The organism is Streptomyces sp. STAM6 (assembly GCF_054963715.1).
The window spans coordinates 1-45,447 of record NZ_JBUEFZ010000044.1; the positions used below are offsets into that span (position 1 = coordinate 1).

The window sequence follows — 45,447 nt, forward strand, 5'->3', positions numbered from 1 at the left end:
GGGAATTGAGGAATTACGCTTCGCGTAATTCTGCCCTTTCTCCGCTTCGCTCCGAAAGGGGGTGGGAATTTCCGCTCCGCTCCAATTCCCTAACCGCGCTCCGCGCGGGGCTGGCTACGGCCGGAGGGAAGCGAGTGCATCACTTCGGCCGACTGTGTAGCAGTGACAGAAGACGCTAATCCCCAGGTAAGGCCGCCATTCCAACTACCAGACTCACAGACTCTGTTAGCCCCGGAGTCTGTGAGTCTGACCCTCACCGGCCCCAACAACCAACCCCCGCAGCATACCCCAGCAGGACACCCACCAACACCCCTCCCGCGAATCCGACAACACCACCCAACCGAGTGGGCAAGCGAACTGACGGACGATCACCAAAACCACCACACGCCCGCCCTCACCCTGCTACCGTCACAAGAACGGCCACCGGCCTAGCTCCCGTGCATCACTTCTAAGCACTGTGTAGAGCGACCGGAACAGCCGGACCCCCGGACAGGGGCAAGGGAAGGGGACCCAATGAGCGCACCGCGTGAGCTCCGCCCGCACCAGGTAGAAGCCGTAGAAGCCGCCGTAACGGCCCTTGACGCGCCGCCGAAGGGAATCCCAGCGAACGGGCTGCGCGTGTCTGTGGTGGCCGCGTGTGGTACCGGAAAAACGCTGATCGCCGCACACTCCGCGCTGCGCATCGCAAAGGGCGGCCGGATTCTCGTCATGTTGCCGACTCTCGACCTTCTGACTCAGACGGTAAGGGAATGGCGCGCAGAGGGTCATGACGGCCGGTCAGTGGCGGTGTGTTCTTTGGACGATGACGCGGGGCTTTATGCGGCGAATGTGCGGACCACCACAGATCCGATGGTTCTCGCCGAGCGGTACGGTCGGGGTCCGGTGACCATGTACGCCACCTATGCGTCACTGCCTGTCATCACAAGCGCGTTCAGTGCGGAGTACGCCGGGGAAATGCAGCCTTTCGATCTTGTCGTGGTGGACGAGGCGCACCGGACGTCGGGGAGCATGGGTAAGGCGTGGGCGGCGATTCACCGGCAGTCGGAGGTGCCGGCGGCGCGGCGGTTGTATTTCACGGCCACGCCCCGGATCTGGCAGGAGCGTCCGCCAAGCCGGGAGGTTCGGGCCGGGCTGCGGGAGGCGTTGCCGGCCGAGCTGGCGTGCTCGATGGATGACGAGAGCGTCTTCGGGCCGATCGTGTATGAGCTGGGGCTGGCGGACGCCATCAGCCTGGGATTGCTGGCCCGGTACCAGATCCTGGTGGTGGAAGTCCGCGACCCGGTGGTGACGCCTGAGCGGCTGTCCGGGCCGGAGGCGCGGGAGGAGGAGGTTCGGGGTCTGCGGCTGGGCGCGTTGCAAGCGGCGCTTTTGCGGACGGCCGCCGAGCACGGACTACAGAAGATCATCACATTTCACCACCGCACGGTGGAGGCAGAGGCTTTCTGCAAGGGGCTGAAGAAGAAAGCCCAGGAATTGCACGCGGCTAATCCGGAGAAGTACCCGGCGTCGGTGTGGTCGGGATGGCTGCGGGGCGAGCACGAATCCGACCACCGCGCTCAGGTTTTGGGCCAGTTCGGCGGAACAGCCCATCGCGCCATTCTCTCGAATTGCCGGGTCTTGGGGGAAGGGGTGGACTGCCCGGCGGTTGACTCGGTCGCTCTGCTCGACCCCAAAGGCTCGTCGGTGGATATCGTCCAGGCCATCGGGCGGGCGCTTCGGCAAAAGCCCAACGCGGGCAAACTGGCCTCATTGATCGTGCCTGTTTTCCTGGGGGAGGATGAGCATTGGACGCGGGCAAATATGGTCACGTCCGCCTCTTACCGGCCGCTGGTAAAGGTCCTGATGGGTCTTCGGGCGCATGATGAGCGTGTGATCGAGCTGCTGGCCATGCCACAGGAGAACTCACCCCGGCAGCCGGGGGAGACGATCGGTCCCGAGCCCGAGGAGGGTGAGGAGGAATCGCGCACCCTGCTGCGGTTCTCCACGCCGCGTGATCCGGCCGCTGTCGCTGAGCTGGTGTCGCTGCGGGTGCTCGACACCGAGCGGCGGGACTGGATTCGCGGCTACTGGGCAGCGCGCACGTGGGCGAGCCACCAGGGCCACCTGCGGGTGCCGCTGGGCGCCGACTGGGAGTCGTACCCGCTGGGGCGGTGGATTCGCCGGCAGCGCGCCGCGTACGCCTCCGGGCAGCTCGACGGGCGGCGCGTGGGGCGGCTGGAGCGGCTCGGGATGGTGTGGGACCCGGCGGAGGCCGAGTGGCAGGACAACCTTGCGGCCGCGCGCCTCTACATGGGCCGGTACGGGACGCTTGCGGCTCCGCGCAGCGCGGTGGTGGCCGAGCCGGGCGGAGAGGCCGCACGGGCGCTGGAGGGGCCGTCAGGGGCCACAGGACGGCCTATCGGACAGTGGCTGTCCAACTGCCGCCGGCCCGGTGCCCTGTCGTCTGAGCGGGCCGCACAGCTCGCCGCCATCGACAAGGACTGGAACCCCGACTGGCCCATCGACTGGCAGCGCCACTACGCGGGTGTACGGGCGCTGGTCGTGGACGGCGGCGCGGCCGTGGACGAGATCACCCCCGGTGTGACCGTGCACGGCGCGGACGTCGGCCGGTGGCTCCAGCGGCAGCGCGAGACGTGGGCCGAGCTGTCACAGGCGCAGCGCGAGCGGCTGACCGCGCTTGGAGTCGCGCAGCCGGCCCCCGTGGCGGCCCCGACGAGAGGCGGCCGGGCGGCGGCATGGGAACGCGGGGTGGCGGCGGCCCGCACCTACCTGGCCCGTGAGGGCACGCTGACGGGCGTCTCCCGGGCACATGTCGAGCGGATCGAGCATGACGGCCAGGAACACGCGGTGAAGCTCGGAGTGTGGCTGGCAAACCAGAAGACACGCCGCGCGAAGCTCCCTGCGGATCGGGCGGCGGTACTGGTGGAACTCGGGGTGATCTGACCCGGCCCAAAGGCCAGCGCTGCGCCCCTCGCCGACGCGAGGGGCGCAGCGCTGTGCACAGAGACCGTGGCGCCCGGTTCGGTGTCTCGAACCAGGCGCCACGAGGATGGGTGCTTCGGCATTTCCACCAGCGGATGGAATGAAAGTCAGGTGCTACCTAGTCGCTGGCGAGCGCCGCTCTCCGTCCGAGGTCTCTTCGTCGGGGCCGTATTCGGTGGTGGGCTGGCCACAAGTGAAGTCTTCGGCGGATTCGGCCGCGTACATGCCGCCGATGTCGTCGTGATCGTCGAGCTGGGTCGGGGGGACAGGCTGGCGTGCTGCGTCCGAGATTTTCCGGTACCGCTCACTCCAGGATGCGTCGTCCAGCACTACTTCCTGATCGCTGGCCGGCCCAGATTCCAGGTACTCCAGCATCGTTGCTAGAGGGATGGGAGACACCGGTACGCCTTCCTCCCCGCTGCGAATCTCCACCTCCTCTGCTGCGTCAGAGATCTTTCGGAACAGCGTGTCCCAAGACGTGGGGGACAGATGGAGCGGGTCAGTTGTGCCCCTCTCGTCCAAAAAGCTCATTAGCCTCTCATGAGGCGAGGAGCGTGAAACGTCCTTTTGCATGCGCGGGTATCCCTTCCTTTTCCTTTCCGAATCAAGCCCTTGGGAGTTTCAAGCTCCCGACCGGGACTAGATCCCGACCCGGGGACCACGGAGACTGAGGTGCCGCGATCCCGAGACGGGAGCTACTCCTCCAAACAGCGCCTTACCTTTTCGCTGGCCTTTTCCAGATCTCGACACACAGTTGATGATGAAACCTTCAAGATTTTGGCGATTTGCACGCCCTTGAGCCCCCACACATACGCATACTCCCAGGCGAGCGCTTCCCGCTTGTTGCCGATTGCAGATTTGGCGGCGGCTACGAGATCCCAGTAGATGGTGTTCCCTGATGTGGGATCGTCTTCCGTACGGGAGCTGTCCGGACTCGGCCGGAGATTCTCCTTTAGTTCTACAGTTTCCCTCTTTGTTCGTTCACGTGCATAGTGATCATAAAGCTTCCGACGGCCGACGAGGGTGGCGAAGGCCATCAACGATTGAAACCGGATTCCCCTACGGAATTCTCGCAACATGACGATGCATACTTCTGACGCAATGTCTTCCGCAAGATGCCTGTCGCCGGAGTTTCGCGTGAGGTAGGGCACCAGCTTTTCCCATACCCCTTTCAGTTGGTAGCTGAATTCCCGTTCGAGTTCTGCGGGTGGCTTCGACTTCGCCGATGGGTGGGGAGTCATGTGACCTCCAGGTCGAGAGGGCGGGACCATGCTGCGCAGAGGTCCTACATGTCTGTCCGGTGAGAGGGGCGGAATTTTGCAGCCGGGGCAGAGAAAAAAATCCGGCTGCCTGGCGTCGAGTAGTCATGGACACCAGAACCGTGCTCGTGATCATGCTGGGCGTCATGGCCGTCTATGTGGCGTACCGCGACGTCAAGGCCGGTGCCGCAATCGGGGTGGGCACTGCCGTCATGACGCTGCTCTTGGAGTACTTGTCATGACCACATATCCCCTGACCACACATCCCCTGATCAGAGACGGACCCGAAGGGGGCCAGGGTCGGAATCTGGCGGCGCCCCGCTGGACGGGACTGCCAACCGGCCCGGGCGGGGTCGGTTCGCGGGGGGATGGGCCCCCTACCCGTACGGGTCTCAGAAACGCCGAAGGGCCGCGCCCTCACGGGTACGGCCCTCCCTCACGCTGCTGGCCGTCGCACGCGTCAGAGCAACGGACTCTTCTTGTACTTCAGCCGTTCGCCGCTCTCGGCATCGCTCGTTACGGGGCGGGCTGGTAGGTGACCGCCGTAGCGGGGCAAGCGGCAGCCGACGAGATCGTCCCCGGGGTGACCGTGCACGGCGCCGACGTCGGCAAGTGGCTCGCCCGGCAGCGCGAGACATGGGCGGAGCTGTCGGAGGCGCAGCGCGAGCGGCTGGACGCGCTCGGCGTCACCGAGTCCGAGCCTGCGGCCGCGCCAAAGGTCGGCGGCCGGGCAGCAGCATGGGAACGCGGCCTCACGGCGGCCCGCGCCTACCTCGCCCGGGAGGGCACCCTGACCGGCGTCTCACGCGGTCACACCGAACGAATCGAACACGAGGGTCAAGAGCACCAGGTCAAACTGGGGGTATGGCTCGCGAACCAGCGGAGCCGACGCGCAGCGCTGCCGGCCGAGCGCGCCGCCGTACTCACAGAGCTTGGGGTGATCTGACCCATCACGCAGTAATGCGCCCTCGCGAGACCGGGAGGGCGCATCGCCGACGGTGGCGGCCTCTTCGGGGTGCAGTCGTCCGACGTCCGCCATCTCGCACAGCCGCGCCAGATCCTGTGCTTTGCCGGCGACTGGGCGACAGCGGGGCGTAGCGGCTGCCCGCCCCTTACCCGCCCGTGAGGGCAGCTGACCGACGTCTCGCGCTCTCATTATCGAATACGACGAAAGGGAGACGGACAGGCAGCAGCGTCTGAGGAAAGTACGAGCCGCTGCCGCCCGTACCCTTCAAGGGGCCGCTGTAATGGTTCACCTCTGCCACCTCGGCCACATGACATCCCCATGCGGAGAGCTGCTGTCAGTCCTCCGTGCTCTGAGTCAGCAGGGATACCGTTGATTCACGCAGGTATTCGTCCACTGCCAGTTCAGGGACGCGGAAGGAGCGACCGACTCTGATCGCGGGAAGGTGACCCGCATGGACCAGCCGGTACACGGTCATCTTGGACACGCGCATCTTGTCAGCGGCCTCAGCCACGGTGAGGAAGACAGTGCCTTCCACCACGGCCCTGATCTGGCTCGCATCACTCGCATCAGCTGGCGGGCGCCCCTTCCGGAGTTCGCCTGGCACCTCGTCTTCCTGGCCGGCGGAATGCATGTCACCGGGGGCGGTCTCTGTCGCGGCGGACGGTTCGTCGGCCTCCTCCGCCATCCAGCTGAGCAGCCCTTGCTTGCGCCGGGCGAGGCTCGCTTCGTCGATGGTCACGGCGGCTTCGGTTTGGTGCAGCAGGTTGGCGATCACGGTATCTGTGTCGTGGGCGCTATTCGTCATGCTGCTTCCTCCTCTCCCTTTCGTGCCTCTCGCACTGCCACCTCATCGGTCTTCTCTTTCAGGAGCTTGGGCAGTGCCTCGCGCAGCTGTTTTCGGGCAAGTGACACGTGCTTGCGTACGCCTGACGGCTGGATGTCCAGCAGGTTCGCGATGAACAGCGGCGTCTGCTGCTCCAGGAAGTACAGCAGGGCGACCTGTCGGCGTACGGGCGGGAAGGTCTGGATCACCTGCCAGCATTGCTCGAGATCTTCGCGCGCGATCACGAGATCGGCGGGGTCAGGCGCGCTCATGCTGTGCAATTGCTGCACACCGAGCTGGTACCGATCACGCGCCTCCGTACGGCGGATGTCATCGATCCACTTGTACCGGCAGACCTTGCGCAACCAGCCGCGGCGGGCGTTCGCGTCCGCATCGGCGATCGACGACCAGCGTTCCGCAGCCGCCATGAAGGTGCGCTGCACGAGGTCTTCCGCGGCGGCTGCGTCGGTTCCCATCCGCACCATGGCGTATCGGGTCAGGGCGCTTGCCTCTCTGTCCCATAGGGCCGCGACCTGTTCCGCGACCTCATGCGCAATGCGCCGTTGAGTCACTCGCGTCCCCCCTCGTCCATCGCCGGGGTGCCCCCTACGCGTACGCGCATGGCCGGGCCCCCGTGCCCCGTCCCTGGACCACCTCGCTGCCGGCCGGAGCGTTACGCATAAGCGCAACCAGGGTGGTCCTGCGCTGCCATTCGCTCAGGAAGATCACGGCCCCTGCGAAGAGAAAGGGCAGACACATGCCCCACGGGACCGGCAGCTGCACAACGGCCGACCAGAGCCAGCCTGTCCCGTGCACCAAGAGAGTATTCACACCAGATAGTCGGTTGAGAGGCACCAACCGCTGCCTCTCAGACACAAAATTTTTTCCGGAAGCAGGACGGCTTCGTATTAGGTGAGGTCAGAGCGCTGACCGTACTCCAGGTCACCGAGACCGGGCCCGCGGCAAGGGCTGGCGGCCGGGCGGCAGCATGGGAACGGGGCGTAGCGGCAGCCCGCACCTGCCTCGCCCGTGAGGGCCAGGGCAGGGTTCACCGTCCGGCCTCGCGCTGGGCGAGCTCCTTCAGCTCCATCCGCGCGGCGGGCGTCCCGGCCGGGCTGGACCAGAAGGAGTGGCCGGCGATCCGGGCGGACAACTGCAGCAGCTCCCGGCGTCCCGCGGACCGCGGGAGCGGGGTCCGCGAGCCGCCGGTAGGTGGCATACCAGGAGGTCTGGGCCCGGAGGAGGTCGAGGGGAAAGTCGTGCGCGTCCACAACCCCTGATTGGATTGCTTGTTCGAGTTTTCGGGGCAACCACACAGGCCGGCGCCCCCGGGGGTTCCGGGGGCGGCTTGGTGGCTCCTTTAGTGGGTGGCGGCTTCGTCGACTTGGCGGCGGGCCCGCGGTGTGGTGCGTTCTCGCCGGAGGCCGGGGCGTGTGGGTGGGCGGGCGGGGAGTTCGCTGGGCCGGGCGGGCCTGGTGGCGGCGGCTTCCAGCAGGGCGCGGATTTTGCGGGCGAAGTCGGGGCCGGGCAGGGGCAGCTCGCTTTCGGGTTCGCGGAGGTAGCCGATGGCGACGGCGGTGGGGATGTAGTCCATCAGCTCGGTGACTACGGCGGGGCGGGGGCGGGTGGCCTGTCGGGCGAGGCGGCGCAGGATGCGCAGGATCGTGGTGGTGGGGGCGGTGTGGTCGTGGTGGAGGACGACGGGTTTGTCGCCTTGGTGCAAGGTCGTACGTGCGGGAGTGGGTGAGGCGTGTGCGTCGTCGGTCTGGTTGTGCCACCAGCGGGCGGTGTGGGTCTCGCCCAGGGAGAGGTGGTGAAGGTAGAGGCAGTAGGCGGCGGCGGGCTGGCCGGCTCCGGCGGCGTACTGCCACCAGAAGCGGGCTCCGTCGTCGGTGTCGGTCAGCTGCAGGACGCAGGCCAGGACCAGTGCGCTGCGGGGCTCGGGCACCTGGTCGGTGACGAATTCGGCGACCGCGGTGGCGGGGGTGTGGGTGACGAGGGTTTCGCACAGCGCGCGCAGGTCCTCGGCCGCGTCCGCCGCCGGCTTCGATGTCCCGCCCGGCATGACCGGTGTGAGGGCCGGCCGGGCGTGCGGGTCGGGCTCGCGGGGCGGGACGGTGTCGCGGGGCACGGTGCGGTCGCGGACGAGCAGTGCCCTGGACAGGATGTGTTCGAGCGTGGTCATAGGGTGGGTCCTCCGGTCTGGGGCGGCAGCTCGATGGTGTCGTCCAGGAAGCGTTGGGCGTGGCGCTCGTCGGACCGTACGGCGGCCGGCGGGATGCCGAGCAGGTCGGAGACCTTTTCCCGCGGGAACCCGCACACACGCCGCAGCACCATGACGTCGAGCTGGGCGTCGGGCAGCCGGCTGATCGCGGTGAACAGCTCCAGGCTCTCCGCCAGCTGCGCCGCCTGGCCCTCCGGGGAGGTCTGCGCGCGCAGGGCGACGGTGTCGAAAGCAGCGTCGCCCAGGACGGGCCGCTGGTCGCGATAGTCGGCCTTGGCCTTGACGGTGGCGCGCAGGATGCTCCACGCATAGCGGCGGAAGTCGTGGAGCCCACTTCGCTGTGCGCCACACCGATGATCTCGCGGTCGGAATGAACCCACTGGCCGCCGTGCGGGGCGTCGGGGCACCTCAGCCTGCGGACGATCGTCCACACCGCCAACCGCGAGCTCGCCGGTGGGGGCGAGCTCGATCTCGACCGAGCGCGTCGAGGACGGTCTGTCCCGACTTCAGCAGCGCGACCACCACCAGCACGATGACCACGAATACCGCGGCACGAAGGGCCGGGGACAACGCCCCCGTCCCACAGGACAGGTGGGTGGGCAGAACACTTCTACGCAGACTTCGTGAGCGTGAGAATCGGGATTGGTGCATGATCGGGCCTCCTGGGCGCTGGTGTGTACACGCCTGACGGTGCCCGTGTGGCGATTACCGGTCGCCGACACGGACGGTGATGGGAAGCAAGCGTGCTGTGTCCGGCAGTACGGTGGCAAGCCCTTCTCCCCGGCGGAACGACACACCCGAAAATCGCGCACCGCGGGGGGCGTTCGGCGCCCCTCCGCCCGGATTCCAGCAGTCCCACAGCAGGCACGGCTGAGCCGACGGGGGCACCTCAGCCGTTCGGAACGGCCCGGACACTCCGCGACGAAAGGGCTCTGAGGTGCGCGTATGTCATTCGGAAGGCAGCGGAAAGCTTCTGCGATCTTGTAATGCCCCCCGATACTGGTGAGACTGGGCACCAACGGCCCGCCGGTAAGGCAGCCGCCGCCGTGGCAGCCCCTCGTCAGTCCTCCCGGGCGCGATGCGGACAGCTCACGGACAACAAGAGGGCCCCTGTTACCGGCAGGGGCCCTCTCTCAATGTCACCACGGCCTGTCGCCGCTTTCCGAACAACATCCCGCAGCGTCACGATCGTACCGAGCGCCCACGCCCCCCGGCAGGCCGAAAAGACAATCAAACCCGGCACACCCAGGGCAGGCTCGCCCACCAGCATCCCAGCCGGCCGCCCGTGCGGAATCGCCGATGCGGCATGCAGATCGAGAAGCAGGCCGCGCCAGGCCGTCAGAACAACAAGCCCTCTTTCTCCGGCTATCGCCGAGAAAGAGGTGTCGGCCCACGAAGGGGGGGTTCACACCTTCGGTGCAACCTCGGGTCCGCCTGTGCAGACATCTGCGGGTACAACTCTCTTCGAGGACGCCGCCGGCAGGCTTGCCCGGATGTGCCGGGACACATAGGTGTCACCTGGGCAGGTGGTCACCGCTGCGCCGGGACACGACGGTCAACACTGGATCAGTCAGTGAAGTGGCTGGGGTCCGGGGCCGCGGAGGCGGCGCGCGAGATCGCGGCTTCGTGGGCGGCGAGCTCTTCCGGGGTCCCGACGAATGCAGGTCCGCAGTTCGGAGGGAGGCGCTCGACCACCATCGCGATGGCTTGCTGTGGCATCGCGGCCGGCCCCACGGTCTCACTGCGCAGAGGGGCGGAGACCCAGTACCCTCCTTCGGCCACGGCCGAGATGTAGGGGATGTCCCATGTCCATCGCTCCCCTGTGCAACGGCTGAAGTGCAACTCCCCCATTCCTGTCCACGGGAACAGCCGGCGTAGGCGGGGTTCAGCGTAAGCCGCTTCGAGCAGTTCCGGACGGACCCGCCCGTCGTCGCACACCTTCCGCCAACCCGCCTCGACCACGGCTCGGCCCGGTGATGTCCCATCCATGGTGACCATCATCCCCGCCGCTACTCGTTCGGTCGCGAAGGCCACCATCCCCCATCACGTAACGAACCCGTGCGCCCCCACAGCCCTCCACCCTGGCTGCGGCCGGCCCGCTCGCCCGCCCCGGGATACGTCCTTGGGGCGCTTGCCCTTGGCCACGCGCCGCGCCTGACTCAGCCCGGCCCGGCCGTCGCCGCTTCAGCCCTGCGGAGTCCGGCGGCGCAGCTCCCGCACCGCACGGTCGAAGGCCGAGTCGCGCGCGTTGCGTGCCACTTCGCCGGTGAGGACGCCCGCGAGGTGGTGCGGCGGGATGCCGGTGCCGTCGAAGGTGGTGCCCGAGGAGGTGAGGAACTCCTCGTTGGGCAGGCCGAAGGACCAGCCGTACGGCAGCTCGCGTTCCATCACGTCGGAGAAGACGCCCTGCGTGGGGCGGCCGATGCGCACGGTGGGAGCCGGGCGGTCGATCAGGGCCTGGGTGAGGGTTTCCCCGGCGCTGTAGGTCTCGCCGCCGGTGAGGACCGCGACCGGCCCGGTGTAGCGGAACCGGCCGGGGGCGGGGCGGACGGTCACGGGCTGGGGGCGGGTGAAGCGGGTCAGGTCGGCCGCGTCGTCGCGGACGCGCTTGGCGTAGGCGACGTACGGGCGGTCGGTGAGGCGTTCGGCGACCTGGAGGGCGAGGGCGTCGGAGCCGCCGCCGTTGACGCGCAGGTCCAGGATCAGGCCGCGCAGGCCGGGCTTGAGGACCTCGCCGAGAGTGCGGTCCAGTTCGGCGCTGTTACGTGCGTAGTCGCTGCCCGGGCCCGCGTATCCGCCGAAGCCGGAGATCCGCAGATAGCCCATGCCGCCGGGCAGTTCGGCGAAGCCGACGCGGCCGCCGGCGAAGGCGCGCAGCGGTGTGCCGCCGAGGTCCCGGCGCTCGATCCAGCTGCGGACCCGAGCGTCCAGTTCCGGCCCGGGCACAAGCGTGCCGGGACGGGGCTGCGCGAAGCTCCCCGTGTCCCCGGCGTCGAGCCGCACGTGCGCGTCGTACAGCGGTCGCACCATCTCCCGGAGGACGCCGAAAAGTTCGGCGTCGGGCATGCCGTCGTGGACGCGGGGGCGGTACCGGTCGCGGACCGCGTGCCAGTCGACGCCCTTCGCCATGAAGAAGGGGTAGTTCTCCTCGAAGGTGTGCCAGAAGACGTCGAACGTGGCGAGCGCGCCCGTGGGCGCCGGCCTGCCGCAGTCGGCGGGCAGCGCCGCCACGCGCCGCAGGCCGCGGTCGCCCGTCGAGCCGTCCAGGTGTACCGAGGCCCGGGCGCCGCCCGGCAGGGCCCGCATCCGGTACACAGTCGAGCCGTCGGTGTACGTGGTGGGTTCCGTGCGCCGCGCGGTGGTGCCGGGCAGGCAGCCGGCGGCGCTCGTGTGGTACTCCCGCAGCTCCCCGTCGCCGACCGTCAGCACGGTCCCGTACCCGTCCATCCGCCACACCCCGTCCACGCCGTGCGGCGTGCCCGCCGACGCCGGTGCGGCCGTCAGGGTCGTGCCGCCCGTCGCAGCGAGCAGTGCGGCACAGGTCCAGGTACGCCAATCGCGCTTCGTTTTCATGATCGACAGCATCGCCGGCGCGGCTCGGCGGCGACATCCCGGTGGCCCGCCGGTCCGTACGGGGGACAACCCCACCCCGGAGGAACGCGCTTGACATCAAGCATGGTTGAGGTCGGAGGCTGTACGCGTATCCACGAAGCAACGAGTGCGGGAGGCACATCATGAGCAGGCCCCAGGTCGCGGGTGTGACGGTTCCTCAGGAGGACGTGGACGCGATCGTCGCGTTCGTCGCCGGAGTCGAGCACGCGCAGCAGAACGCGCTGCCCGACGCCTTCATGAGCGGCTTCAGACCGGACGCCTTCTGGACCACCGCGCACGGCAGGCGGCTGACCGGGTTCGAGGAGATCAGCGCCTTCACGCACAAGGTCCTGCCCGCCACGATCGACCAGGGTGTGACGGCCACCTACGAGGTCGAGCACATCCTCTTCGTCCGCCCCGACATCGCCGCCGTGAAGGTGCGCCAGCGCCCGGTCACCCGGGGCGGCGAGCGGCTCGACGAGGTGTTCCGGGGTGACGCCGACCCCGAGGCGCTGGTGGCGGCCCACCCCGACGCCGTGCCGGGCACGCCGATGTACGTGCTGGCCAAGGACGACGGCGTCTGGCGGGTCGCCGCCGCCCAGAACACCAAGGTCATCGACCCGGAGACACTGGCCGCGATCGCGGGCTGAGCCGGCAACCGGGGTGCCGGGGGCCCGGGGGGCGCGACGCAATGCCCGGCCGGCGGTCAAGGTCGGGGCGCACGTCCGCTTTCGCGGCGTGAAGTGGCAGGTGGTCGCCCTGGCCGGGCAGGACATCCACCTCGTCGGGCCGGACGGCGGTGGTGAGGCCGTACTCGCCGGGCATCTGTTCGCCGACCCCGGCTTCGCCGTCGTCGGAGCCGACGCGCCCCAGGCCTCCCCGCAGTGGGGGCTGTTCGAGACCTCCCCCGCCGCGGCGCGCGAGAAGGCACTGGCATGGCAGCGGCACGTCAGGGAAGTCGAGTGCGGGCTGCCCGGCGGACCCGGCAGCGACGGGGTGATGCGGGCCGAGTATGACCCGCAGAGGTGGACGCTGGCCGAGCGCGAACGCGCCGAAGCCGCTGAGCTGACGGCGCTGGGCTTTGTGCGGGTGTCGGACAGGACGGTGCAGAATATGCGGCTGGCGTACCGCAAACAGGGCCTGTGGGGACTGCTCGACCACCGCTCCACCTGTGTCTCCAGTCCCACCGGGCGGGCCGACGAGCGGGGCGTCGCCGCCGTCCGTGAGGCGCGGCGCCGCCGGCGCGGCCGCTCCAGGGACACCGTCAACGGCCTGTTCCCGCTGATCAACCAGATCCTTGAAGACCGGCACGGCCCCGGTACGGTGCCCGCGCCATCCCAGGCCACGCTGTACCGGCTCGTCACCGCTCTCGCCCGCCCGGTGAACTGCCCACCGGGCCCGTGATACAGCAGCGGGTGTCGACGGGGGGGTCTTCACCCCCGCCACGGCGCTGCGGCCCGGCGAGCAGGTCCAGATCGACACCACCCGCCTGGATGTCCTGGCCCTCCTCGACGACGGCCGCCTCGCCCGCCCCGAACTCACCATCGCCGTCGACGTCGCCACCCGCGCCATCCTCGCCGCCGTCCTGTGCCCGAGTACAACCAAAGCCGTGGACGCGGCCCTGCTGCTGGCGGAGATGGCCGTCCCGCACCCCGCCCGGCCGACCCGGCCGGACATCTCGCGCATGGACCACGCCCCCGCAACTCCCCCACCAGCGGCTGGCCGCGCCGGATGAGCGCTTGGCCGGTGCGGCACCCCGGCCGCCGTCCTGCCCGAGACGATCGTCGTCGACCGCGGCAAGGTCTTCGTCTCCGCCGCGTTCACCGCCGCCTGCGAACACCTGGGCAGCAGCGTCGAGCCCGCCCCGCCCCACGCCCGAGCCGCCAACGGCATCGTCGAGCGGACCTTCAGCACCATCAACCACCTGTTCTGCCAGCACCTGCCCGGCTACACCGGCTCCGACGTCACCCGCCGCGGCCCCGACACCGAACAAGAAGCCTGCTACAGCGTCGCCCAGCTGCAGGACCTGCCTGATGAGTGGCTGGTGCACTACCACCACCGGCCCCACGAAGGCCTGCGGCACGCGCTGATGCCCCGCAAGGCGCTCACGCCGAACCAGATGTGGGCCGCGCTGGTCGCCGTCGCCGGGTACGTGCCCGTCCCGCTCACCGGCAGCGACTACCTCGAGCTGCTGCCCGTGCGCTGGCAGGCCATCACCCCCGCCGGCATCACAATCCACCGCACCTACGACCACGATCTCCTCGCCCCCTACCTCGGCCAGCCCTCCCCCGTCGCCGGCCGGGGCGGGAAATGGGAGATCCATTACTAGGCCACAGCGGCTGGGGCAGCCGGAGCCGCCAAAGCCGCGATCGTCGGCGGCAAGGCCATCGCATCGCATGGCGGCCTCACCTCACTCACGACACCACACGCGGCAGCCACCGCTCACGGCGTCGGGTTCGCCGAAGCCGCCCGCCAGACGGCACACGTCGCCACCCATGCCGGCTACTACCTCGCCGCTGCGGGCGGAACCGCAGCAGCCATCGAAGCGCTGCGCAACGACGACGCCGAAGGAGCGGCCGACGCGATTTGGGACGCCTCCACCAACGCCTACGACTCGTTCACCTGACCCCCAAGCGGTACTCGTCGACCCGGCGTTCACCACCGTCTCAAAACGTGACGCCCGGGCGCGGAGCAGCACCACTGGTATCGCAGCGGGCCCGAGTCATCCACACCGCTGCTACCGGTCCTCTTCGTGACCAGCGCCATCAGCACGTGGCCAGGCCCGACCACCATGCGCCGCTAACCGTGGAAGCGCGCAGGTGGTCCAGTAGCATCCGTGGGTGGTCCCTGACGCGGCACGCGCGAGGCACTACACGGCTGCGGGTTCCGTCATGATGTGTGGTTCGGATACGGTCCATAGAAGGACTGCACGAGCGTTACGGACGGTAGGGGACGGGCTATGCGGTGGCCCCTCAAGCGACACGATGTCGGTGAACGTGCCGGCAATGCTGCCGAGGACGATGCGGTGCGAGCCGGTTCGCTCGGCGGCGAGAGGGTGCGGCTCGAAAATCTGCGCTGAGAGCGGACGTCACGGCCCGCAACGAAACGTTCCACCAGGATCCGCCTGCCGTGATCGGTCAGCCGGTGCCTTACCGTGGCACACGAAGACCTCCGTGCGTGGTGTGGAGCGTAGACGCCTCCACCACACCGGAGGTCTTCGCCATGATCAAGACCAGTCAGCGTCAAGACCAGTCACGTTAACAACGCTCGTGATCAATATGCCTAGCCGACCTTGAAGGCGTACACGTACCGGGTGTTCCGCGTCGCCTTGCCCGGCTCGTCTCCTTCCGCGTACTCCGACAGACCCCACAGCAGTTTGTCGCCGCCGGTCTCGGCGTAGCTCAGGTCCTCCGGGCCCGGAGGCGTCGACCAGAGCTTGCGCGTGGTCACCACCTTGGCCGCGTCGGCCCTTCCGTGGCGGATGCTGCCGTTGCCCAGCCTGCCGTTGCTGACGGAAAGGTAGAACTCCTCGCCACCGGCGGACTTGAGGCTGAGCGCGCCCTGGAGTTGCGCGCCGTCGTGGATCGCGTAGGGCGTGGGCGAGAGCACCGACTTTGTGCCGGGGTCGACGGGGGACAGCCGCCCCTGCCCGTCGAGCGCGAAACGGACCCCGCGTGCCGTCAGCGGCCCTTGGCCGGGGGTCACGTACTCGCTCACCAGCAAGGAGGGGCCGCCCTGCGAAGTCCGGTCGAGGGACACCTGCGAGTAGTTCATCCGCTCGTTGGGGTGCTCGATGTCGTCGTAGGCGCGCACTTGCGGCAGGACATACTTGGCGCCGTAGGCGTAGTACTTCCCGTCGAAGTAGCCGCACTGGTCCCTGGCGGGGCCGCCAGTGACGACCTTGAGCATCGCGTTCGTGTCGAAGACCCGTAGGCCCTTGCGCGTGTCGACGACGTAGAGCAGGTTTCCGTACCAGGCAATTCCACCGACATGGGCGTTCACGGGCTTGAAGTCGGGCAGGCTTTCGTCCCCGGTCAGGACCGGCTCGACGAGCAGGACGTGGCGGTAGCGGGGTATGCGGCGACTGCGGTCCACGAAGGTGATCCGGGCGGCCTGGTGGCGGGCGGCGTCGAGGGTGTACCAGGACACGAGCAGGGTCCGCCCGCCCGAGCCGTTCGCGTCGTAGTCCGTGGTGATGCCCTGCGGCCGCCAGCTCCGGGTCTCGAAGTCGGTGTCGGCCCACCTGAAGCAGTGCCGGACGCGACGGTTGCCCCGCAGGGTCGGGTGCCTCTCCAGCACGGCGCGTGTGTTGCGGGGGTCGGCGAGGACGCCGGCGACCGTCACCGGCTTCAGTTTCGCGAAGTCCCGCAGGTGCCGGATCGCCTCGGCGTACGACGCGCCTCCGGGCGTGCCCTCCCGTATCCAGAGGCGTACGGGCTCCATCCCTAAGGTGTGCGGCGCCTCCGGCGGGGCCGCGTGATGGGCGGCGGCGGGGGCGGCAAGGCCGCCGACGGCCAGGGTGAAGGGAATCGCCGTGACGGCGCGAAGAACGCTTCTGCGTGTGGTGTCCATGGCTGGAAGGTAGGACCGGGGTTCGGCCCTTGTCCGCCCCTCGGGCGTGTCCCGGACACGGGCCTCGCCCGTGACCAGCCGCCCCGCCCTTGTCCCGGACAGTGGGGCCTTCTCGGCTACTGCCGCCCTTCATCGGATCCCGATCTCCTGCATCAAGATGCCCCGTGACGTCGGCGTGGGCCCACACCGCTGCGGCCGTCGGCACCCTGCCCGCCTGGGCCCGCGACGCGGTGACAAAGGCACTCACACACGCCGCCGCAGGCATCGGCTCCGCAGGCGCCTTCGACACAATCCGCGCCGACCTGGGTCAGCCGAGGTAGTTCTCGCGATGCGTCGGCTTCTCCAGCGTCCAGAATTCGCTCGAGCAGCTCGACGGCAGCGGCGGGAACCGGTGCCCCTTCACGTCGTGCTCCAGTGGTGCTCTCTGCCGCAGTCACGTTCGTAGATCCCGCTGGTGGGCGCGATCTCACCGGGATGCCACGCCGACTTCTCCTCGCTCATGACTTCTGTCTACGACGGCCCTTCGCACAGGGCGAGCCGTGCACACCAGCCAGCCCCAAGCTTTGCCGGGCCCACGCACTCGGGGTAACGCGGGCCCCGGCGAAAGGGGCAAAGCCGTGAGGTCCCCGTCCTGTCAGTGGGCCGGGCTGCCACCCCTGGCCTGTCCACGGGCCCCGTCCCGCCCGCGCGACCCCGCGAGCGGCAGCACGCCTACGGCGATCACTCGTCCGGGCGGTGGCGCAGCCGCTGGGCGAACCGCAGGCCGTGACCGGGGCGTCGCCAGGAGCATGTACGTCGATGAGCAGGGCGGGCGCCGGGTGCGCTGCGACGGCGAGATCCTCGGCCGCGCCTTCGGCCCGAACGACGTCCTCGAGTTCCTGCACCGAGCCGGCCCTCGACCCAGACGACGCGGCACCCCAGATGAGTGAGTCCGATGTGTGTGCTGGTCGCGACCATGGCGAAGGGCGCCCGTTGGTCAGTGTGTGAAGACAAACCTGGACGCCCTTCTGGCGGCACTGTACGTGTTCATCGACGACCATGTGGCGCCTTGTCGCCGGATCGGGCGACCCCCGAAACTGACGGACGCCGAACTGCTGTGCCTGGCTGTCGCCCAGGTGCTGCTCGGCTTCCCCTCCGCCCGGCACTGGATCCGTTTCGCCCACGCACGCCTGGGACACCTCTTCCGCTACCTGCCCCAGCAGTCCGCCTACAACAAGCGACTCAATGCCGCCGGGCCGCTGATCAGCCACGTCATCGAGGCCCTGGCCAGGCAGGTGCCGACCTGGCACGACGACCTGCGGCTGATCGACTCCACGCCGCTGCCGTGTGCGGCCTCCCGCGAGACCGTCAAACGCTCCGACCTGGCAGGCCACGCCGGCTACGGCTACTGCCCAAGCCACTCCCGCTTCTTCTGGGGCTTTCGGCTCTACCTGGTCACCACCGCGGAAGGCATGCCCGTCACCTGGTGCCTGGCCCACCCCAAGCTCGGGGAGCGGGAGGTGATGGCCGCGCTGCTGGAACGCGACCACCGCCTCGTGCGATCCGGGCAGGTGATCCTGGCCGACAAAGGCTTCGCGGGCAAGGAGTTCGAAGCCCTCCTCGCCGAGCGGCTCGATGTTCACCCGGTGCGGCCGGACCGCAAGGACGAGCCGGTCCGCCACGGCAAGACCGCCCGGGTCCGGCAGTGGATCGAAGCCGTCATCGACACCCTCAAAGGCCAGCTCAGCCTCGAACAGCACGGCGGCAGAAACCCCGCCGGAGTCTTCACCCGCACCGGACAAAGACTCCTCGCCCTCGCCGCCGGTATCTGGCACAACTGGACCACCAACGCCAAGACCAAACGATCCCTGATCGCCTACGACCACTGAACACATCGGACTCACTCATCTAGTCGGTGAGGATCACATTGTGCAGGCGGGCGATGCCGAGCATGGCGTGGTGAACACCGTCGCCTTTGAGGCGGCAGTCGCGCAGGATCTTCCAGGTCTTCATGCGGGCGAAGACGTGCTCGACGCGGGCTCGAACTTTGCGGTGGGAGGCGTTGTGCTCCTCCTTCCAAGAGGGAAGTTGGCCCTGTCCGCGCTCGCGGCGGTGCGGGATGACCAGGCCCGTGCCCCGGTATCCACCGTCAGCGATGACAACGGCCTTTCCGACAGCGGATTTGGCTCCGGACAGTTCCCATGCCTTGCAGTCGTTCCGGTTGCCGGGCAGGGGTCGGCCGACGGCGACGACGAGGCGGGTGTCGGCGTCGATGACGACTTGGTGGTTTGTGGAGTACCGATAGTTCTTCGACTGCTCGGCGACCGTGTGGTCGCGGGTGGGGACCAGGGTGCCGTCCACGATCAACACGGCCTGCTTGCGGAACCGCTTGCGCTGCCGCAGGGCGAGTAACGGTCCGAGATGACCGATGATCCGGGCGGCAGCCGATTTGGACACACCGAACAGTGGGCCGAGCTGCCGCAGCGTCAAGTTCGTCCGCCAATACGCGGTGACCAGCAGGACCCGGTCGTGCAGCGGCAGGCTCCACGGCCGGCCCTTGCAGGCCGAGTCCGCGCCTTCGCGCCGCAGGGTGGTGACCAGCTTGCCGAACTGCCGCGGGCTCATCCCGGAGAACGGGGCTATCCAGACACCTCACGGCGCCAAGCCGTCAAGCCGGGACAGCGGGCATGAGCTCGCCGTTCGATTTCGAGGGTCCTGCCGGTGGTCATCAGAGAGCGTCCTTGATGTGGCCTCGGGCGAAGTCCCATGGGGCGGGTGCATTGGCGGCCGCGTACTCGTCTGCGATGCCAAAGACGCTCCCGCATCCTGGACATTCCGCCTGGCCGAACAGGTGCGTCAGGCCCCAGGCGAGCCGTTGCTGGCCATCCCGCACGGCCGACTCGTGCAACATCCTCCCGGTGTCAGTCAGCTCGTGCGGGACGGCCGGCCGGAGCGGGACCTGGTGGACATCCCCCAGATTCCAGTCCCGGATTGAGGAGTAGCATCCGTAGTCGCCGATCGCGATCGTCACTGGTGCGTCGCAGTGCGGACAGGCGACAGTGACGAAGGAATCGGTGAAGTCGTCCAGGGCCTCGAACCACAAGGGCTGGCCATCGAACGCGAGCATGGCCCGCAGCCAGCTCAGGTAGATCTTCCCGTCCAGGCCAGACCGCAGCCGGGCGACGGCCATGGCGCGAAGCTTGGCCAAGGTCGCTGCACAGCGGGCGACTTCTTCGTCGGCACCGTGAGGTTGAAGGAGGCCACTCGCTATGGCTCCGGCCAGATCGAGCGCCCAGTCCCCGGCGTTCTCGGTCTTGGCGATGTCCGCCAGCTGCGGCAGCGCGGCGATGCTCGCCGGGGTGATCGTCCCCTGGTGGCACAAGCGCCCCCAAAGCCCGTTGATGGCCTCTTGGTCACGACCGCTGGCTCGGTCCAGCAGCCCGGGTATCGCGTGTGCCGGGCCGTAGGCGTCATGGAGTGTGGACCAGTCGATCATCCGGTGATTCAAGCACGCTGCGGAGCGATCTCTGGGGGGCGGTGAGTCGTGAGCGGGATCACCTACGCCACTGCCAGTGCTGGGGCCCGCGGCGCCGGGAACGCGGTGTGCTCATCGAACAGGCGGCGGTTCTTGAGGCAGTGGTGGAGCTGGCCTACCATCCGGTTGAACAGATTGCGCTGGCCAGCGGCGTGCCAGTCTCCATGGTCGTCACGTCGCCGCCGGTAGTGGGCTTTGGCACCGGGCGAGGCAGTGATCGCTGAGAACGCCCAGAGGTAGCCGGCGTGGTTGAGCCGGTTGTTCTTCACCCATCGTCTGGTGATGCTGGACTTCTTGCCGGAGGCCCGGGTGACGGGTGAGGCGCCCGCGTAAGCCTTCAGGCCGCGGGCGTCCGCGAAGCGGGTGCGGTCGTCTCCGATTTCGGCCAGCACCCGGGCGGCAAGCTGGATACCGAGGCCGGGGAAGCTGAGGATGATTTCCGAGTCCGGGTGCTGCGGGAACGCCTCCTCGACGGCCTGGGCGAGGTCGGCGGCGGCGGTGCAGGCGGCCGTGAGCTGTCCGAGCAGGGCGAGCGTCTGCTTGCCGAGCGCATCCTCGACAAGCTCGGGCTGACGGGCCCAGTCGGTGCGGAATGCCTCGCGCAGCCGCTCGACGTCCGCCTCGATGCCGCGCTTGCGGCCCGCACGCTTGAGAGCCGCCGTGATCTGGGTGCGAGTCAGGCTCGCGGCCTTGGCCGGTGTCGGCGCGAGCTTCATCAGCTCGCGGGCCTCCGGTCGGCACAAGCCGTTATCCCACTTGGCGAAGGCCTCCAGAACGGCGGGGTAGTACTCGCGCAGCAGCGAGCGAAGCTGGTTGGCGACCTGCTGCAGGTTCCAGACCGCGTCCTGCTGAGCGCGGGCCAGTGCGGCGATGGCGCGGGCCAGGTCGCTGTCGTTCGGCAGCGGCCGGTGGGCAGGCATATCCGTGCGCAGGATGTTCGCCAGGACCAGGGCGTCGCCGGGGTCGGACTTCTTGCGGGAGACCGCATGCCGGTCACGGTAGCGGGCGGCAGCCATCGGGTTGATCGCGAACACCTTCCGCTTGCCTGCCCGCAGCACCGCGACCAGCAGACCGCGCGAGGTCTCGATCGCAACCGGAATCGGGGTGTCCTCCGTGTCTCCGTACTCGGCGAGCAGGTCTATTAGGCTCCTGTAGCCGGCCGCGTCGTCGGTGATGTGTCGCTTCGCAAGTAGCTGGCCGGTGTCGTCGACCAAGGCAACGTCGTGTGTCCTCTCGGCCCAGTCGATGCCGCAGTAGATCAACTCTTTCCTCCCCAGAGATGCGGTGTTTGCGCTGGTTGCGAGCGCATGCGGGCCACGCAGCGACCTAATTCCAGGACTCGACCATCCGGTCGGTCCGCCACCTCACTAGCCGTTCGTGGCGCCAGCGCACCCCACGGGCCCCGGTCTCCTCGGGAGCTCTGACGGCTCTGGAGTATCAGGAGGTCACCGTACGGCGGGCTCGCACCACCAACACCAACGAGTGATCAAGCGGCCAGTGCTGACTGTGGCGGCCTCGAAGACACCGAGCGCCGCCGCTCTGGATAAAGGGATCGAGTGCCCAGACGGCTCCAGGCGTACGGTCGGTGCCCGCGAGGCCCACCACCTGCACTGTGGAAGGCCGGGATGAGAGAAGGGCCTCCGCCCCCGGCGCTCGAACAGGTTGGTGGCTACCTCCGGCTCCCATGGCCCGTTACCAAGGAATTAGGACGGCTCCGACGCCGTGATCAGACCAGACACGCCAAGATCATGTCGCCAAGATCAGCCGTTACGGGACAGCCCTTAGGTGCAAGCAATCCGGCGCCTACAGACCGCCCCGTGTGTCAGATTTCGTCAGCCACCTGCAACGCGAAGGTATAGGAAGCGCAAAGCGCTCCTGGAGGCCCAGCTCAGGAAGCCCGTCCCCCGCGCCAGCAGGGGTGATCCGACGTCAGTGCGGCCGAGCTCAGGCGCGAACGCCTGCCCCCGCGCCAAGCAGGGGTGATCCGCCCGAGCGGGCCAAGGTTCGCCGCGATCCGCTGCACCCCGCGCCAGCAGGGGTGGCCCGCTAGAAGGATCCCGGGCCGGGAGAGCCCGGCCTGCCCCCACACACCAGCAGAACATAGGCGTGCCCCACGGTCGCATCACCATGCACCACTGCCCCGGAGGAGCTCTGACTACGACCCAAAGCCGCAGGTCAATGGCGCCGTAGTATACCGACTTTCACCACGCTGAGCAGGTGTTTCTCATCAGAGGGCGAAACAAATTCTCATAGCCTGTCCTCACCATTGACGCTTGGATAGGCACTGACCAGGAACTACTAAGCGGCTTGCAGTGCCAGCTCAGCGAGAAGCCTCCGCGGCATTCTCGCGAGAGACAGCAGGAGTTCGTACGCTTCCGTCCAGGGGCGTGCTCTGCACTCTCCGCCTGGCCCTCGAAGCCGTGAAGGCCAGGATCCGGCGGGCGGTCAAGGCCGGCGGGCGTTTCGCAGGCAACGGCCTGGCGGTACGTCAGACCCTGGGGATAGTCGCCGCCTGGGCACCTGGCCTGTACGAAGCCGTGGCCGGGCTGGGCGAGGGCGACTTCGTCATCGTCGACAGCACCCTCATCCCCGCCCACCGCATCGCAGCCGATGAACCGCAATACTCCATGAAACCGCCGACGTGGGATGAACATGCACGTCCCCGCCCGACCCCACGGCACACCGCTCTACCTCTCCCGCGCGACACCAGGATGGAGCTTCGACCTGACAGCGGCCCGCGCCCACGGCATCGTCCGGGCCTGTCACATCAGAGATCCTCGTGCTCGCCGACCATGCCTACCAGGAGGCCAGCGCGACCGTCCGCATCCCAGCCTGACGCAAAACTGCTGAGGCCCTGTCATGGCACGGTGCCCAGGATAGTTTCACGAAATGGATCTGAGAGCAGCCTGCAACTGACGCACATCGCTTTCCTCGGCCCACCCAAAATCGGCACAAGTCGCTGCCACCCTCCTCCCTGCCTGAACCAACTCAGACACCAGAAATTCGATGGGAATCTCACATGCAGGCACCTCGGGGGCTCCCTCCGGAGTCAGAATCACCATGCCGCCTTGCATGGCGATTCTCACAGAAAAGGGGCCATCAAAGAACATTACTTGCACCTCACCACCTACCTTCATCGCGGTATGGGTAGCCGCAATGAAAGCCGAGAGGTAAGGAACGATCATGTCGTTCCAGTGGCGATGCGGGAATTCGTGATCCCCAAATCTATGCCACACATCACCCCAGATGGCCCCCGAGCGAGCACGCTCGAGTGAAGCTGGGTCCACACAAATCCTGAACATCACCCACGCCCCACAGGATAAGCCGTTTCGATCTGAGCCGTCTCCTTATTGAACCAAAATTCGATCGTCATCCCCTCCGCCTGCCCTCTCATCAAATACCTGTCACCCTGCACCTTTATGGGCGAACCAGCTTTCCTGTAGGCCTGACGAACCGCACTTTCGATGGCTTTAGGCGTCATATCATCGTAGAACTTGTCCTTGTAGCGCGGCGTCGCGCCTCTAGCTCGAGCACTCGCCTCGGCATCCCGGACACTCTTTTGATACGTACTGCCACTACTGGTGTGACGGTCCACGATGTGCGTAATGTCAATGTCGATTTTCCTCCAGGAAGGAAAGCTGATTGGGCGAACGGCAGGCCTATGAGCGAAAATCGCCCCCAGGGCCCCCGGCACGAGGTACAGGTCGCCGTTTACATCGTACCCTTGCTCAGCAACCCAATTGTCGTACTGACTGCCGTAGTCACATCCAGGCGCACCCGCCCCGCCCCCCCTTTCTACAGTCACTGTCGACGGTCCAGCCGAACAGTTCGGACGCATATACTATATTTCGGAAAATGCCGTACCAGAAATGCGCGAATGGATCGTCCTGCGGAGCCAGCCTTTTGTGCACTTCAGGGCCGCCACAACGGGTAGCCAGTCCAGTACCGCTGCACTGCAGATGTTTGCCACCCGACGCGGTTCCCTTCTTTCCCCCCGCCGTTGCGCCACCGCCACCACTATCACTGGTCCATTTACTCGGGTCTGGGGCAACGTTCTCTTCGGTTTCGCTGAAGCTCTTGCAGGGGTACGTGCAGGGGCTGGTGCCGCCTCCATGGTCTGGCATGAGACCGGTTGGGTCGGAGGCAGTAACCGGAGTGTTGTTGGCGTAGCTGTATCCGTTGAGCGCCTGGTGCTGTTCAAGGGGGAGGACTGGGTCGACGCTGATGAATTGGCCGATTGCGGGGTCGTACTCGCGGGCCCCGATGTGGGTCAAGCCGGTGGACTTGTCGGCCGGCTTGCCCAGGAACCCCTTGTCGTCGGGCCACGCGGTCGGGTTGGTTCCGCGGGGGGCACCGAAGGGTGTGGTGTAGCGCTTGGTGAGAGCCAGGGTGGTGGCGTCGACGGCCAGGTTGCTGGTGCCATGGTGGTCGGCGGCAAGGAAGCTGAGCTTGGTGCCGGAGGTGCCGGCTGTGGCGGTGCGCACTGCGATTGTCTGGCCCGCGGCTGCGTAGGAGCGGGCTCCGCTGAGGGCCTTGGTGGTGCCCTTGGTGGTGAGACGTACTTCGGTGCCGCCGAGGTAGAGCACCGTGTCGCCGTAGCCGGAGGCGCGGCGGATCAGGAGCTCGCCCGAGGCGTCGTAGAGGTAACTGGTGGCGAGGGCGGGCTTGGCTCCGGCTGCGGGCTCTTTGGTGCTGACCAGCTTGCCTTCGGAGTTCCAGGTCAGGGTCTGCTGGGCCTGGGTGCCAGGGCGGGTCTCGGTGTTGCCAGCTGCGTCGTAAGTGTATGTGGCGGCCTTGGCACCCGTGGTCTTGGCCAGGGGGTGCGGCTGGCCGGCCGTAGTCCCGTAGGTGTAGTTGGTGGTTTTGTCCCCCGCGGCGGTGTGGTCGGTCTCAGTCGCCCTCTGCCCGGCTGCGGTGTAGGTGTAGCTGGTCCAGTAGGGAGCAGCTCCGTCGAGGTTGGCCGCGGTGGGGGCTGTGGTGCAGTCGGCGGTCTTGGGTGTCCAGGCGTCCTTGAGGCGGCGGTGGCCGTCGTAGGTGAAGCACTGGTGGTCGGGCTTGGCTGTGCCTCCTTGGTTGGCGGCGTCGAAGATTGAGGTGACGTTGCCTGCGTCGTCCTGTGTGAAGGCGAGGTCTTGCAGGCGGTATGCGTGGATGTCGGAGGTGACGAAAGAGCTTTTCAGGCGGCGAGTGCCCTCTTCGTAGGCATAGTTGAGGTAGGTCTGCTTTGCGGGTGCTGGGGCGGTGGCGAGGTCGAGTCGTGTCACGTCCCCGTAGGGCGAGTAGTGCCCGCCTTGGAGGTACCCGGTGGCTGTTACCTGCAGGCCGACGCCGGTGAAGTTGTATCCGTTGGTGATGGTTTCGGCGGGCAGTCCCGCGACTGCTGGGCTGGTCGACGAGGCGATGGTGCCGTCGAGGTTGTAGCTGGTCGCGAAGGACAGCGTTTGCGGAACACCCGCGGCTACCAGGGGTTCTTTGGTGCTGTCGGGGAGGATCAGCTGGCTTGCGGTGACTTGGTAGAGGTTGTCGTAGTCGGTGACCTTGCTGGTGTATGCCTTGCCGGTCAGGCCGCCGTCGTAGCGGACCGCGGTGTCCTGCTGGCCCTTTCTGAGTGCGTCGAAGGTCCAGGCGGCGAGCTTGTTGGCGTCTGTCTTGGTGGTTTCCCACAGCCCGGTCTTGCGTCCGAGTACGTCGTATTCGGTCAGGAGTGATTTGGCGTGGGCGATGGTGCTGATGGCTTGGTCGAGGTTGTTGTACTGAGTGCTGGAGCGGCCCTTGTCCGGGTCGCTGGCTGCGGTCTGGCGGCCGAACAGGTCGTATTCGTAGGACCAGGAGGTCTGGTCGGGGCCGGTGACGGTCTTTTGCCGGTCGCCGTGTGTGTAGGTGTAGAGGGTTTTGGTGAACTCGCCGCTGGGCTGAGGCCCGCCGTATTCACGGCGCTCGGTTGTCTGGCCGAGGGCGTTGGTGACGACGGCAGTGGCCTGCCCGCCCTCGGGGGCGCTGTTGGTGACGGTGTCGCCGGTGTAGGTCGCGGTGGTTGTCCACAGCGGGAGGTTGTAGCTCTGGGTGAGTGTGCTGGTCGCGCGGGCGGCACCGTCGTAGGTGGTGACGGTCTCGATCGGGGCCTCGCCGCCATCGATCTGGACCATGTTCCCTGACGGGGCTGTGGCAGGGGCCCAGATGTCGCTGGATGTCTTGACGGCCAGCCCGCGTTCGTCGTAGCGGGTCTGCGCGATGATGCTGCCGCCGGACGGCGAGGGATTCTGGGTCTGGCGGGGGCGCAGCAGGGAGTCGTAGATCTCGTAGGTGGTGTTGTAGCCGGTGCCGTTGCCGCGCGTGGTCTGGGTGGCCACCCACGGGGTGTCGGAGGCTTTGATGCTGTAGGTGTAGATGTGGTTGGCGGGGGCGTTCAGTGCTCTGAGGCGGTTGGGCAGCCATACGCTGCTGACTCGGCCGAGGGCGTCGTAGGCCGTTTCGGTGACCTTGTTGTTGGGGTCGGTGACCTTCGTGGGTGCGCCGGTGGCGAAGTTGATCAGCGTGGTGGTCTTGTGGAGTTTGGCGTTCTCCACGGTGGTTGACGTGAGCGGCCCGGTTGCGGCGGGAGTGTAGGTCGTCTTGCCAGTGGTGGTGCCGTTGGCGTCCTGGACCGTGAGGGGGCGGCCGAGGGTGTCGTAGGTGGTGGTGGCGGTCTTCTGCCAGGTGGGCTGGTCAGCGAATCCGTAGCTTGCGGCGCGGCCTGTCCAGCGTGCTTCGCCCTTGGTGGGGGTCTGTGTGGCGGTCCAGTCCGTGGCGGCGTCGTAGGTGGTCGCCGTGTCCGCGATGACGTCGCCGGGGGTGGTGGAGGAGCCGGGCAGAGTCAGGTCTGCGTCTTTGACGGCGCAGGGCTTGGTGACGGTTCGGCTGCGTGAGAGCAGGTTGTTGATGCCGGCAGTGTCGTTGCGGGCGTACCAGTTGCGGGTGCATTTCTCGTCGCCGGTGAGGGCGTTGTCGCCCTTGTCTTCGACGGTCTCGGCCATGCCGTAGGCGTCGTAGGTGGTGATCGTGGAGCGGACACGGTCGCGTGGCGGTGCGGTGGTGGTGATGTTGGTGCGGGCGTGGGTGGCGGCGGTGCGGACGTAGTACGCCTCGGTGTCGGCGTAGGACTTGTGCTGGGTTGCGGTGCGCTTGGACCAGGGGTCGTTGACCGTGCCGGCGACTTCGAGTGTGCCGTTGTAGGTGACGGCTTCGCGGGTGAAGCCGGCGTACTGGGCCGCGTCGGCGATCGCGGATGCCTTGATGCCGGTGACCTGCGTGGATTTCCGCGCGTCGGGGTCGGGGGTCTTGCCGTCCGTGCCCAGGACGCGGTCGCCGTTCATGCCCTGCATGTAGACGGTGACGGTCTTGGACTGGGTCTTGTTGGGCTGGCCGGTGAGGTGCGTGACCTTCTTGAAGCCTCGCCACAGGGACCAGGTGCGTTCCTTTTCCTTGACGAGGGGGTCTTCGTTGTAGTGCCAGGCGGCGCCTTCGTAGCTGTAGGTGTGCAGGACGGGCAGGGCGCCGCCGTGGGTGTCGTGGGTGGAGACGGTGTGGACTGGGTATTTGTGGAACCAGTCCAGGCGCGGGTCTTTCTCGCCGTTCGGAGACCAGTACACCGGGTAGCAGCGGCGGGTGTTGGTGTCTGCCTTGGGCATGGTCTGGCCGGCGAGGCAGTCGGCCTGCAGGTAGCTGATGGTGGTCTGTGCGCCTGACTCGGATGTGATGGCCTTCAGGCGGGGCTTGGTGAGCGGCAGGATGTTGTCGGTGGCGCCGTCGACCCGGTTGGGGCGGGACTCGTGGTCGAACTTGACCGGGTCCAGGGTGAGGTCGGTGCCGTTTTTGCCGGTGTGCCGGATCTCGTCGAGCCAGAGGGTCTGGTCGGTGGCGTCGCCGGTGTCGCCGGGGTCGAGGTACTGCTGCTTGAGTGCCCAGGAGTCCACCGAGGCGTAGCCGGGGGTGGTGGCGGCGGCGTCCCAGGCCTGGGTGGAGATGCCGGTCATGCGCTTGCGGGTGTAGAAGGACGGGCCGACGTTGCCGGTGCACTTCTGGTCCGCCTTGCATTCGGCGTCGAAGGGCACGTCGGGCCAGTTGTCGCGGGTGGCGTCGGTCAGGGACCCGCAGTCGCCGGTGATGCAGCGTTCGGCGTAGCCGAAGACGACCCTGTTGGACGCTGCCGGGGCGGCGGAGAAGAGGGCCCCTGTGCGCTGGCCGTAGCGGATTTCGTTGAGGTAGCCGCCGCGGGTGTAGGGGGTGCCGATGTTGTCGTCGCCGAGCATGTCGTAGTGGTTGGTCTCGGCGGTGTACCAGTAGGACATGGCGTTGCCGTGGGTGTCCTCGACGTAGTCGAGGTTCCACCGCCATGCCTGCTTCTTGTGGCGCGTGGAGAAGGCGCTACCGCCCGCGTAGCCGGGCTCACCGGCGTCGTCACCAAAGACGGGAACGGTCCATACGGAGTGGGTTCGGTCGGTGGCCGGTGCGCCGTCGAGCTTGTTCAGACCGAAGACGTACTTGGTGCCGTTTCCGGTGATGACGGTCCAGTGTTCTCCGTTGTCGTCGCCGTTGTCCGCGCCGGTGGAAACCGTGATGGTCGAAGCATCGTCGTTCTTCAGGCGCCATTTGCCGCTGGTGTCGTCCTTGACGAGTTCGGTGGCCTTGCCGTTGAGAACGAGGGAGGCGTTGTCGTACTTCCAGCACAGGTCGAATTTGTCGGCCTGGCCGTCGTCGTCGCAGCTGCCGTATTTGCGTTCGACGTAGGAGGAGGTGAGGTCGAAGCCTTCGCCGATCACCGTGCTCTGGTTGTTGGAGGAGGCGGTGCGGCCGTCGACGCTGCCGGAGTCGTAGGCGATGGACAGATCCGGCGTGGGTCCGGCCGCGGACGGCGGGACTCTGAGCGGATAGGTCCAGGTGAAGGTGCCCGAGGAGCCGCCCGCTTCCCAGGTTGACGATGCGGACAGCGGGGTGGCCTTGTAGTCGCCGGCTCCGGACTTGGTGCCTGCCGCGAGTGCGAGGACCATCGTCTCACCGGCTGCAGCAGCTCGGGCGGCACGGTTGGCACGGCCGGCTGCGGGCTGGAAGACCAGGTCGGTCTCGAGGCGGTTGGCGGCGCGGTGGTTGGTGAACTCGAGAGGGGTGCGGGTGCGGCATGTGTTCGCGGCCGGGGTGGTCAGTGCGCAGTTGGGCAGGCGTAGTACTTGCAGTCGCCCCGCCCAGTCACCGCCGTAGGCGGCTGCGAAGGCTTTGTAGTCGATGCTGAGGGAGGCAGATCCGCCCGCTGCGGGGCCGGTGGCTGTCAGCACGATGCCTTTGACGCCGAGGGCAGTGCTCTTGTTCTGGTCGAGGACACTGAGCTCAACGGAGGAGGCGATCGGCTGCTTCGCTGTCGCCTTGCCGTCTGGCGCGGGCTTGGGCCGGGCGAGGGTGACGGGGAGTGTTCCTGGAGCGGCCTTTGCGGATCCGGTGGCGGGCAGAGTCAGCCGGCTGTGCCCGGCGGCCGGCCAGACGGCCTTCGCGGCCCGGTCTTGGGCGGCGCGGGCTATCTCCTTGCTGTCGGCGTCAGCGGCCTTCTTCATGGTCGCGGCGATGTCCTTGTCCACCTTCGCGGTGAACGGTGACACAGTGGCTGAGCGGAACTTCGGCAGGTCCGGGGCGCCCAGGGGGTCCGGATCGTCGGCGAAGGCGATGGGTGTGACAAGGCTGGGCACCATGGTGAATCCAGCGATCGCGGCAAGCCGGCGCGTCCATCGCCTCCTGGCGCCCGGCGTGTGGGGGCCCGACCGAGCCACTTGGCCAAAGTTCATTCTTTCCGCCCCCTGGTGAATGCGGTCCTGCGACCGCGGCGTGTGCTCCGGCCGAAGGCCAGCTTTGATGCGCGAGTTTGCGGGGCAGATCCGGGCCTGTGAGGGGCCCGGACCTGCCGCGGGGTGTGCGTGCTAGATGCCCGAATCCGGGATCTGCGCTACGACTTGGGCGCCGGACATGGCGCCGGTCCAGACCCGGAGCTTTTGCAGCGCCCCGGGCAAATAGTGGCCGGTGCTGTTCGCCGTCATGCCCCGGCCGGCCGCCAGCTCGCCGCTGCCCTGTTGGGCAGCAGTGAAGGCGCTGTTCTCCCCAAGGTCGTTCATCGGCTCCGTTCCGATGAACAGGTACAGCTGGCCATGGGGGTCGGGACCGGTTTCGCTCGAGGTGGCGTGTGCATCGAACACAGCCGTCACGTCGACGCTCTGGCCTGAGATGTCGGCGACGTTGTCGAGCTGGGCGATCTTGGAGCTTTGGACGACCTCACCGGCGCTGTTGACGGCGGTGCGGGTGAACTTCCACTGATAGGCGTCGTCGCCCAGCTTCACGACCCACAGTGCCCATGATGATTCGCTTGCACCGCGCTGGCCGGCGACCTGGGCCTCGTAGTGGAGCGGCTTGGCGCCAAGGTTCAGCTTGTTCAGGCTGACCCGTGCCGAGACGGTGAACGACCCTGTTTCGTCCACGACCGGCCCGGTGGTGGCGGCATAGCCGGTCGTGCCGTTGAGCACGATTCCCTGTTCGGGGTCGAGTGTGGCGCCGCCTGCCAGGGCCAGTGCGGGCCTGTGGTAGAGGGAGGTGTCGGGTACGGCCGTGCCGGTGGCGGCGGTGGCATCCCACAGGGCGGCAAGGGTGGTGGCCTGTTCACTGCCCTCGGTCAGTTTCGCCTCGTCAGCGATGAGGGGGCGGGTCTGGGCCCGCTGCCACACGGCCATCTCGTCGATGCGGCCCATGAAGTACTCGCCCGCCTTGGACGCGCCGATACGCAGGTTCTGGGATGAGGTCCACGGCGTGTACGCCGCGTTGGTGCTGGAGAGGACGACACCCGCGGCGGGCCCCTGCGGGCGGCCGTTGACGAACAGCTGAATAGTGTCGTTGCCCTTGTTCTGGTCACCCTTGGTGTCGAACACACCCGTCAGGTGAGTCCACACTCCGGTCGGCGGATTCGCTGTGTCCGCCACCGCGCTCACATAGGCGGGGGTGGTGGAGTCGGCGACGGCCCGGTTGAACACCCACTTCCTGGCCGTGTTCGAATAGAAAAGGTTGAACGCGGCAGAGGTGGAGGTGCCCGGGGCTGAGGCCACCACCCGGGTCCTGGTGGCGTCGGTGAGCATGACCCAGGCCGATACGGTGAAAGACTCGGCCGTATTCACCACAGGACCGCCTTGCGCGGTGGCGTAGCCGGTCTGCTGGGCCGGGTCGGTGACGTCGTCGTTCAGGCGCAGGGATCGGTCCCCGATGCCGCGGCGTCCCTCGATCCCCCAGGTGGCGGCCTTCCCTGCCTGCTGGTGGAGGGTGAGGCCGTGGGATCCTGGCGCGCTGTCGGTGGTGTCGTTGAAATGCCAGCGGCTGACCGCGCCCTCGGGCTGCTTCACCTTGAAGGTGAAGGTGGAGGCTGCCCCGTACCGGTTGCGTACGTCCTTGGCCTGCACGGTAAGCACGGTGGTTCCTGCTACGGATGGCGTCACGTCAGACACCTTGACCGTGTCACCGGTCCCGTCGGAGGAGGGCACTTCGGTGGCGCCTGCCTTTGTGGAAAGCCACCAGCGGTACCCGGTGATGTCCGGGTCGGTCGTGTCACTGACGTCTTTGGGATTGGGCTTGAAGGTGAAGGAACCCGCCACGCCGGGCTCGCCGCAGCCAGCGTCCGTGCAAGCCGCGCTGTAGGGGGTGCCCGGCACGATGACCGGGGGTTCGGGGGCATGGAGGTCGATCTTGAAGTAGCACCAATGTGAGTACCCCGAGGAGATGGCTGTGGTGACGCCCTCGTAGGTCCAAAACGACTGTGTCAGCGCCTTGAACCGGTACACGGTGCCGTCGGTGCCGCCCGAGAGGGCCACCTTCTCCAGGGTCCCGTTGATGTCGTAGCCCGCACCGGGCTCGTTGACCCGCCAGTGATCGACAAACCCTGACGAGGTCTGCTTCTGCACAAGGAAGTGCGAACGCAGCGACCCCTTCTCCGACTCATTGGCCGGTGCCTGCAGGGTACGCACCCTGGCCTGCAGCGTGGGGTTGATGATCGTAGCGGTGTCGGGTGCGCTGACGTCCCTGGCGCAGTGCGCGTCCGTCCCGTCGCCCGGGATGGTACCGACATTGACCGGGAATCCGGGCTTCAGCACGTAGACGACCTGCAGGACGGCGTTGTCCTTGAACCGCTTCCAGGCATCGGGGTCATTCTCGTTCTCGGCCCGGAGCATCAAGGTGAGACGGGAGAAGTTGCCGTCGGCGAAAGAACGGACCGTCTTGGTCAGGTTCTCGTCGGGCTCACTCGGGCTGTCGTTGAACTCGACCCAGGAATCCGGCTGGGACGGCGTGCAGTGATCGCCACGGCCCGCCGAGACGCTCCGGTCCCCCATCAGATCCAGCTGTGCCGGGCCCGGCCAGCGGCTGGCGCTGGAGATGTTGTTCGTGCGCCACAGCTGCACGCTGTGCGCACTGCACGAGAACGACCACGTCTCGAAGGCGCGAAAGGTCGCGTCGATCACGTACTTGCCCGACAGCGCGGTCGGCGCGAACTCGAAATACATGCGGTTGGTGTAGTCCGTGCCGCAGTACCAGGGACCCAGACGGCTGCAGTTGCCGACCCCGTGGTCACCGTCGAAGTTCCAGAAGGTGTCTCCATCGGAGGACAGCACCGTCCGCTCCGACACGCCCAGGCCCAGAGAGGGGTCGATGTACACGGGGTAGACCGTGTCACTCCCCCGCAGCACCTTCATGTCGGGCTTGACGGCCACCTCACCGTCGGAGACACGAACCGGCAGAACCGCACTGGCGTCGCCCTTGTCGGGTGCGGCCGCTCGCGGCGCATCTGCCTCGGCAGGCCTCTCGCTACCCGTGCTGCTGCGGAGCAGTTGAGGCTGGGCACCGGAGTCGCCGGCCGAGTCCCACATCAGGCCGGCCGGGCCCTTGAAGACCGTGTTGCCATTGCCGTCGACTGCCCGAAGGCCACCACCGCTGCCCGCGGAAACGCGCAGCCCGTTCGCTGCGACGGTCAGTTCCACCTCGTTCAGCTGCGGGTTCGCCGCCGCCTTGGCGGACTTGACGACCAGGACCTCCCGGTAACCCTCCGAGGTGGCCGTGAGCTTCAGATCCACGCCCGCCAGGACTTCCGGATAGGTGGCTGTCGCCCCCTCCAGGACCGGCTCGGGCAACTGCGCGGGCCATCCCAGGGTCACCGAGCCCTGAGGAGCGGCGAGGCGGATCATGTCCTTCCCACTGCCGCCGCCGGAGAACGACAGGTCTACCACCGACGCTTTCGGCCCTACGGAGCCGTCCGCTCTGCGTATCAGTGTCGTGTCGACCTCGCGCCAGGAGCCATCGCGGCTCTTGACCCGCTGAGGGGTCGTCGCCTGAGTCAGCGTGAACGTTCCGTCAGGGTTCGCATGCGTCGTGGTGTATGCGGACCGCTCCGACACCACCTCCACAGGCTCACCTGTCTGCGCCGCAAGCGCCGAAGCGCCCTGCGCCGCCCGCGGTGCCACAGGCAGTGCCGCGGGCGTACGGGCGTCAGCCACACCGCCGGACAACGGCTGCAGCACTGACCCAATCACCGCGGCGGCTACGAGCACGCCCGTTCTGTGACGCCGCCGGCGCCACCACCCACCCGTCACAACCCCACCCCAGACTTACATGATCTTTACACAGATTCGCCAAATCCTCTGCGCTGAACATGCACGAGTCAAGACCGAAATTCCTGCAGCAAAACCATCAACACCCAGGTCAGAGCTGGTTTCCAACCAATGAGTGCCAGCCGCGCCACGCCACGCCCAGCCTGATGGAAGACCTTCGATTCCGAGGCCCGAACACCCCACACGTATGCAGCTCACCGACTGCTCTGCCCAAGACCTGGAATCCGAAGAGGATGGGAACAATTGACCGCCCCTCAAGAGCGCGCCAACACGGCCGCTATTCAGTCACCCAGCACGCCTGACGAACCAACAATCCACCACCCACATCATTTGGCGTCGTTCCCACTTGCGCACGGTGACCCCGCCCATGACGACCGTGGTGCAGCGCCCAGCAGCCAGGTGACGGCCACGGCCGTACGGGTCGACCGCCGGCGCCGCCATATGTGTGCCCGAGCCGACGAGCTGAACCGGCGACAGCGCTGCCTGCATCACTTCGCATGTCACCAACATCCGGCTTCGACCAGGCGGCCCGTACCCACCGTCGCGGTTCACTCAGCTCCACGCGCACCTTCCCTCTCGATCAACCGGAGCGGGTTGGGAGGTGGTCCGGGACCGGCGAGTCCGGCTCTGCGGACGGCCGGGCAAGGACCCGACGACGGCCCCAGTCAGGCTGATCACAACCCCGCGAGGAAGACCGGGACGGTCTCCCCTGTGCCGGCGGCGAAACCGAAGCTTGTTTGCAGGGGGCGGGACCGACGCTGATTAGAGCTATGAGGGAGCTGACGCACGCGGACCGTCGTCGGCTCTGCGCGGCGATTGATCGTCCGCTGCGACGACCCGCCATTCGGGCAACGTGCGCGTCGTCGTCGCACGGTCGGGCTTCTTGGATCGCCGTAACCACCACGCCCTCCAGGCCCCGTTCACACAGACCGACACACACCCCGCCAGCCCCGACCCGAAGCGAACTGACGCTCACAACCTCCGAGGACACAGGAAGCCAGCCGTGGTGCCTCGGTCGAGGAGGCACCTTCGAGAAGCCCTGCCGGGTCGTGCAGGACCAGGTGCCTGCTGCTCATCAAAGCCTTGTTGTGGCGGTCTCGCGGGGGTGTGTGGCGGTAGCGGGCACGGCCTGGCTGCCGTTATGCCCTTGGTCCTCGGTCTACCGGGCAAGGAAGCACTCGTAGCCGCGGTCGGCGCGGGCGAGCAGCGCCGGGGAGGGGACGCCGTACCGGGGCGCGGGACCGGTGGTGCTGGTCGTGCGTGCGGGCATGAGGCACCGCCTTTCCGCTGGTGGTCCGTCGGTGTTTCGACGCTACGGACGGCGAAGGCCGGGCCTCAAGAAGGTTGCGGATAATTGCGCGGATTCACTCCAGGGAGTCGGCGGCGGCCCGGATGAGCGTGCGGGCGGCGGCTTCGCCATGGACGGCCATCTGCGCCAGGCCCTTGAAGGCTTCGGCATAGTCCGTTAAACCGCTCAAGCGGGACATCAGGCGGTGCCGTCAGTACGGGCGATCCGTCCAGCCGAGATGACGAAATCACGCCTCTGCTTCACCACCTGCGAGTGAACCCATGCCGGCCGGCGAACCGTTCCCCGCCCGCTAGCCTCAGCAAGGGGATGACGCCGATCGACGAGCAGCACATCGCGGAGCCCGGCCTGGGCCACGCGGCCGTCCATACGTGCCAACCAGCTTGCAGGGTCCAGCAAGGGGGCCTGCAGCTTCCAGCGGGGGTAGGGCGCGGCCGTGGCGGTGGGCCAGCCACAGGTCGAAGGCCTTTGGGGTGACGGTGGCGGGGACCTCGATGGCAAGGGTCTTTCGTGGCCCGTTCGCCATCCCTCGATCGAGGCCGCCCGCCAGCTGACCTACTCGGCCGCCGCGAAGTCCGAGCGCGTCTCCGCCGGAGGTGACAAGGAAGACCTCACCTTCGTCGGCGCCGCGGCCAAGTGCTTCGCCTCCGACGTGGCCTGGAGGTCACCACGGCGCCGTCCAACTCCTCGGCGGCTACGGCTGCACCCGCGACTACCCGGTCGAGCGCATGATTCGCGATGCCAAGATCACTCAGATCTACGTCCTGCCTGCGCCGCAGGCCATGGCCTCAGGCGGCGAACGGGGTGGTGTGGCCGGGCAACTGCTGCCCCGGGCGCAGGAACCGCTGGCCGCCTTGTTCGTCGCGCACCGCGAGGAACCCGGCGTCCGTCAGCCGCTGTGCGATCTTCCCGCGGCGGATCGCGCCCACCTTGAACGCCACGGTGAAGAGCAGCGCGACCGCCCCGCCGGAGGCGACCGCTTCGACCGGCGACCTGTCGATGAGCAGGATGACGGTCAGGACCGCGCAGGCGAGGTAGCCCTTCACCTTCTGGCTCCGGTCGGCGACGTACTGGGCCATGACGTCGAAGGTGACGAGGTCCTTCAGCACGGCCACGGCACCGACCGCTTCGGGGAGCGGCTTCAGCGAGCCCTGTTCCAGTCCCGGCACTGTCCCGCCGTTGCCCGCTTGCGGATGGGCGGTGATGGTGGCCGCCTCGCGGACGCGCGCTTCGGGTTGCGGGTCCCGGTACATCCGCACCTGGACGAGCGAGTTCTTGAACCCGGTCCTGTACGCCATGCCGTACGTGTAGCCGTACTGCTCCGCCACGTGCGCCAGGGCGGCCGCCTTCGGCGTGGAGCCCTGGGGGGCGATCTCGACGATGTCCTGCTGACGGGCGATCTGCTGGAGCATCCCCGCTATTTGACGTTCTACGGACATCCTGTTCCCCGCCCCTGGGCCCCGCACCTGGGGCCGACCGGCGTACAGCCTAGAGGGTACGCCGCCGATCGGAACACGCGCGGTCCCCCGGCCATGGACCGGGAGACCTCGCGTCCGGCGGGGTCAGGACCCTACGGGGGTGCGGGCCATGACGATGCGCTGGGCCTGGTGCGTGCCCTCGCAGTTCACACCAGTGCGTCGATCGCGGCCTGAATGAGGGCAGCGTGCAGCGCCGCCGTAGACGGCCATCTCCGCGAGGCCGGCAAACGCCTTCGCGTAGTCGACGAGCTCGCGCGGCTGGGTCCCCTTGATCTCCGCTGTCTGGCGTCGTTGATGTATCCCAGCGACGGCCGAACCCTTGCGGGTGGTTCGCCGGTGGCGGCCGCGCCACCCGGACGAGGGACGTGCTGGGCTGGACGCACCGCCGCCGCTCGCCCGGCTGAGGTCCGGAGCGTAGGCAGAGAGGTGCGGCCCCGGTCCGGGATGACGGGACGGGACCTTCGGGCCGCTTCTGTGGGCTGGTGCCCGCCTCTCGATGCCCCGCGTGGGGCGGGCACCGGAAAACACCCGGTGGCCCCGGTGCCCGGGCCAGGCGCACGACCGGGGGCCGTTGCTCGCCCATGACCGGTCGTAGCATGGCGGCATGCCCGCGCGTCGCTGGGTTCCGCCCGGCCCGTACGATCTGCGCCTGACCCTCCAGGTGCTGCAGCGCGGCGGCCGCGACCCCGCCTGCCGCTGGGAGAACGGCACGCTATGGCGCGCCTCCCGCACGCCGCAGGGACCGGTAGCCCTGCGCATCTATGTGCAGGCGGGTGTGGTGGTGGGTGAGGCGTGGGGGCGAGGTGCCGACTGGGCGCTGGAGACACTGCCCGCGCTACTGGGCGCCAAGGACGATCCCCGTCTGTTCCGGCCCCGGCACCGGGTCATGGCCCAGGCCCCTCACCGCCACCCGGGTCTGCGGCTGGGGCGGACCGGGCTGGTGATGGGAGCGCTCGTGGCGAGCGTGCTGGAGCAGAAGATTGCCACGCGGGAGGCGGTCGCGGCGTGGCGGCGTCTGCTTCTGCGTTACGGCGAGGCAGCGCCCGGCCCGGCCCCGGACGGCATGCGGGTCCCGCCCACGCCAGCGCGGTGGGCGATGGTCCCGTCCTGGGAGTGGCACCGGGCAGGCGTCGACGACAAACGTGCCGCGGCGATCGTGCGGGCCTGCCGCTACGCGCCCCGGCTGGAGGAAGCCGCCGCCATGGAGCTGCCGGAGGCGATGCGGCGCCTGCAGCTGGTACCTGGGATCGGGCCGTGGACCGCGGCGGAGACGTTGCAGCGCTCCAACGGCGCCCCCGATGCCCTGACCATGGGAGACCTTCACCTGCCCGGCATCATCGGCTACGCCCTCACCGGCCGGCGCGGCCTGGGTGACGCCGACATGCTGCAGCTCCTCGCCCCCTACGCCGGGCAGCGCCACCGGGCCGCCCGGCTCATCCTGCTGAGCGGCCGCATCCCGTCCCGGCGCGAACCCCGAGCGCCGCTGGGCCGCCTCGCACGCCTGTAACTGCCACAAGGGCGGTGGCGGCCGCCGACAAGTCAGCCAGCTTTGCGCGGCTTCCGGGCGGACGCCTTCTTCGCCGGGGACTCTTTGGCCTGCTTCGCGGGCGCCTTCTTCATCGGCTTCGGCATGTCATGCACCGTGGCAGGCTCGGCGGCCTCACCCCGGGACGCCTTTGCCTGCTCGACGGACGCGTTGAGCGCGGCCATCAGGTCGACAACCGTCCCGGCCGGCTCCGGGGCCTCGCCCACGGGCTGCGGCTCGGGGTTTTCCGCCTTGGCCTGAATGACCTCCTCCAGCGCCTCGCGGTAATGATCTCGCAGGTCGCTGATGTCATCGGTCGTCATGGCCTCAATCAGCGCCACCGCGCGTACCTCCGCTGGCGACCCTGGCCATGGCTGATGGCGGGGCGGGGCTCCTGCCGCGATGCGGCTGGGCTCGGCACCGCTTAGAGGAAATGGTCAACTTATGCGATAATTGTGACAGATTATTCGCGTTAGGGAGGGTGCAGCGCGGTAAGCGTTTCACGGGGAAAGAGGCAAGCCGCATGGAAATCGAAGCCGGAGCAGTGACCGGATATTTGATTGCGTGGGCGGTGAGCAAGGCCCGTCAAGTGGCCGACGGCCTGGTCGATCCGTCTATCGATGCGGGGCTGGGGAAGCTGCGCGCGGTAGTGGCCGCCAAGCTCGGCGCGCATCCCGCCCTGGATGATCTGGCCGAGGAGGCCGCCACCGATGAGGGGCAAGTCAGCGAGTTGACCCGTCAGCAGGTGGAGTTGGCGGTCACTGCCGCAGCGCTCAAGACGACGAGTTCGGCCAGGCTGTCACCGAGTTGGTGGCCCAGCTGCGTGCGGCTGAGCAGGCTAGCGGCATTTCAGTGGTGACCGGCGCCGGGTCGGCGGTGTTCACCGGAGACGCTCATGCCCAGGCCAGCGGTGACGGGTTCGCTTTCGGGCAGGTCGCCGGGAACGTGCATATGGACCGCAGTCCTGCAGACGGAGAGAGGCCGGGCCCTTCCGAGCCGGGGCGGTCACGCCCCTGACCGTACCCGGAGCATCCGGTGGCACGGCCGCGATGGTGCAGTGGCCAGCCGCTCCAGCCGACCAGCCACCTGGGCATGTCTACGCGGAGCGTGGCGGTACCAGTTTCGGGCATGTCGTCGGGAACGTGACGGTTTACAAATACGGTGGGCCTGTGCCACGGCCGGTGCGCTCGGCGTACCAGCGGCAGGTGGAGCGGATCGCCCCACCGCAGTTGCTGGGCCGGGAGGCTGAGCTGGCCGAGCTGGCAGGTTTCTGCCTGGATGAGCGTCGCGGTCCCTACATGTGGTGGCAGGCCGGGCCGTGGGCGGGCAAGTCCGCGCTGCTGTCCACTTTCGTGCTCAACCCGCCTGCCCCGCCTGCCGCCGGCGGAGTGTGGCTGGTGTCGTTCTTCATCACCGCCCGGCTGGCCGCGCAGGACACACGGGAGGCGTTCACCACCGCACTGACGGAGCAGCTGTGTGCACTGCTCCGCCAGGACCTACCGGCCAGCAGCGATGAAGCAGCCCGGGAATCAGCAATGATGGATCTGCTCGCCCAGGCCGCGGCCGTGAGTCAGCAGGCGGGTGGCCGGCTGGTGCTGGTCGTTGACGGGCTGGACGAAGACCGCGGCGTGACAACCGGGCGGGGGGCACACAGCATCGCCGGACTGCTGCCGGCCCGCCCGTCGGCCGGGATGCGGATCATCGTCGCCGGACGGCCCAATCCCCCGATCCCCGACGACGTGCCTGACTGGCACCCACTGCGTGACCCGGGCATCATCCGCCTGCTCAGTGGCTCCCCGCATGCCAGGGATCTGCAGCGACTCGGCCAGTCCGAACTCAAACGTCTGCTCGCAGGCAGCCCCATCGAGCAGGATCTGCTGGGCCTGCTCACCGCCGCCCGGGGCGGCCTCTCCGGCCCCGACCTGCGTGAGCTGACAGGCGCGGACCTGGTGACCATCGAGGAGATACTGCACACCGTGGCCGGGCGCACATTTACCCGCCGTCTCGCCGGCTGGACACCGGACGACGGACGACAGGTCTACCTGCTCGGCCACGAGGAACTACAGAACGCCGCCTGCCACTACCTCGGCCATGACCGCCTGGCCCACTACCGGGAGCGGTTGCACACCTGGGCCGAGGAATACCGCACACCCACCGACGACGGGCTGCCGTGGCCGCCGCACACCCCCGAATACCTGCTGACTGGCTACCCCCGCATGCTGGCCACCGCTGGCGACACCAACCGCCTGACCGCCCTGGCCATCGACCCGGCACGCCACGACCGGATGCTCGACCTGTCCGGTGGCGACACCGCCGCCCTCACCGAGATCAAAACCTGCCAAGACCTACTCCTGGACTGCCCGGAACCGGACCTGTGCGCCCTGGCCAGGCTGTCCCACCACCGCGGACAACTCGAATCCCGCAACGCCCACGTCCCCACCAAGCTCCCTGCCCTGTGGGCCACTCTCGGCCACCCCAACCGGGCCGAGCAGATTGCCCGAGCCATCACCGACCTGGGCAAGCAGGCGCAGGCGCTGGCCGGGGTGGCTAGGGCGGTGGCTGCGGCCGGTGACCACGAGCGGGCTGCCCGGTTGGCCGCAGACGCCATCCAGATCGCCCGCACCATCACCGTGCCGTGGAAGCACGGCCTGACGCTGGCGGGCACGGCTGAGGCGGTGGCTAAGGCGGGGGACCACGAGCGGGCTGCCCGGCTAGCCGCAGACGCCGAGCACTTCGCCAGGGCTCTCCGCGTCGTGCTGAACAACCATTTCAGCGGAGAGATCGCCCGTCTCCACTGGCGAAACAGCGGACCGGTTTGGCGCGAGCACATGACAGCCCTGGGGGATGCGCGGCGCATTCAATTCGTTGACGTCGTCGATGAGGCGTACGCTGCGGCTGAAGCGGCAGGGCCCCCCACGCGCAGCAGTGAATACTTCCGCGCTTGAGAGCGTCCCACCGCAGGCCTCGTGCGCAGGTTCGCAAGCGAAGCCCGAGCCGCGGGAGCGGTCCGCCGGCCTTCGGCCGACCTGTTGGCGCCCATACGAATACGGCGCCTGACGAGCGGTCAATTGGGGTTGGGCACTCGTGAGACACGTGGGCGTGGTATCCGGCTTGCCAGCCGGTGCAGGCGCAGCAGATCACGCAGGGGGGTGCCTGTCTCAGCCCACGTGCGTAGCCGGTCCCGGTCGACCCAGTACACGTGATGGCGGTCGCCCCAGCTTTTGGCGTCACGGGTGAAGCCGCCATTGGTGACTACGACGGCGATATCTGCACCATGCACCGGGCCGGCCGTGCCTTTGACTTGGTACATGACTTGCGAGCCGACCTTGCCCCCTACTTTGGTGTGCTTGGCCTGGATGACGATCCTGCCGTGCTGGGGATGCTGGCCGATGACGTCGGCTGCTTGATCACCTTGCTGGCCCACGCGGCGGGCTGTCCAGCCGTCCCTCACCAGCAGGTCCCTCAGGATGAACTCGAACTGCGCGTCGCTCATCGCGTCAACTTCGGTGAGCGTGAGGCGAAGACGTGCCAGGTTCGCGGCGCGCGCGCTGGCTGCCCGTGCCGCGCCCACCCTACGGCTGGCTGCATAGAGCACAGCGGCGCCGGCAAGGGCGGCAAGCACCGGCCAGGCCTGGACAGCTGCCGTCCAGGCAGCAACGGCACTCTTCACAAGCAGCATCACCACTGCCACGGCGACAACCGCGGCCGCAGCCCACTCCCCCGTATCGCGCGGCATGCGCGGCCTCAGCCGCCCCTTCGCCATCAGCGGGCTGCCGGCTGTGAGACGGCGGGAGCCGGCGGGGGCGCCGGGGATTCGGCGGCCTCGCCGAACCCGATGACCTGGCCCCACAGCCAGATGCCGGCAATGATCGCCATGATGCTCCAGCCGCTCATCTTCTTCCGGCTGGCGCTCGGCTTGCGCCTGAGATAGCTGCGAACCCGGACGTAGCCCTCCGGTACCTTGCCTGCCATGCCTGTTCCTCCCCTTGCAGCGGGCGAGCCGCGGAGTGCGGCTCGCTCCCTGCCTCTGGGTGTAGCAGCGGGCACTGACACGAGCAGCGAAACGATCACCGCTCGTGGCTTGTCCAGAGCAGGAAACAGACATCCGGGCATGCGGTGTTCGATACCGCATCTTCCAGGCCCCTTCACCTGCACAAGCGTGGGTTCACGTCACAAGGTGCCGACCGTCGTTGGCGTACAACCACCCGCCACTGGCCAGAAACACCACGCCGCAGGCTGCTGACGGTTCATGGTGAAAGGCGAAAAGAAGCGCCACTGTTCGACACAACCGTCGGCGTGACTGCCACCCCTGACCAGCCGGCGGACACCGCAGATCATTTTTGCATTGGCCATACGTGCGAAGGAGCGATGCCCTCATCCGGGGCCGCTTGCGATCCGTGCCGTAGCAAACGGGCATTGAGTCACGAGGGGCGACGCTCATCAGGGGTCGGCACCTCGGTCACCGACCTGTGACCGCTGCAGAACGGTCTTGATCGGCGGCTATAGGCTCGCTCCTGGGATGGCCCCCGTAACCAGGAGGACGGCATGGCTGAGTTAGTACAGGAGCAACAGCTGGACGTCGAAGTCGCCTTCCGGGGCTTCGGTTTTCAGGAGTCCGACGACAGCGCGGTCCCCGTACCTTTCGGCGGCGGCTACGAGTGGGGCGTGTTCCTGAATCAGCATGAGCGCCGCTTCGATCTCTTCAGCGGAGGACATACCCACACCGCCGCGGTGACCGTCCGGGTCTGGGACAGCGAGCCCGGGCCTGCGAAGGATGGCTGGGACGAGCAGGGCGAAGTCGACTTCGAGACGACGAGCGGGGATGTCGCCGTGTGGACCACCACCCTCGGCCGGTCCGACCACCTGATCCGCCTGGGTGCACCGGGATGGTGGAGGGTACGGGTGGGTTGCACGGGGCGGGCCGAGGTCGAGCGGGTGACGCGCATCGAGGGTGTCGCGCACGGAGTTGAGAAGTATGTGATCGACTTCTGGCCCAAGGCTGTGTGAGGCCGCAGCCGGCGCGGCCTCGCGGGCTCGCGCCGGCAGTTGCCCAACGAACCGTTAGTTGATTTTGACGATGAAGCCGTCTTCCATGCCGTCGATGATCCTGTTGGCTGTGTAGAAGCCGCTCAGGTAGTTGCCGGCGTAGCCATTCTCCCCACCGGGCACGGGCTGGACGGAGAAGTTGCTCTTCTCCACGTGCACGTCGAACTCTGACTGTGCCGATCCTTCATACGTGGTGGCGAAGGGGAACTCGTCGCATTCCTTGCCGCCGTCGGTGTAGTTGGCGCCCCAGTATCGGGTGCACTCCCGGACGGCGACCGCACGGTTACGGTCACGCCGCCTCTTGTCGAGGTAGAGGCGGTGCAGGGGCTCCTTCACGTTGTCGCCGGGAACGTTCTTCAGGGCGTTCAGCGGCTTGGTCGCCTTGGGGTCGGTGAACGCCTGCTGGATGTGCTGGGCGACCGCCCGTTCCGGAGCTCCGGCCTTGCTGCTGTACTCAAGGGTGGCGGTCATGCTGAAGGCGGCGCCGCCCTTGTTCGTGGGATTGCCGGCGCTGGTGGAGTTGCGCAGATAGGAGGCGGCGTCCCAGCGCGGGGCGAACATGAACGGCTTGCCGATCTGCGGACTTGGGCCCACCCAGCCGGGAGGCAGCGTGGAGACGATCTCGGGCTGGTAGACGGCGAAGACGACGTCCGCGGCTCCCGCACCGGTGCCCTGTCCGGGGGCGTAACGGACGGTGTGGGTGTAGTGAGGGCTCGCCTGCATCTGGGGCCAGGTCTTGGTGACGGGCAGAGTATTGCTGACCACGGGCGTGGCAGCCGCCGGCCAGTCCTGCGCGACGGTGGCCTTCAGACCGATTTTCAGGCCTGCGACACCTGTCGGGCCGACCTGGGTGAAGTCGACGACGTCATAGTCGAAGAACATGGTGCGGTCGGCTTCTTTGGGCACCGTGCCGCGAATGTAGACGACGTAGGAGCTTTTGCCGACCGAGCCGTTGCTCTTCTCCCAGACGGTGGAGACCTTGAAGCCGGTGCACACGGCGAACCGGGACTTGATGTACACCTGCGCCGTGCCGCCCATGTTCTTCTTGCACTCATCCAGCGACATGGTGCGGGGCGGCTCGGGATACAGCGGATCCGGCGCCGCGGCGGCACGGGAGCTGCGGGCGAGGGTGGCGACGCTGTCGGGTGTGGCAGCGGGCACGGCCGTCTTGATGCCGTAGCCGGCCGCGGGGCCCACCACCTCCATCGGCGTGGTCGCTGGGCTCAACGGCTGTGCCGGATCGGACAGTCTTCTGGCCGCGGCGCCGGATCCCTCCTCTGTTAGCGAGGGCACCGGCGTGTTGAGCGGAAGCATGAACGTGCGAGCCTGCCCGAGGCCCGTCTCCTGCGCCGCTGCGGCCGTCGGGGCGGCGGGTAGCAGCAGGACGGCCGCAGCCGCGGCTAAGAAGGAGGTGCGGGCACGGTGAAGTCGTGGTGCGGTACTGATGGTTCCCCCAGGATCACGAGATCAGGTGTGGTCACGCGACAGCCCGCAGACCGCCGCAACCCCAAGATCTATCGAACTTCTGATCGAACTTGGCAGATATGCAGATGGGTTCGACCTGATCTGTTGCACGCATGACCGATTACCACGGCCGAAAGGCGTGTTCGCCGCTCTACTTGGCTGAGTATCCGAGTTTCTGCCAGCAACGCGCCGGCTGCCTGTGCGAGGGGGTCGCGGGTCACCACCCTGCCCGACCGCTCGGCAGCCAGAACTTGGCCGCATGGCTGATCAAACGCGGAGCTACTGCCATATACCGGAAGTTTCCTGCTCAGCGTTCTCGCGGGCCGTAAGCGGCCAGCCTGTCAGCGGTTGCAGGCCCTGGGCAGCTGTTCTGCAGAGCTGAACTGGCTAGTACTGCAACGGTCTTTGGCGTGGCGGTTGGTTTGTCGGATCGTTGTGCTGGTCATGGGGTGGGATGTGGTGCCGGCGGATGCCCGGCGGTGGGTGTCCGGGCTGGCTGACCTGCATGAACGGTTCGTTAACCGGTTTAACAGGACTGAACCGCGGGAGTCGTCGTTGGCATATATGCGGGGACTGATCGCCCCGCTGGAACGGAAGAACGGCTGGACGCTGGCGGAGGAGGCTGGGCATGCAGCCCCGGACCGGATGCAGCGTCTGCTGAATCGGATCGACTGGGACGCCTATGCGGTCCTGTCCGATGTGCGGGACTACTTGCTCGAACATCCCGGAGGCGGTGCTGATCGTGGACGACACCGGATTCCTGAAGAAGGGCATCCGCTCGGCCGGGGTCCAGAGGCAGTATTCCGGCACCGCCGGACGCACCGAGAGCGCCAGAAGCGGACGTCGCGGTCGGTGAGGCCGCCCGTGCGGCGGCGGACGAAGCCGGGAACGGCGAACTGGCGCCGGTAGGGGCGCTGGTCGCGGACCTGGTCGAGGGTGCGCACCCACTGGGCGAGGTAGAGCCCGCTGTCCCGCCTGCCCGCCCCGGCCGGGGCGGGAAGTTGGCGATCTCCTTGATGCCGTAGATGATGGGCAGGATGG

General features: G+C 67.8%; 34 protein-coding genes and 4 pseudogenes. 14 read left to right on the plus strand and 24 right to left on the minus strand.

Annotated elements, in window-relative coordinates; translation table 11 throughout:
• Positions 1 to 513: 513 nt before the first annotated feature.
• Complete coding sequence (locus tag ACY34K_RS30480) at positions 514 to 2,943, plus strand: helicase associated domain-containing protein (protein WP_462752877.1); 2,430 nt, start codon at positions 514 to 516, stop codon at positions 2,941 to 2,943.
• Between the two features lie 153 nt (positions 2,944 to 3,096).
• On the opposite strand, the gene ACY34K_RS30485 is transcribed toward ACY34K_RS30480, so the two are convergent.
• Together ACY34K_RS30485 and ACY34K_RS30490 are read right to left on the minus strand one after the other, a co-directional pair.
• Positions 3,097 to 3,555 carry a hypothetical protein gene (locus ACY34K_RS30485; RefSeq protein WP_462752879.1) on the minus strand — a complete coding sequence of 153 codons (459 nt, stop codon included), beginning with the start codon at positions 3,553 to 3,555 and terminating at the stop codon, positions 3,097 to 3,099.
• 122 nt (positions 3,556 to 3,677) lie between these two features.
• Positions 3,678 to 4,223: an RNA polymerase sigma factor gene (locus tag ACY34K_RS30490; RefSeq protein WP_462752881.1), complete on the minus strand. Its 546-nt coding sequence runs from the start codon at positions 4,221 to 4,223 to the stop codon at positions 3,678 to 3,680.
• Between the two features lie 125 nt (positions 4,224 to 4,348).
• Here ACY34K_RS30490 and ACY34K_RS30495 point away from each other — a divergent pair, with 125 nt between their 5' ends.
• Positions 4,349 to 4,483, plus strand: coding sequence for a hypothetical protein (locus ACY34K_RS30495; RefSeq protein WP_462752883.1), 135 nt, complete (start codon positions 4,349 to 4,351; stop codon positions 4,481 to 4,483).
• A 293-nt stretch (positions 4,484 to 4,776) separates the two neighbouring features.
• Positions 4,777 to 5,187: a helicase associated domain-containing protein gene (locus tag ACY34K_RS30500; RefSeq protein ID WP_462752885.1), complete on the plus strand. Its 411-nt coding sequence runs from the start codon at positions 4,777 to 4,779 to the stop codon at positions 5,185 to 5,187.
• A 355-nt stretch (positions 5,188 to 5,542) separates the two neighbouring features.
• On the opposite strand, the gene ACY34K_RS30505 is transcribed toward ACY34K_RS30500, so the two are convergent.
• The 7 genes from ACY34K_RS30505 to ACY34K_RS30535 all read right to left on the minus strand — a co-directional run bounded on the left by ACY34K_RS30505 (position 5,543) and on the right by ACY34K_RS30535 (position 11,828).
• The gene (locus tag ACY34K_RS30505) at positions 5,543 to 5,755 is read right to left on the minus strand and encodes a helix-turn-helix domain-containing protein (protein ID WP_462752941.1); all 213 of its coding nucleotides are present in this window, start codon (positions 5,753 to 5,755) and stop codon (positions 5,543 to 5,545) included.
• 254 nt (positions 5,756 to 6,009) lie between these two features.
• Positions 6,010 to 6,603 carry an RNA polymerase sigma factor gene (locus tag ACY34K_RS30510; RefSeq protein WP_462752887.1) on the minus strand — a complete coding sequence of 198 codons (594 nt, stop codon included), beginning with the start codon at positions 6,601 to 6,603 and terminating at the stop codon, positions 6,010 to 6,012.
• Between the two features lie 476 nt (positions 6,604 to 7,079).
• A complete protein-coding gene (locus ACY34K_RS30515) occupies positions 7,080 to 7,250 on the minus strand; it encodes a hypothetical protein (protein WP_462752889.1) in 171 nt (56 codons plus the stop codon).
• 141 nt (positions 7,251 to 7,391) lie between these two features.
• A complete protein-coding gene (locus ACY34K_RS30520; protein WP_462752891.1) occupies positions 7,392 to 8,216 on the minus strand; it encodes a hypothetical protein in 825 nt (274 codons plus the stop codon).
• Positions 8,213 to 8,635, minus strand: a complete 423-nt coding sequence (locus tag ACY34K_RS30525) for a sigma-70 family RNA polymerase sigma factor (RefSeq protein WP_462752893.1) — start codon at positions 8,633 to 8,635, stop codon at positions 8,213 to 8,215. The genes ACY34K_RS30520 and ACY34K_RS30525 overlap by 4 nt, the downstream gene beginning before the upstream one ends.
• A gap of 1,186 nt (positions 8,636 to 9,821) precedes the next feature.
• Positions 9,822 to 10,292, minus strand: a complete 471-nt coding sequence (locus tag ACY34K_RS30530) for a DUF6193 family natural product biosynthesis protein (protein WP_462752895.1) — start codon at positions 10,290 to 10,292, stop codon at positions 9,822 to 9,824.
• 147 nt (positions 10,293 to 10,439) lie between these two features.
• Positions 10,440 to 11,828 (minus strand): S41 family peptidase, encoded by a 1,389-nt coding sequence (locus tag ACY34K_RS30535; RefSeq protein ID WP_462752897.1) that lies wholly within the window; start codon positions 11,826 to 11,828, stop codon positions 10,440 to 10,442.
• Between the two features lie 161 nt (positions 11,829 to 11,989).
• Between ACY34K_RS30535 and ACY34K_RS30540 the strand changes: the two genes are divergently transcribed.
• Both ACY34K_RS30540 and ACY34K_RS30545 read left to right on the plus strand, forming a co-directional pair.
• Positions 11,990 to 12,496: an SgcJ/EcaC family oxidoreductase gene (locus ACY34K_RS30540; RefSeq protein WP_462752899.1), complete on the plus strand. Its 507-nt coding sequence runs from the start codon at positions 11,990 to 11,992 to the stop codon at positions 12,494 to 12,496.
• 88 nt (positions 12,497 to 12,584) lie between these two features.
• Complete coding sequence (locus tag ACY34K_RS30545) at positions 12,585 to 13,250, plus strand: hypothetical protein (protein ID WP_462752901.1); 666 nt, start codon at positions 12,585 to 12,587, stop codon at positions 13,248 to 13,250.
• Here the strand turns inward: ACY34K_RS30545 and ACY34K_RS30550 are convergent.
• Positions 13,207 to 13,896, minus strand: a complete 690-nt coding sequence (locus ACY34K_RS30550; RefSeq protein ID WP_462752903.1) for a hypothetical protein — start codon at positions 13,894 to 13,896, stop codon at positions 13,207 to 13,209. The two genes, ACY34K_RS30545 and ACY34K_RS30550, sit on opposite strands and share 44 nt — an antisense overlap.
• Between ACY34K_RS30550 and ACY34K_RS30555 the strand changes: the two genes are divergently transcribed.
• Positions 13,891 to 14,175, plus strand: a complete 285-nt coding sequence (locus ACY34K_RS30555; RefSeq protein WP_462752905.1) for a hypothetical protein — start codon at positions 13,891 to 13,893, stop codon at positions 14,173 to 14,175. The genes ACY34K_RS30550 and ACY34K_RS30555 overlap by 6 nt on opposite strands.
• A gap of 953 nt (positions 14,176 to 15,128) precedes the next feature.
• On the opposite strand, the gene ACY34K_RS30560 is transcribed toward ACY34K_RS30555, so the two are convergent.
• Positions 15,129 to 16,418 (minus strand): hypothetical protein, encoded by a 1,290-nt coding sequence (locus ACY34K_RS30560; RefSeq protein ID WP_462752907.1) that lies wholly within the window; start codon positions 16,416 to 16,418, stop codon positions 15,129 to 15,131.
• Positions 16,419 to 17,401: 983 nt separating this feature from the next.
• On the opposite strand from ACY34K_RS30560, the gene ACY34K_RS30565 reads away from it, so the two are divergent.
• The gene (locus ACY34K_RS30565; RefSeq protein ID WP_462752909.1) at positions 17,402 to 18,286 is read left to right on the plus strand and encodes an IS982 family transposase; all 885 of its coding nucleotides are present in this window, start codon (positions 17,402 to 17,404) and stop codon (positions 18,284 to 18,286) included.
• Positions 18,287 to 18,305: 19 nt separating this feature from the next.
• Here ACY34K_RS30565 and ACY34K_RS30570 read toward each other — a convergent pair whose 3' ends face one another.
• The 3 genes from ACY34K_RS30570 to ACY34K_RS30580 form a co-directional block, all read right to left on the minus strand.
• Positions 18,306 to 19,022: a transposase gene (locus ACY34K_RS30570; RefSeq protein ID WP_462752911.1), complete on the minus strand. Its 717-nt coding sequence runs from the start codon at positions 19,020 to 19,022 to the stop codon at positions 18,306 to 18,308.
• A gap of 103 nt (positions 19,023 to 19,125) precedes the next feature.
• Positions 19,126 to 19,893 carry a hypothetical protein gene (locus ACY34K_RS30575; RefSeq protein WP_462752913.1) on the minus strand — a complete coding sequence of 256 codons (768 nt, stop codon included), beginning with the start codon at positions 19,891 to 19,893 and terminating at the stop codon, positions 19,126 to 19,128.
• 62 nt (positions 19,894 to 19,955) lie between these two features.
• Entirely contained in the window at positions 19,956 to 21,194 is a 1,239-nt protein-coding gene (locus tag ACY34K_RS30580; protein WP_462752915.1) for an IS110 family RNA-guided transposase, read from the minus strand.
• Between the two features lie 1,195 nt (positions 21,195 to 22,389).
• Here ACY34K_RS30580 and ACY34K_RS30585 point away from each other — a divergent pair.
• Positions 22,390 to 22,762, plus strand: a pseudogene (locus ACY34K_RS30585) (transposase); the annotation flags it as partial.
• Between the two features lie 52 nt (positions 22,763 to 22,814).
• Here the strand turns inward: ACY34K_RS30585 and ACY34K_RS30590 are convergent.
• The 4 genes from ACY34K_RS30590 to ACY34K_RS30605 form a co-directional block, all read right to left on the minus strand.
• Positions 22,815 to 23,117, minus strand: a complete 303-nt coding sequence (locus ACY34K_RS30590; protein ID WP_462752917.1) for a hypothetical protein — start codon at positions 23,115 to 23,117, stop codon at positions 22,815 to 22,817.
• A gap of 116 nt (positions 23,118 to 23,233) precedes the next feature.
• A complete protein-coding gene (locus ACY34K_RS30595; protein WP_462752919.1) occupies positions 23,234 to 23,527 on the minus strand; it encodes an EndoU domain-containing protein in 294 nt (97 codons plus the stop codon).
• A gap of 166 nt (positions 23,528 to 23,693) precedes the next feature.
• A complete protein-coding gene (locus tag ACY34K_RS30600; protein WP_462752921.1) occupies positions 23,694 to 29,648 on the minus strand; it encodes an RHS repeat-associated core domain-containing protein in 5,955 nt (1,984 codons plus the stop codon).
• 225 nt (positions 29,649 to 29,873) lie between these two features.
• Positions 29,874 to 33,527, minus strand: coding sequence for a laminin G domain-containing protein (locus ACY34K_RS30605; RefSeq protein ID WP_462752923.1), 3,654 nt, complete (start codon positions 33,525 to 33,527; stop codon positions 29,874 to 29,876).
• 1,898 nt (positions 33,528 to 35,425) lie between these two features.
• Between ACY34K_RS30605 and ACY34K_RS30610 the strand changes: the two are divergent.
• Positions 35,426 to 35,654, plus strand: a pseudogene (locus ACY34K_RS30610) (acyl-CoA dehydrogenase family protein); the annotation flags it as partial.
• Positions 35,655 to 35,681: 27 nt separating this feature from the next.
• Here ACY34K_RS30610 and ACY34K_RS30615 read toward each other — a convergent pair.
• Both ACY34K_RS30615 and ACY34K_RS30620 read right to left on the minus strand, forming a co-directional pair.
• The gene (locus ACY34K_RS30615) at positions 35,682 to 36,305 is read right to left on the minus strand and encodes a hypothetical protein (protein ID WP_462752943.1); all 624 of its coding nucleotides are present in this window, start codon (positions 36,303 to 36,305) and stop codon (positions 35,682 to 35,684) included.
• Between the two features lie 212 nt (positions 36,306 to 36,517).
• Positions 36,518 to 36,653 (minus strand): annotated as a pseudogene (locus ACY34K_RS30620) (transcriptional regulator); the annotation flags it as partial.
• A 322-nt stretch (positions 36,654 to 36,975) separates the two neighbouring features.
• Here ACY34K_RS30620 and ACY34K_RS30625 point away from each other — a divergent pair.
• A complete protein-coding gene (locus tag ACY34K_RS30625; protein ID WP_462752925.1) occupies positions 36,976 to 37,878 on the plus strand; it encodes a DNA-3-methyladenine glycosylase family protein in 903 nt (300 codons plus the stop codon).
• Positions 37,879 to 37,910: 32 nt separating this feature from the next.
• On the opposite strand, the gene ACY34K_RS30630 is transcribed toward ACY34K_RS30625, so the two are convergent.
• On the minus strand, positions 37,911 to 38,237 hold the full coding sequence (locus tag ACY34K_RS30630) for a hypothetical protein (RefSeq protein WP_462752927.1): 327 nt from the start codon (positions 38,235 to 38,237) through the stop codon (positions 37,911 to 37,913).
• Positions 38,238 to 38,419: 182 nt separating this feature from the next.
• Here ACY34K_RS30630 and ACY34K_RS30635 point away from each other — a divergent pair, with 182 nt between their 5' ends.
• Complete coding sequence (locus ACY34K_RS30635) at positions 38,420 to 38,755, plus strand: hypothetical protein (protein WP_462752929.1); 336 nt, start codon at positions 38,420 to 38,422, stop codon at positions 38,753 to 38,755.
• A 346-nt stretch (positions 38,756 to 39,101) separates the two neighbouring features.
• The gene (locus ACY34K_RS30640; RefSeq protein WP_462752931.1) at positions 39,102 to 40,841 is read left to right on the plus strand and encodes a P-loop domain-containing protein; all 1,740 of its coding nucleotides are present in this window, start codon (positions 39,102 to 39,104) and stop codon (positions 40,839 to 40,841) included.
• Between the two features lie 119 nt (positions 40,842 to 40,960).
• Here ACY34K_RS30640 and ACY34K_RS30645 read toward each other — a convergent pair whose 3' ends face one another.
• Positions 40,961 to 41,659 (minus strand): restriction endonuclease, encoded by a 699-nt coding sequence (locus tag ACY34K_RS30645; RefSeq protein WP_462752933.1) that lies wholly within the window; start codon positions 41,657 to 41,659, stop codon positions 40,961 to 40,963.
• The gene (locus tag ACY34K_RS30650) at positions 41,659 to 41,868 is read right to left on the minus strand and encodes a hypothetical protein (protein ID WP_462752935.1); all 210 of its coding nucleotides are present in this window, start codon (positions 41,866 to 41,868) and stop codon (positions 41,659 to 41,661) included. Before ACY34K_RS30650 ends, ACY34K_RS30645 begins: the two co-directional genes overlap by 1 nt.
• Positions 41,869 to 42,441: 573 nt before the next feature.
• On the opposite strand from ACY34K_RS30650, the gene ACY34K_RS30655 reads away from it, so the two are divergent.
• Positions 42,442 to 42,903 carry a hypothetical protein gene (locus tag ACY34K_RS30655; RefSeq protein ID WP_462752937.1) on the plus strand — a complete coding sequence of 154 codons (462 nt, stop codon included), beginning with the start codon at positions 42,442 to 42,444 and terminating at the stop codon, positions 42,901 to 42,903.
• Between the two features lie 54 nt (positions 42,904 to 42,957).
• On the opposite strand, the gene ACY34K_RS30660 is transcribed toward ACY34K_RS30655, so the two are convergent.
• Complete coding sequence (locus tag ACY34K_RS30660) at positions 42,958 to 44,256, minus strand: NucA/NucB deoxyribonuclease domain-containing protein (RefSeq protein ID WP_462752939.1); 1,299 nt, start codon at positions 44,254 to 44,256, stop codon at positions 42,958 to 42,960.
• Between the two features lie 594 nt (positions 44,257 to 44,850).
• On the opposite strand from ACY34K_RS30660, the pseudogene ACY34K_RS30665 reads away from it, so the two are divergent.
• Positions 44,851 to 45,247, plus strand: a pseudogene (locus ACY34K_RS30665) (transposase); the annotation flags it as partial.
• Between the last annotated feature and the right edge of the window lie 200 nt (positions 45,248 to 45,447).

Excerpts from the sequence above, each read along its gene's own strand:
- ACY34K_RS30480 (WP_462752877.1), top strand. The coding sequence starts at position 514 with ATGAGCGCACCGCGTGAGCTCCGCCCGCACCAGGTAGAAGCCGTAGAA.
- ACY34K_RS30485 (WP_462752879.1), bottom strand. The coding sequence starts at position 3,555 with ATGCAAAAGGACGTTTCACGCTCCTCGCCTCATGAGAGGCTAATGAGC.
- ACY34K_RS30490 (WP_462752881.1), bottom strand. The coding sequence starts at position 4,223 with ATGACTCCCCACCCATCGGCGAAGTCGAAGCCACCCGCAGAACTCGAA.
- ACY34K_RS30495 (WP_462752883.1), top strand. The coding sequence starts at position 4,349 with ATGGACACCAGAACCGTGCTCGTGATCATGCTGGGCGTCATGGCCGTC.
- ACY34K_RS30515 (WP_462752889.1), bottom strand. The coding sequence starts at position 7,250 with ATGCCACCTACCGGCGGCTCGCGGACCCCGCTCCCGCGGTCCGCGGGA.
- ACY34K_RS30520 (WP_462752891.1), bottom strand. The coding sequence starts at position 8,216 with ATGACCACGCTCGAACACATCCTGTCCAGGGCACTGCTCGTCCGCGAC.
- ACY34K_RS30530 (WP_462752895.1), bottom strand. The coding sequence starts at position 10,292 with ATGGTGGCCTTCGCGACCGAACGAGTAGCGGCGGGGATGATGGTCACC.
- ACY34K_RS30535 (WP_462752897.1), bottom strand. The coding sequence starts at position 11,828 with ATGAAAACGAAGCGCGATTGGCGTACCTGGACCTGTGCCGCACTGCTC.
- ACY34K_RS30540 (WP_462752899.1), top strand. The coding sequence starts at position 11,990 with ATGAGCAGGCCCCAGGTCGCGGGTGTGACGGTTCCTCAGGAGGACGTG.
- ACY34K_RS30560 (WP_462752907.1), bottom strand. The coding sequence starts at position 16,418 with ATGGACACCACACGCAGAAGCGTTCTTCGCGCCGTCACGGCGATTCCC.
- ACY34K_RS30570 (WP_462752911.1), bottom strand. The coding sequence starts at position 19,022 with ATGAGCCCGCGGCAGTTCGGCAAGCTGGTCACCACCCTGCGGCGCGAA.
- ACY34K_RS30575 (WP_462752913.1), bottom strand. The coding sequence starts at position 19,893 with ATGATCGACTGGTCCACACTCCATGACGCCTACGGCCCGGCACACGCG.
- ACY34K_RS30590 (WP_462752917.1), bottom strand. The coding sequence starts at position 23,117 with ATGATCGTTCCTTACCTCTCGGCTTTCATTGCGGCTACCCATACCGCG.
- ACY34K_RS30600 (WP_462752921.1), bottom strand. The coding sequence starts at position 29,648 with ATGGTGCCCAGCCTTGTCACACCCATCGCCTTCGCCGACGATCCGGAC.
- ACY34K_RS30615 (WP_462752943.1), bottom strand. The coding sequence starts at position 36,305 with ATGCTCCAGCAGATCGCCCGTCAGCAGGACATCGTCGAGATCGCCCCC.
- ACY34K_RS30625 (WP_462752925.1), top strand. The coding sequence starts at position 36,976 with ATGCCCGCGCGTCGCTGGGTTCCGCCCGGCCCGTACGATCTGCGCCTG.
- ACY34K_RS30635 (WP_462752929.1), top strand. The coding sequence starts at position 38,420 with ATGGAAATCGAAGCCGGAGCAGTGACCGGATATTTGATTGCGTGGGCG.
- ACY34K_RS30645 (WP_462752933.1), bottom strand. The coding sequence starts at position 41,659 with ATGGCGAAGGGGCGGCTGAGGCCGCGCATGCCGCGCGATACGGGGGAG.
- ACY34K_RS30650 (WP_462752935.1), bottom strand. The coding sequence starts at position 41,868 with ATGGCAGGCAAGGTACCGGAGGGCTACGTCCGGGTTCGCAGCTATCTC.
- ACY34K_RS30655 (WP_462752937.1), top strand. The coding sequence starts at position 42,442 with ATGGCTGAGTTAGTACAGGAGCAACAGCTGGACGTCGAAGTCGCCTTC.
- ACY34K_RS30660 (WP_462752939.1), bottom strand. The coding sequence starts at position 44,256 with ATGCTTCCGCTCAACACGCCGGTGCCCTCGCTAACAGAGGAGGGATCC.